The organism is Streptomyces sp. MspMP-M5 (assembly GCF_000373585.1).
Taxonomy (GTDB): domain Bacteria; phylum Actinomycetota; class Actinomycetes; order Streptomycetales; family Streptomycetaceae; genus Streptomyces.
Map to the genome: position 1 here is coordinate 1 of NZ_KB891922.1, position 42,206 is coordinate 42,206.

Sequence of the window (42,206 nt, forward strand, 5' to 3'; positions counted from 1 at the left end):
TGCCGTGCGCTCAGGAAGCTCCGCAAGGGGATGTTCGTCGTCGCCCGCATCGTGCCCGTCCATCCCGCCACCGACGACTGGCTGGTCAGCGGCAATCTCACCGTCTACCCGTCCGGTGCCGGCCCGGAGCTGGCTCAGGACGCCGTCCAAACGCTCTCCGCGCATCCGCAGTTGCTGCTCCGCAATCCCGAAATGCGGCGGAGGGCCTGGGAGTTGGAGGCCGAGGCCCGCGCCGACTTCGTCGAGTTGTTCGGCACCGACCTGCTCGTGCTGGAGCCGCCCCAGGCGCAGGAGCGGCTGCGGGAGTACCACCGTCACCGGCAGGACAAGGTCCGCACGGAACTCGACGGCGGGGCAGCCGAACGCGCCGAGGGAGACGGGCCCTCGCTCGACGAACTCAGCGGCCTGCCGCAAGAACTCCTCGATGCGGAAACCGTCGCCGTGATCTACGACGAGACCGAAGGTCTCTGCTACTACGCCGACTTCGGCCGCCTCGACGCGCTGTTCGCCGATCCGGCATTGGGCCGCGACCGTACGCATCTGACGCGCCTGCGGGAATACCTGAACGACGACTCGGTCTCCCCCATGGTCATCCGCCGCCTCGTCCAGCGGCACCCTGACGGAGCCGATGCCGTCTTCCGCATGCTCCTGCGCAAACCCGCCTTCACCTGGGAACGGGACGGCGAAGCACTGCTGCGTCGCCGCAAGAAGAGCCACTACGAGCGTGAGCCCCTGCCCGGCATGACCCCGGTCGGTACCCGTCTCGCCGAACTCCTCCACAGGGGAAAGGGGCTGAAGAGGTCATGAGGAAGCTCACCGCGGCCGAACTCGACGCCATGGTCGCTGAGGCGATCGTGGACGCCTACGACGCGTACGAACAGCTCGGCGCCTTCCACGCGGTCATCGACGACCGCCTTGCCCTGCCGTTCGACACCACCGTCCTGGGTGCCGCGGTCACCGTCACCGCCGTCCAACTGCGGCCCGGCAGCGGCGTCGTCGCGCTCTGCAAGCGTGGCAGGCACCGCCAGGCGATCGGCATCCTCGACCTGCCACCGCCCGAACCGACGCCGCAGGGGTGGGCGTGGGTGGAGGCATACCGGCACTGGGCCCCCTGAGCCCTGTGCGCGACCCGGTGTAGGTCGTGAAGCGGAGGGAGATGCCGGCCCGCCGGGGTGGGCGATGCCCGGCGGGTCCGGCGGGCGGTCGGGGTGGGATCTCGGGAGGGCGGGCGGATGGCTAGGGTGATCGGGAAGTGTGGTGGAGGTCGTCCGGGCAGCAGGAGGTGACAGGTGGGGCCGTCTGGTTCCCCCGTGATACGTGTGCCGGTCGGGGAGGGGGCCGATCGCTGGGTCAGTCGGGCGGTGCCGCGGCGGGTCCTGTTCGTGGTGCACAACGTGACCTCCGCGGGGCGCCTGCTGGATGTGCTGCCGCTGTTCCATGACGACTTCCGGGTGCAACTGCTGGTCACCGCCACGGAGTCGTCGGCGTTCCAGGGCGGGATACGGGAGCTGTTCGAGGAGTTGGGGCTGCCCGTGGTGCCGTGGGAGCAGGCGCTGCGGACGCCGGTGGACCTTGCGATATCTGCCAGTTTTGGTGGGGAACTGCACCTTATTGACGGCAAATTGACCGTCTTGTCGCATGGGGTTGGCTACACTAAGAGGCTGGCTACGCCGGGAGCCGGGAGCCGGGAGCCGGGAGCCGGGAGCCGGGAGCCGGGAGCCGGGAGCCGGGAGCCGGGAGCCGGGAGCCGGGAGCCGGGAGCCGNGCCGGGAGCCGGGAGCCGGGAGCCGGGAGCCGGGAGCCGGGAGCCGGGAGCCGGGAGCCGGGAGCCGGGAGCCGACGTTCGGGTTGTCGCGGGAGTGGCTGCTGGCCGACGGCAAGCCGTTTGTGGACGGGCTGGTGCTCTCCCACCCGGAGCAGTTGGCGCGGTTGCGCCGCGCGTGCCCGGAGGCCGAGAAGGCCGCGGTACTCGCCGGCGACCCGTGTTTCGACCGCATGGTGGCCGCCGGGCCGTATCGGGAGCGGTTCCGGCGTGCCCTGGGGGTGCGCCGGGGGCAGCGACTCGTTGTCCTGAACTCGACCTGGAATCCGGAAGGGCTGTTCGGCAACGGCGGTGACCAGGACCTGCTGCCGAGTCTGCTGCCCCGGCTCGCCGCCGAACTGCCGGCCGACGACTACCGGCTGGCGGCCGTTCTGCACCCGAACATCTGGTACGGGCACGGCCCGGGCCAGATCCGGGTGTGGCTGGATCGGGCCCGCCGCAACGGACTGACCCTCATCGACCCGGTGCACGCGTGGCGGCAGGCACTGCTGGCGGCGGATGCCGTGGTGGGGGACTTCGGGGCGGTCTCCTACTATGCCGCGGCGCTGGGCACACCCGTGCTGCTGGCGGCCGCCGGGGAGGAGAAGCTGGATCCGGAGGCGCCGCTCGCGGCGTTCGTCCGGCAGGCTCCGCGGCTCGATCCGTACGGATCGCTGCCCGGTCAGCTGGCGGAACTGCTGGCGCGGCACCGGCCGTTCGCCGGGCCCGCGGAGTTCACCAGCTCGGCGCCGGGCGCCTCGGCGGAACTGCTGCGGCGGCACTTCTACGCGCTGCTGGATCTCGCTGAACCCACCGCGCCCGCGCGGCTCGAGCCGTTGCCGCTGCCGCCGTACGAGCCTCCGCGGCGGACCAGCTCCCTGGATGTCCGTGCGTGTGTCCGCGGTGCGGAGATCGTGATCGAGCGCTCCGTCGGGCATCCGTACGGCGCTGACGGCGAGACGCATCGTGCGGTCCACGAGGACACCGTGCACCCCGCGGACCTGGAGACGGCCGATGTGATCCTGCGTGACGGGCCGCCGGACGACCCCCGGTTCGGCAGCCCGGAGGAGTGGGCCGCGGAGGTACTCGGCCGCTACCCGCACTGTTCGGTCGCTGCGTACGTAAGCGGCCCGGACCGCTGCGTGGTGCGCACCCGGGACCTCGGTGTGCTCCGGCTGTCGGCGGGGCCGGGGGCGGATGCCGACCCGGCGGTCTATGCGTCGGCGTTGCACGCGTGGCTGGTGCGGGGCACCGCCCGGTCCCGGGGCGGGAGGGTGGCCAGGGGTAAGGCGGTGCCTCGGGGCCGGGCGGTGGTGGCCCGGGACGGGGTGGTGCCCATGGTGCTTCGGGTGCGGGTGGCCGGTGGGGTACATCCGGTGGAGGTGACGCGCAGCCCCGGTCGCGGGGCTTCTCCCGTGCCCTAGGTGCCTTCTGGCCTGGCCCCGGCCGCGGCCTGGGCCAGGGCCACGGTCCGGTGTTGTTACTGGTTCTGGTGTGGGAGCTGCTCGTAGCGTTGGCGGAGGTGGGTGAGGTACTCCAGGTGGGGAGTGGCTTCCTCCGGGCGGAGGAGGCGTTCGGCCTCGGTGATCGCGGCCAGCGCCGCATCGGCTTCGCCCGCGTCGTGCAGCGTCTCGGCGAGGTCGGTGAGGACCCGGCCCTGGTTGTACGCCTCGCCCTGTGCCGCGAAGAAGTCCCGCGCGTGCTCCAGGTTGGCGCGGGATTCCGCCAGCCGGCCCATGCCGCGCAGGGCCCGGCCCTGGTGGCGCTCGGCCAGGGCGAGGGCGCGCGGGAGATCGTCCGCGCCGTCCTGTCCGGGTGAGATCCGCCGGTACAGCCGCTCGGCCTCGACGAACCGCTCGTACGCCTCGTCGTATCGCCACCGTTGAAGCTCCAGCAGGCCCAGGAGTTCCACGGATGACGCCTCGCCCAGGAGGTGGCCCGCCGCGCGCTCGGCGGTGACGGCGAGGCGGGCCTGGCGCCCGGCCTCTTCTTCCTGCCGCAGTTCGCCGAGACAGTGGGCGAGTTGGAAGTGGAGCGCGGCTGCCGTACGGGAGTCCGTGTGGTGCTCGGTGGCGCAACGGGCCGCGAGCCGGAGCGTGGGCAGTACCTCGTCCCAGTAGCCGGCCTTCAGCTGGAGCGGCCACAGTGCGCGGGCCAGGTGCAGCGCCCGGTCGATGTGCCCGTATGCCTGGGCCAGCGAGACCGCCCGGATGACGTTGGCGGCCTCGGCCCGCAGGGCCGCCATACCCGCGGCCTCGTCGCCGTACGGCGTCCCGTCGGCCGGGGCCGGCTCGACCCGCCAACTCCGCGGCAGTGCCGCATGGGCGGCGTGCCGCGCACGGTCAAGGACGCAGTCGAGCGCGCGGGACACCGCCGCGGCGGACTCCGCTATTCCGTGCTCCGACCCCGCGGCGTCGGCCAGGAAGCGTTGCACCTCGGGGCGGAAACGGAAGCGGTCGTCGTGCAGCGGCTCCAGCAGTCGTGCCTCCACCGCTTCGGCCAGCATCCGGGCGGCGTCCTCCCGCGTGACGTCCGCGGTGGCGCCGGCCAGGCCGGCGTCGAGTGCGGGCCAGCCGCCCACGGCGGCCAGTCGGCACAGCCGGGCCGTCGCCGGGTCCAGCCGGCGGCAGGCGGCCTGGGCCATGCCGTGCACCGGTGAGGGCACTATCGGCCCGTCCGCCGGCTCCAGTGCGGGCTGTTCCGTCGTCAGCAGCCGGTAGGCCGCCGCCTTCAGGGCGAAGGCGTTGCCCGCGCAGTGGCCCAGCAGCGTCGGCAGCTCCGCCTTGACCTGCGAGAGCTTCTCCGGGCCGGCGATCTTCCGCAGCATCTTGACCGCGTCCCGGTCCTTGAGCGGGGGCACGGCGATCCGCTCCGCCTCCAGGGCGAAGACCGGGCCGGGCGCGATCACCAGGAGGAAGACCTCCGGGGTGGCGGGAACGAGATTGCGGACCTGTGCGACGGACGTGGCGTGGTCGATCACGATCAGCGCCCGAAGGCCGGCCGTCAGGCGCCGGTAGAGGTCTTCACGCCCGGCCTCCGTGGGCGGGATCTTCTCCCGTGGGACTCCCATCGCGAGCAACAGTTGCAGCAGGACGGCCGACGGTCCCGGGGCGTTCTCCGCGGTGGCGTTGCGGAGGTCGACATAGAACTGTCCGTCGGGGTACCGGGCGAGCTGGTTGGCACCCCAGTGCAGGCCGACCGCGGTGGTGCCGATGCCGGGCGGGCCGTGGAGGAGAGCGACCCGCGGGCGCCCGGCCGCCGGTCGCGTCGCCTCCCGCGTGAGCTGCTTCAGCACCCGCTCGCGGTCGGTGAACTCCCTGGTGGCGGGCGGCAGTCCGGCTCCGGGGCGCAGGAACGCGTCCGGTTCCGGCATGCTGCGCAGGAGCTGGGCCCAGGCGCCGTTCCACTGCCGATCCCCGGCCATCCGCGCGGACAGCTCGTGTGCCAGCGCCTCCCGGCCCTCCGGAGTGGCCGGCAGCGGTGTCTCACGCCCCAGGGTCCGTCTCACGAGTGTGCCCGTCGACAGAAGCGCCTGCTTGCCGATCTCGCCGCCGGCGCCGTTCCCCACCGCGCTGAGGAACGCGGTGAGCATTCCCGCGGTCACGATCTCGAACACGCCAGCCCCTCCCCTGGTCCGTTGCTCCGTCCGCTCCCTGGCCGGACTGTATCCCTGCCCCGGCTGCCCGGGGAAACGATCTGGCCTCCTTCCTTGAAGCAGTGGCGTGGTTCGGCAGGCGCACAGATCCGCGCCATGAGCCCGGGAGCCGCCGCTTCCGTGCTCGCCACGACGCCGCGGAGAGCCGTCAGAAGCACCCTGGCCGAGTGAGTCCGAAGTCCCGTCGTCCGCCCGAAGAGCAGGCGGGACTTTGGACGCACTCGGCTAGACCACCGCGGTGCGCACCAGTGACGGGTAGTCGTCGAGGGCTATGTCGGCGGAGATGTCGTGGCCCTCCTGGAGCATGGCGGTGAGGACGGCCGGGTCGTTGAGGGCGGAGTTGCGGGCGGTGAGTGCCTCCTGGGTGGGCGGGGCCAGGAATTCACCGGTGCCCCGGCCGCCTTCCTGGCAGCGGGAGACATACGGGCGCAACTTCTTCTCGTAGCGGGCGAAGGCACGGCGGTGGTCGCCGGCCGCGAGGGCCAGTTCGCCGGCGAGGACATAGGCGCCGACGATCGCCGAGCCCGTGCCCATCCCGCCTACGGTGGCACCGTAGGCGGCGTCGCCGAGGAGTGCTGTCCGGCCCGTCGACCACGTCGGTACGTCGACGCGGCTGATGGCGTCGAAGTAGAGGTCGTCGGCGTCCCAGACGGTGTCGATGAGTTCCGCGGTGCGCCAGCCCGCGCCCTCGTAGGCCCTGGCGAGGGCCCTTCTTTGCGCGTGCGGGTCGCGGCGGTCGTGGTGCAGTGGCTCGGAGCCGAAGACGCAGAAGGTCTCACCGCCGTAGGCCGGGTCGTCGGCGCGGCGGGGGACGCGGCCGACCGTCACCAGCCGGCCTGGCTCGTTGTAGCCGACCGCGCGGGCCGCGAGGTCCGGGGGTGCGCTCTTCGGCAGGTCCCAGCCGGCCACGTAGTAGCCGAGGTGGCTGACGAAGTCCTCTTCGGGGCCGAAGGCGAGGCGGCGCACCGTGGAGTGCAGGCCGTCGGCACCGACGACGAGGTCGAAGCTACGGGGCGCGCCCCGTTCGAAGGTGACCTGGACGCCGTCGGCGGTTTCGGTGAGGGAGGTGAGGGAGTCGCCGAAGAGGTATTCGGTGGCGGGTGGGGTGGCGGTGGTGGCCGCGGCGTCGTGAGGTGTGGGCCCGGGGTGGCTGTGCTCGTGGGGGTGACTGTGCTCGTAGAGGATGCGGGAGAGTTCGGAGCGGAGGATCTCCACGTCGCCGCCGGCGAACTCGGGTGGCAGGGCGGCCACTTGCTTCCCCTGGGCGTCGATGAAGGTCATCGGGCTGCCGCCGGTGCGGCGCTGTCTGATCCTTTCCAGGAGACCCATCCGCCGGAGCACCGCCAGATGCGCGGCACCGCGGAAGTCGACCGCGAAGCCGCCGCCGCGGAGGGCCGGAGCCAGCTCGACCACGGTGGGGCGGAAGCCGTAGCGGGCGAGCCAGTAGGCGAGGGCGGGGCCGGCGATGCTGGCGCCGGAGATCAGCACCGTCCGCGCGGTCGATGCCGATGTCGATGCCGATGGGTGCGATAGGTGCGTTGCGTGAGATGCCTGCGTCATGGGACGCCCCCCTGGTGTCGATCCAATCAGTCCGGTCGATCCAGTCGATCCGGTAAGCGGGTCCGGTGATCTGGTGGTGGGTGTAGCGACAGAACAACTGTATCCGCCGGACACTGAAATGTATACACCCGGACACAGTTTTAGGATGCGGACGTGGCTGGAGACGAGAAGAGCGGTGTGTTCGGGGATCAGGCGGGCAGCGTCGAGCTGCTGTGGGGCGGGCGGGAGCGGCGGAGCCGCGGCCCCAAGCCGGCGTTGAGCCTGGAGCGGATCACACAGACGGCCATCGCCCTCGCCGACGCCGGCGGCCTCGGCGCGGTCTCCATGCAGCGGGTCGCGGCGGAGCTGGACTTCACCAAGATGGCCCTCTACCGCTATGTGCCCGGCAAGTCGGAGCTGGTCGCGCTGATGATCGACAGCGCGATGGGCGAACCGCCGGAGCCGGCGGACACCGCGGCCGGCGACTGGCGGGGCGCACTGCGGGAGTGGGCGGAGCGGCTCGCGGCGGTCTTCGAACGGCACCCGTGGCTGCTGAACGCCATCGTCGGGCCGCGGGTCATGGGGCCCAACGAACTCGGCTGGACGGAGCGGGCGCTGGCCGCGCTCGCGGGCACCGGGCTGACCGGGGGCGAGCGGCTGGACGCCGTCGTCGTGGTGAGCGGGCACATCCGGGCCATGGCGCAGGTGTCGGCGTCCATGGGGCTGGGCAGCGTCCGCGCGAAGAAGCCGGAGGCGGTGCTGAGTGCCGCGCTCAACGAACTGCTCGTCGGGCGGTCCGAGCGGTTCCCGGCGGTGGCGGCGGCGATGGCGGACGCCACCGAGGGCCAATCCCAGGACCAGGCTTGGGCGTTCGGGCTGGAGCGGATCCTGGACGGGCTGGAGGCGTACGTAGGACGGGCGTGAGCACGACGAGGGCGGCCGCGACGGACCGGTGTCGCGGCCGCCCTCCGGTTTGCTCACGCTCGCCCTACGTACCCCCGGGGCCGGAGCCCTCGTCGTAGCGCTACAGCCCCAGGCGCACCGTCTTGCGCGGCTGTTCCTTCGCGCCCGTCAGCAGGCCGTGCAGGGTGGCGAACTCGTCGACGCACTTGGCGGTGCCGTTGACCACGCAGTCCAGCGGGGCCTCGGCGACCACGACGGGCACGCCCATCTCCTGGCGGAGGCGGCGGTCCAGGCCGCGCAGCAGGGCGCCACCGCCGGTGAGGGCGATCCCGCGCTCGATGATGTCGCCGGAGAGCTCCGGCGGGCACTCGTCGAGGGTGCGGTGGACGGCGCGGACGATCGCCTCGACGGGTTCGGCGAGGGCGGAGCGGATCTCCTCGGCGGTGATCTCCTGGAGGCGGGGGAGGCCGCTGAGGTGGTCGCGGCCGCGGACGGTGTAGGAGTAGGGGGAGGTCCGGTCGGGGAGCCCGTCGGCGTCGGATGCGTCGGCGTCCGTGTCGTCCGAGGTGGTGCGGGCGCCCGGGGAGAGTGCGTCGAGGCCGTCCTCCTCCGGGGTCCAGACCGCCGAGCCGATGGCGATCTTGATGTCCTCGGCGGTGCGTTCGCCGATGGCCAGGCCGTGTTCCTTCTTGATGTACGTGGAGATGGCGACGTCCATGGCGTCGCCGGCGACCCGTACGGAGTGGGCGGTGACCAGGCCGCCCATGGAGACGACGGCGACCTCCGTGGTGCCGCCGCCGATGTCGACGACCATGCAGCCAACCGGTTCGGCCACGGGGAGACCGGCGCCGATCGCGGCGGCCATCGGTTCTTCGATGAGGTGGACCTCGCGGGCGCCGGCGCCGCGCGCGGAGTCGATGACGGCGCGGCGTTCGACGCCGGTGATGCCGGAGGGGACGCAGATGACGACCCGGGGGCGGGCGAAGCGGCGGCTGGGGAGGGCCTTCTTCATCAGGGCGCGGAGCATCTGCTCGGCGGCGTCGAAGTCGGCGATGACGCCCTCCCGGAGGGGGCGCATCGCGGTGATCCCGGAGGGCGTGCGGCCGATGGTGCGTTTGGCCTCCGAGCCGACGGCGACGACCTCGCCGGCGGCGTTGACGGCGACCACGGACGGCTCGTTCAGCACCACGCCTTTGCCGCGGGCGTAGACGAGGGTGTTGGCGGTGCCGAGGTCGATGCCTATGTCGTACGTTCCGGACGAAGTGCTGGACGCCATGGGGAGTTCGCTTGCTCTCTCTCGGGAGGACATTGCGCCGCAGAGAGCGTCATGGGCCGACCAATGACGGTAATTGCGGGCAATTATCTAGACTACTGGGGCTGCTGAATGGTTCCTGCGGGGCGGGGACGGTCACGATGACCGGGCGGGGACGGGCACCGTGACGGGCGGCGGAGGGCCGGTCGTCAGGGGTCGGGGGGCAGTGCCTCGGCGAGGTCGTCGAGAGCGTCCAGGAGGAGTTCGCCGGCGCGGACGGCGACGCCGGCGGGCTCGCCCGCGTCGTGCCAGCGCTCCCAGGCCGCGCGGGGTGCGCTCCAGTCCAGGCGGGTCCCGTCGCGGACGGCCCGGTCCGCGCGCTCCAGGGCTGGGCGCAGGGCGTCCGCGAACGCGGCGGCGCCGGGGGTGGGTTGGGCGTCCTTGCCGGGCAGATGGGCCTCCAGGATCATCGTGACCCGGCCCATGGTGGCGAGCACCGTGCCGGCGGAGCGGGCGGCGTGGAGCGAGAGGCCGCGGTGGCGGACCGGTTCCTTCTCGGCGCGGGCCTCGCTGACCTCCCAGGCGGCGCGGGCCGCGCGGGCGTCCAGCAGGGCTTCGCGGACCTGCCGGGGGCGGCGCTCGGCGGGCCGGGCGTAGCCGTCGAGGACGGCGAGGGCGTAGCGGCCGTTGGTGGTGAGCCAGTCGGCGAGGCGGTCGCGGAGCCGGGGCGTCTCCCAGGCGGGGAACAGCGCGTAGGACAGCATCGCCAGGACCCCGCCGACGAGGGTGAGGACGAGGCGTTCCTGGACGGTCTGCTCCCAGCCGGCGCCGGCGATGCCGAGCAGGAAGACGACATAGCCGGTGACGCAGGCCGAGGTGACGGAGAAGCCGGTGCGCATCAGCAGGTACATCAGGAAGACGCAGAAGAGCGCGAGGGCGGCGCTGATGTAGGCGCCGGGGTGGGCCAGGGCCATCAGGGCGCCGGCGAGGGTGACGCCGACGACGGTGCCGGCGAAGCGGGCGACGCCGCGGGAGTAGGTCTGGGCGAAGTCGGGGCGCATCACCATGACGGAGGCGAGCGGCGCCCAGTAGCCGTGGCCGAAGTGGAGCGCGTGGCCGAGCAGGTAGCCGGCGTCGGCGACCGCGGTGACGCGCAGCGCGTGCCGGAAGGTGTGGGAGGACCAGCGGGCCTCGCGGCGCAGCGCGCGCAGGGCGACCGGGACGAGTCTGGGGACGCTGGGGCGCAGCAGGTGGCCGCGTTCGGCGGCGGTGGTGGGGCAGGTGGCCTCGACGGGCTCGTCGGTGAGCTCGACGGCGTCGGCGAGGAGGGAGATCAGGCGGTAGGCGGCGCGGCGGCCGGGGCCGGTGAGCATGGGGCCGGTGGCCGGGACCTCCAGGGCGGCCATCGCCTCCGGGGGCAGCCGGACCGGCCGGTCGTGCCGTACGGCGTGGGCGACGGCGTCCAGGACGGTGGCGGCGGCGCCCAGGAGTTCACGGGCGCGGTCGCGTTCGGGTCCTTCCAGGGGGGCGCCGACGACCGGGTCGGCCAGGGAGGCGAGGACCGGGCGGACGCGCTCGGCGAGGCCGCGGGGGCCGTGCAGCTGTACGGGGCGGCGCCTGGCCTGGCGGGGTGTCACGGTGGAGGCGAGCCGGGCGTCCATCAGGGGCGCGGGGTCGAAGGGGGCCACCGGGTCGTGCCGCAGCCGGCGGGCGTAGTCGGCCTCGGCGGCCAGGGCGTCGGCGAGGGCGTCGCGCTGGACACCCCAGGGGCGCACCGGGAAGACGACGATGAGGACGGCTTGGACGAGGCCGCCGAAGGCGATCAGCGCGGCGTGCTCCAGGGCGCCCAGCACGGACGTCGGCAGGGTGACGGTGATCAGCATGATCGCCACGGTCTGGGTGCCGATGAGGCCGGAGACCGGGCCGATCGCCCAGGCCATGCCGGCGACGAAGGTCCAGCCGGTGAGCAGCAGCACGAACGCGAGGAGGTGGGCGGCGGCCAGATAGCCGAGGAAGGTGGAGACCGCCAGCGCGCCGGCGACGACCAGCGCGAGGACGGGGCGGGGCCGCATGCTGCGCTGGAAGGTGACGATGCCGGAGGAGAAGGCGCCGAAGGCGGAGGAGACCGCGAGGGCGGGGGTGCCGCGCCACAGGCACAGGCCGATGACGAGGGCCACGCCGGCGGTGCCGCGGATCGCGATCACCGGGGTGAGCTTGGTGCGTTCGATGGTCAGCCCGGAGCGGGCGGCCTCCTTCAGCGCACGCGACCAGGTCATAGCGAGAGGATACGGGCCGGATGCCGGGGTGCCCGGGTGGCGCGGTGTCACAGGGCGGTGCGGGAGGGCCGGCCCGGATGCCGTCGCGGCGGGTTCCGGAGGGGCTCGTTCCGGGGGCTCGTTCCGGCGGTGGGGCGCGCGGCGGAGGCGTCGGGTCCGCGGCCGGGCGCCGGGCGCGGGCCTGTACGGAAGGTGACGGGGCGGGGGCGTGCGGGGGGCCATCTGGCGCCGGAGTTGCGCCTCCACCGGGAAAATCACGGTAAACCAGTTCCCCGTTGACCGTAAACACCACAGGTCAGAGCAGGTCACGGGCTTTTCGGCGGGAGCGGTGCGAGAAAGCAGACACCGCGGGAGGGAAACCTGTCCCCGCCCCGTCCCCTCTTGCTGGCCGGCCGGGACAACTCCCGGCCGCTTCGCCAAGGAGAAGGTCCCGTGCGCAAATCCCTTTTCAAACCAGTGGTCGCGTTGATCGCCCTGACCGTCCTCGGTGCCACGGCAGGCTGCGGCACGAGCGACGACTCCCAGGGCGCCCCCGTACGGTTCAGCGGCCCCAAGTCGGGTGCCGCCATGCAGACCGCGCCGGCCGGCCGGAACTCGCTGGTGCAGATGCCCACGCACCCGATCAACTTCCAGGAGACCAGCAAGGTCGGCGGGGCCGGGGAGAACACTCCGATAGCCGTGACCACCTACCACGGGAAGAAGTCCGGCTTCACGGGGAAGGTATGGGTCTGGGCGCCGCCGGAGTACTACGAGAAAAAGAACGCGAACAAGGGCTTCCCGGTGATGGAGGCGCTGCCGGGCGCCTACGGCTATCCGGTGAACTACTGGATCGGCTCCGACCTCAAGCTGGAGGAGAGCCTCGCCTCCTGGTCGAAGGCCGGCAAGAGCCTGCCGTTCATCGTGGTGATGCCGGTGCTCAACCCCAACGACAAGCAGTACTACGACGGCAGTGACATCCCGGGCCAGCCGAAGATCGGCACCTGGCTGAGCAAGGACGTCCCCGAGCTGGTCCGGGAGAACTTCCGCACCCTGAAGACCCGTGACGCCTGGTGCATCATGGGCTCCTCGTCCGGCGGCTTCTCGGCGCTGAAGAACGTGCTGCAGAACCCGAACGACTTCAAGGTGGCGATCCCCAACGGGCCGGACATCGTGCCGGACTCGCCGCTGTGGCGGGGCCACCTCACGGCGATGCGGGAGAACAACCCCGAGGTGCTGGCGCACCGGCTGATCGCCCGCCGCGGACCGGAGGTCTATCTCGCCTTCCAGGACGGTTCCCGGGAGAACACCGTGCTGCCGAAGGTGCGGAAGTTCATCGCGCAGTACGGGCACGGGCCGGTGAAGACGCGGCTGCAGATCGTGCCGAACGGCACGCACAGCGGCGCCACCTACGTCACGGGCATGGGCATGGGCACGATGCAGTGGGTCAGCGCCCATATGCAGGGGCCGACCGGCTGAGGCCGGAGGGGGCCGTAGGGGCGGCCGCGGCGGACACCGGTCCGCTGCGGCCGCCCTCGTCGTGTACCGGGGCCCAGGGCGTGCGGTCGGCCGACGACGCCCTGCGTCGAGGACGTTGCCGACGATGGTCAGGCCGACGGCGCCGCCGACCGCCCCGAGCGGCGCGTCGGTCACCGTGGACGGCCAGAACGCCGGCGCCGCGGTGACCAGTTGGCCGACGAGGACACAGCCGGTCGCCACCGCCGGCCGCGCCACCGCGTCGCCCGGGCGAGCGCGCCCTCCCGGGGCAGTAGAGCGCCGCGGGCCCGTACCGCGTCCGTGGTACGGGCCCGAAGGCGCTTGCTGTGTGCCGCGATCAGTACTGCGGCGGGCCGAAGCCGCCCTGCGGGTACTGCGGGGGCCGCGGGGCCTGCGGCGGGCCGGGCGGCAGGGGCGGGCCGCCGGCCGGGGGCATGGGCGGTGGGCCGGGCTGCTGCCAGCCGGCCGGCGGCGGGACCGCGGGGCCCGGCACGAAACCGGGGCCGGCGAAGGAGACGGCCGGCGGCTGCGGCGGCTGCCAGACGGGCGCGACCGGCTCGCCGCGGACCATCAGCGCCGCCAGCGTCAGTGAACCGAACAGGTCGAGCGCCAGCTGCACATAGACGAGGACGCTCAGGCCCGGCATCTCCTTGCTCATCTCCAGGAACGAACCGGAGCCGAGGAACGAGACGACGGTCAGCACGGCGTTGGGCAGCAGGGCGACGGCCAGGCCCAGGGCGAGGCCGCGGGCCGCGCAGCCGCGTATCAGGGAGTTCAGGGCGGCGATCGCGGTCAGCGCGAGAAAGACCACCGCGTACCAGCCCGGGGCGAGCGCCAGCAGCGAGGTCAGCACGCCCTTGCCGAGGTAGAGCACGGTGAAGACGTCGGAACCGCCCTGCACCAGCATGTAGAGCTGGTAGGCGACGTAACACAGCGCCATCGCGCCGAGCACCAGTCCGCCGACGACACCGGCGGACTTGGCGGGACGGGCCGGCGGCCCGCTGGGCGCCGGGCGCGGCCAGGAGCGCATCCCGGCCAGCAGCACCACGCCGGCGACCAGGGTCAGCAGGAACAGCGGCAGCGCGCTGAGGAAGACCCCGTCGAAGGTGGCGGTGCCGGTCTCGGCGTGGTGGAACCAGCGCACGTCGCTGGTGTGGTTGCCGACGCTGATCAGGGCCTGGAGGGCGGTGGCGAAGGTGACGGTGGTGGCCACGGCCAGCAGCCCGCCGGCCGAGCGGCGGCCGGCGAACGCGGCGCCGGCGGCGGTGAGTTGGACGAGGGCGAAGCCCAGCTGGACGGGGTTGGTGACCTCGTTGAGACCCGGCGGACGGCGGCCGGTCCAGCTGTCCCAGACGCCGGCGATGCCGAACGCGCCGATGTCGACGGCCAGCCAGTACGCCGTCCACAAGAAGAACAGCAGACACAGGACGCCCCCGGTGATCCGGGCGCCCTTGGCCAGCGCCATGCCGTGTGCCATCTCATCCCCCGTGTGCTCGATGCCGCAACGCCCGCATCGTGCGGCGCGACCAGCACCGTAGCAACGCCCGCCCGCGGGGTCTCCCCCCGGGCCGCACCCCGTCGCCCTGCCCGCGGGCGGACGGGCTCCCTGCCGGCGGGGGCCCGGCAGGGAGCCCGGACGGAAGCGCCCGTGAGGGGGCATCCCGCCGGCCGGAGTCCCGGTCGTGGCTCAGTGGTTGCTCGGGAAGCCCAGATTGATGCCGCCGTCCGCCGGGTCGGGCCAGCGGGTGGTGACGACCTTGCCGCGAGTGTAGAAGTGCACACCGTCGTTGCCGTAGATGTGGTGGTCGCCGAAGAGCGAGTCCTTCCAGCCGCCGAAGGAGTGGTAGCCCACCGGGACCGGGATCGGGACGTTCACCCCGACCATGCCGGCCTCGACCTCCAGCTGGAAGCGGCGGGCCGCGCCGCCGTCCCGGGTGAAGATCGCGGTGCCGTTGCCCCACGGCGAGGAGTTCATCAGCTCGATGGCCTGCTCGTAGGTCTCGACGCGGACGACCGAGAGCACCGGGCCGAAGATCTCGTCGCGGTAGGCGTCCATCTCCGGCGTGACGTGGTCCAGCAGCGAAATGCCGATCCAGTGGCCGTCCTCGTAGCCCTCGACGGTGTAGCCGGTGCCGTCGATGACGACGTCGGCGCCCTGGGCGGCGGCGCCGGTGACGTAGGAGGCGACCTTGTCGCGGTGGGCCTTGGTGATCAGCGGGCCCATCTCGGAGGCCGGGTCCTCGCCGGGGCCGATGCGCAGCCGGTCGGCGCGCTCCTTGATCTTGCCGATCAGCGGGTCGGCGGTGTCGCCGACGGCGACGACCACGGAGATCGCCATGCAGCGCTCGCCGGCCGAGCCGTACGCGGCGTTGATCGCGGAGTCGGCGGCCAGGTCGAGGTCGGCGTCCGGGAGGACCAGCATGTGGTTCTTGGCGCCGCCCAGCGCCTGCACCCGCTTGCCGTTGGCGGTGCCGGTGGTGTGGATGTAGCGGGCGATGGGGGTGGAGCCGACGAAGGAGACGGCGGCGACGTCCGGGTGGGCGAGGAGGGCGTCGACGGCCACCTTGTCGCCGTTGACGACGTTCAGCACGCCGTCGGGCAGGCCCGCCTCGGCGGCCAGCTCGGCCAGCTTGAGCGCGGCGCTCGGCACCTTCTCGCTGGGCTTGAGGACGAAGGTGTTGCCGCAGGCGATGGCGAGCGGGAACATCCACATCGGCACCATCGCGGGGAAGTTGAACGGCGTGATGCCGGCGACCACGCCCAGCGACTGGCGGATCGCGGCCACGTCCACCCGCGTCGACACCTGGGTGGACAGCTCGCCCTTGAGCTTCTCCGGGATGCCGCAGGCCAGCTCGACGATCTCCAGGCCGCGGGCGACCTCGCCGAGCGCGTCGGAGTGCACCTTGCCGTGCTCGGCGGTGATCAGCCGGGCCAGCTCCTCACGGTGCGCGTCGACCAGCGCGCGGTACTTGAAGAGCACCGCGGTGCGCGTGGCCAGCGAGCTGGTGCCCCAGCTGCGGTACGCCTCCCGGGCCGTGCGGACCGCGGCGTCCACCTCCTCGACGGAGGCGAAGGCGACCTGCTTCTCCTGGGCGCCGGTGGCCGGGTTGTAGACCGGGCCGAAGTTGCCGGAGACGCCCTCGACGGGCTTCCCGCCGATCCAGTGGTTGATGGTCTTCATGCGAGGGGCCTTTCGTGTGGTGCGAGCGGAGGTCAGAGGTGGCGGCGGCGGGCGGCGGCGTGCTCGTCGTACGCCTTGCGGGCGGCGCGGGCCGCCGGACGCGTCGCGGTCTCGGCAACGGGTACATCCCACCAAGCCTGGGCGGGTGGCGCGCCCGGCACAGTGTCAGTCGTTTTGGTCTCCACGTAGACACATGTGGGCGTTTTTGCGCCGCGCGCCTCGGCGAGCGCGGAGCGCAGCCCGGCGACGGTCGTGGCGCGCAGCACCCGCATGCCCAGCGAGGCGGCGTTGGCGGCGAGGTCGACGGGCAGCGGAGCGCCGGTGTACGTGCCGTCGGCGGCGCGGAAGCGGTAGTCGGTGCCGAACCGCTCGCCGCCGGTCTCCTGGGAGAGGCCGCCGATGGAGGCGTAGCCGTGGTTCTGGACGAGGACGAGGGTGATGTTGATGCCCTCCTGGACCGCGGTGACGATTTCGGTGGGGTTCATCAGGTAGGTACCGTCGCCGACGAGCGCCCACACCGGCCGGTCCGGCGCGGCCATCTTGACCCCGATCGCCCCCGGGATCTCATAGCCCATGCAGGAGTAGCCGTATTCGAGGTGGTACTGCCTGCGGGACCGGGCGCGCCAGAGTTTGTGCAGGTCACCGGGGAGGGAACCGGCGGCGTTGAGGATGATGTCGGAGTCGTCGACGAGGGCGTCCAGCGCGCCGAGGACCTGGGTCTGGGTCGGCTGCGCGGCCAGGTCGTCGGCCGCATAGGCGGCGTCCACCCGCCGCTCCCACTCCTCCTTGGCGGCGGCGTACCCGGCCTCGTAGGCCGCGTCGACCCGGTGGCCGGCGAGCGCCTCGCGGAGTGCGTCGAGTCCGGTGCGGGCGTCCGCGACCAGGGCGAGCGCGCCGAGCTTGTGGGAGTCGAACGCGGCGATGTTGAGGTTGACGAAGCGGACGCCGGGCTCGGCGAACAGGGTGGCGGAGGCGGTGGTGAAGTCGGTGTAGCGGGTGCCGACGCCGAGCACCAGATCGGCCCGCCGGGCCAGCTCGTCGGCGGTGGCGGTGCCGGTGTGGCCGATGCCGCCGACGTCCGCCGGGTGGTCGTACGCCAGCGAGCCCTTGCCGGCCTGGGTGGACGCCACGGGAATGCCGGTGGCCTCGGCGAAGGCCCGCAGCGCGGCCTCCGCCTCGCTGTGGTGGACGCCGCCGCCCGCGACGATCAGCGGCCGGCGGGCCGCCCGGACGGCCCGGACGGCCTCGGCCAGCGCCTCGGCGTCGGGCGCGGGCCGGGGCACCCGCCACACCCGGTCGGCGAAGAACTCCGCCGGCCAGTCGTACGCCTCGGCCTGCACGTCCTGCGGCAGGGCGAGGGTGACCGCGCCGGTCTCGACCGGGTCGGCGAGCACCCGCATGGCCTGGAGGGCCGCCGGGATCAGCGCCTCGGGGCGGGTGATCCGGTCGAAGTAGCGGGAGACCGGGCGCAGCGCGTCGTTGACCGACACATCGCCCGCGGCGGGGACTTCGAGCTGCTGGAGCACCGGGTCGGCGGGGCGGGTGGCGAACACGTCGCCGGGCAGCAGCAGCACCGGGATGCGGTTGACGGTGGCCAGCGCGGCGCCGGTGACGAGGTTGGTGGCGCCCGGCCCGATGGAGGTCGTCACCGCCTGCGCGGAGAGCCGGTCGCACTGCCGGGCGTAGCCGACCGCGGCGTGCACCATGGCCTGCTCGTTGCGCCCCTGGAGGTAGGGGAGCCGGGGCGGCCCGTCGGCCGGGCCCAGGGGCGCCGCGCTGCCGGACTCCAGCAGCGCCTGCCCGATGCCGGCGACGTTGCCGTGCCCGAAGATGCCCCAGCAGGCGGTGATCAGGCGGTGCCGGCGGCCGTCCCGCTCGGTGTACTGGTGGGCGAGGAACTCCACCAGGGCCTGTGCCACGGTGAGCCGGCGGGTGCCGGGCGCCCCGCTCGTCACGTCGGTCGTCGGTGCGTGGGTGGGCGCGGTCATCGCGGATCTCCTGCCGGTGCTTGGTACAGAGGGAGTCGGGGGTCGACCGGCTGCTGCGGCCAGGTCGTGCGGATCCAGCCGTGGTCGGGGTGGTCGCAGATCAGCCACTCGCGCTTCTCGCCCGGCCCCGCCATGACGTTGAGGTAGTACATGTCGTGCCCGGGCGCGGCGATGGACGGGCCGTGCCATCCGTCGGGGATCAGCACCGCGTCGCCGGTGCGGACCTCGGCGAGGACGTCGGTGCCGCGCCCGTGCCCGGAGGGCGTAACCCGCTGGTAGCCCAGCCCGTCCGTGCCGTGGGCGGCGGCGATCTCGAAGTAGTAGATCTCCTCCAGCTCGGACTCCTCCCCGGGGCGGCACTCGTCGTGCTTGTGCGGCGGATACGACGACCAGTTGCCGCCGGGGGTGAGCACTTCCACGGCGATCAGCCGGTCGCAGGCGAACACGCCGGCCGCGCCGAAGTTGTTGACCTGCCGGGAGCAGGTGCCGGTGCCGCGCAGCTCCACGGGCACGTCGGACGCAGCGCCGTACCGGGCCGGCAGCCGGCGCTCGCAGCGCGCCCCGGTGAGCGCGAACCGCCCGCCGGCCCGGCTGTCGATCCGGACCCGCGCGTCCCGCGGCACATACGCGAAGTCCGTCACTCCGCTGAACACGCTCTCCCGTCCGGCCAGTTCGAACCTCCCGCCGCCGTCCGCGGCCCCTTCCGAGGCTCCTTCTCCGGCCTCGTCCGTCCGGACCGTGCAGCCGCCGGAGAGCGGCAGCACGATCCACTCGCTGTCGCCGGTGGCGAAGGAGTGGTGGCCGCCCGGCGGGAGTTCGAGGATCCGCAGCGAGGAGTGGCCCCAGCCGGCCTTCTCGGGCGAGACGTCGAGGGCGTACGGTCCGTCGGCGGCCCGGCCGGCCGGGAGGTGGAAGCCGCCGGCGGACACGGGACCGGCGGGCCGGCCGGCGCCCCCGCGGGCGGTGCGGGCGTCCGCGGCGACCGCGGTGTCTGCAAACTCAGCACTCATGACTGCAAGTCTCCTACTCACCACTGACAGTGAAGTTCCCTGCGGCGCGGCGCCCGGACCGGAGCGGCTGCGGGACGCGTCCGGCGGGCCCGGGGCGGGCCGCACCGCCGTCGCGGCGCGCCGGCGCTACAGCAGCCCCACGGCCGTGTCGACCGCGGCCGCCACATCGCCGTCCGCCGGGTAGAGCAGCGAGCGGCCGACGACCAGGCCGTGCACGGTCGGCAGCCGGAGCGCCTTGCGCCATTTCTCGTAGGCGGCCTCCTGCTCCTCCACCGTGCCACCGACCTCGCCGCCGAGGAGAACGGTGGGCAGCGTGGAGGTCTCGCAGACCCGGGCCATCGCGTCGGGGTCGTCGGTGACCGGGAGCTTCAGCCAGGTGTAGGCGGAGGTGCCGCCGAGGCCGGAGGCGATGGCGACGGAGCGGGTGACGGCCTCCGGACCGAGGTCGTTGCGGACCGCCCCGTCTATCCGCCGGGACAGGAACGGCTCCACGAACGTGGGCAGTTCGCGCTCCGCCATCGCGTCGATGACCCGGGCGGTCGACTCCAGGGTGGTCAGCGACCCGGGGTCGTCGTAGTCGATGCGCAGCAGGAGCTTGCCCGCGTCGAAGCGGAGCCGGGCGATGTCCTGGGGGCGGTGGCCGGTGAACCGGTCGTCCATCTCGAAGGCGGCGCCCGCGAGGCCGCCCCGGTTCATCGAGCCCATGACGACCTTGCCTTCGAGGGCGCCGAGCAGCAGCAGGTCCTCCAGGATGTCGGCGGTGGCCAGCGCCCCGTCGACGCCGGGCCGGGACAGCGCCAGGACCAGCCGTTCGAGCAGGTCGAGGCGGTTGGCCATGGCCATCCGGCGGTCGCCGACGGCGAGCGCGCCCCGTGCCGGGTGGTCGGCGGCGACGATCATCAGCCGCCCGCTCTCGCCGAGCAGCGGGCGCCGGGCGCGGCGGGCGGCGGCCTCCGCGACGGCTTCGGGATGCCGGGCCCGCAGCGCCGGGAGGTCACTGATCCGAGGAGTCAAGGCTCAACTCACCTTCTTGAGGACACGAGTGGGGGTGGTGGGACGGAACGGTCGGGCGGCGGGGTTGCGGGCGCTCTCCGTCCCACCCCCGCCACCGGCCGCTCAGCGCCCCGCGAGGAACGCCTCGACCTCGCCGGCCGTCGGCATCGCGGACGAACACGCCAGCCGGGAGGCGACGATCGCCCCGGCGGCGTTGGCGTACCGCATCATCGGCTCCAACTCCCAGCCGGCCAGCAGCCCGTGGCACAGCGCCCCGCCGAACGCATCGCCGGCCCCCAGCCCGTTGACGACCTCGACGGGGGTCGGCGGCACCTCGGCGGTGCGCCCGTCCCGGTGGACGGCTAGCACGCCCTTCGGCCCCTGTTTGACGACGGCCAGTTCGACGCCCATGTCGAGCAGCGCCTCGGCGCACGCCTTCGGGTCCCGCAGGCCGGTGGCGACCTCGGCCTCGTCGACGTTGCCGACCGCGACCGTCGCGTGCCGCAGCGCGGCCTCGTAGTACGGCCGGGCGGCGTCCCGTGCGGCGGCACCGGTCGCCCCGCCGTCCCCGGAGGCGCCGCCCTCCCCGCCCCAGAACATCGGCCGCCAGTCCAGGTCGAAGACGGTGATGCCCCGTCGGCCACGGGCCTCCAGCGCGGCCAGGGTGGCGCCGCGGCTCGGCTCCTCGCACAGTCCGGTGCCGGTGATCCAGAAGATCCGGGCCGCCGCGATCGCCTCCCGGTCCAGCTCCTCGGGGTGGATGACCAGGTCGGGGGCCTTGGGGCGGCGGTAGAAGTAGAGCGGGAAGTCGTCCGGCGGAAAGATCTCGCAGAAGGTCACGGGGGTGGGGAGGTCCGCCACCGGGGTCACCCAGCGGTCGTCGACACCGAAGTCGCGCAGCGCCTGGTGGAGGTAGTCCCCGAACGGGTCCCGCCCGGTACGGCTGACGACGGCGCTGCGGCGCCCCAACCGGGCGGCCGCCACCGCCACGTTGGTGGCGGACCCGCCGAGGAACTTCCCGAACGTCTCCACCTGGGCGAGCGGCACCCCGGTCTGCAACGGGTAGAGGTCCACCCCGATGCGCCCCATGGTGATCAGGTCGTACGGCTCGGTCATAACGCCCCTTCGGGTCGCCCGGCGCGGCAGTGGGGATCCCCCCTGCCCGGACGGAGCCGAGAACTGGGGAGAGGCCGGCGCGGCGGGTCGGTCGATCGGAACCGGCGGCTGAGCCCGCCGGTTCCCGCTCCGACCAAAGGTCTAACGGCCACCCGCAAAGCCTGTCAACACTTTGTCCTTACATTAAGACGTCAACCACCTCGCCTCGGCCACGAACCCGGCCATACTCGCCACAACCACCCGCCCACCACCACGCCTCCCGCCCCAAGTCCTTAAGTCCTTATGTCAGGACGAAGTCTTGACACTCCCCAGGGCGGCAGAGAGGCTGTGCCCCACAACCCACCCCAGCGCCTCCCGGTCACCGCCGACCGGCGAGAGGAGAGCCGCAGCATGTCCGCACCCCGTGCCGCCTCGCCCACCCTGGACCGCCTCCGCATCGGTTCCGCCCCCGACTCCTGGGGCGTCTGGTTCCCCGACGACGAGCAGCAGGTCCCCTGGCAGCGCTTCCTGGACGAGGTCGCCGAGGCCGGCTACGAGTGGATCGAACTCGGCCCGTACGGCTACCTGCCCACCGACCCCGCCACCCTGCGCGAGGAGACCACCCGCCGCGGCCTCAAGGTCTCGGCCGGCACCATCTTCACCTCGATGCACCACGGCCCGTCCGTCTGGGACAAGACCTGGGCCCATGTCACCGAGGTCGCCACCCTCGCCCGGGCGATGGGCGCCGAACACCTCGTCGTCATCCCGTCCTTCTGGCGGGACGACAAGACCGCCGAGATCATCGAGCCGCCCGAGCTGACCGTCGAGCAGTGGAAGCACCTGACCACCGGTATGGAGCGCCTGGGCAAGCGGGTCCGCGACGACTTCGGCCTGGACATCGTCGTCCACCCGCACGCCGACACCCACATCGACACCGAGGAGCACGTCGAGCGCTTCCTCGACGTCACCGACCCCGACCTGGTCAACCTCTGCCTGGACACCGGCCACTACGCCTACTGCGGCGGCGACAGCGTCAAGCTGATCCGCACCTACGGCGAACGGATCGGGTACCTCCACCTCAAGCAGGTCGACCCCGACATCCTCGGCGACGTCGTCGCCAAGGGCACCCCCTTCGGCCCCGCCGTCCAGCAGGGCGTGATGTGCGAGCCGCCACTGGGCGTCCCGGCGCTGCCGCCCGTACTGGAGGCCGCCCAGGAGCTGAACGTCGACCTCTTCGCCATCGTCGAGCAGGACATGTACCCGTGCCCGCCCGACCGGCCGTTCCCGATCGCCCAGCGGACCCGCCGCTTCCTGCGGTCCTGCGGCGCGTGAGCCGGCCGGCGGAACGCGTGACGCACGAGACGGAGACGGGCGAGGCGTCAGAGATGGTCGAGACGCGCGAGCCGGGAGAGGCGGACGAGATGGGCAACATGAACGAGATGGACGGGATGGACGAGATGGATGCGAAGGGTCCACGCGGGACGCTGGGCGTGGCGGTCATCGGCACCGGCCGCATGGGAGCCGACCACGTACGGCGCATCAACGACGTGATCAGCGGGGCCAGGGTGGCGGCCGTGGCCGACCTCGACGCCGCACGGGCGGGGCGGCTCGCCGACGGCATCGACGGCGCCACCGCGTACACCGACCCGGCCGCCGCCATGGACGACCCCGGCGTGGACGCCGTACTGATCGCCTCGCCCGGCCCGGCCCACGAGGCGGCGCTGCTCGACGCGTTCGCACGCGACCTGCCGGTGCTCTGCGAGAAGCCGCTGACCCCCGACGCCGCCTCCGCGCTGCGCGTCCTGGAGGCCGAGCAGAAGCTGGGCCGCCGCCGCGTCCAGGTCGGCTTCATGCGCCGCTACGACGCCGGCTACCGCACCCTGAAGTCCCGGCTGGACGCCGGCACTTACGGCCGCCCGCTGATGCTGCACAACAAGCACCGCAACGCCGACACCCCGCCCGGCTTCACCGACGCCATGATGATCAACGACTCGGTGGTGCACGAGATCGATGTGACGCGCTGGCTGCTGGACGAGGAGATCACCGCCGTACGCGTACTGCGGCCGGCACCGACCGGCAACGCGCCGGACGGGCTGAGCGACCCGCAGCTGATCCTCTTCGAGACCGCGGGCGGCCAGGTCGTGGACACCGAGCTGTTCGTCAACTGCGGCTTCGGCTACCAGGTCGGCTGCGAGGCGGTCTGCGAGAACGGAACCGCCCGGATCGGCGACGACCACGGGGTGTTCGTCAACACCGCCGGCCACTGGGGCGGCACCATCACCCCCGGTTTCGTGGAGCGCTTCGAGGACGCCTACGACCGGCAGGTGCAGCACTGGGTGGACGCCACCCGGCGCGGCGAGGTCGAGGGCCCCAGCTGCTGGGACGGCTATGCGGCCGCCGCGGTGTGCGAGGCGGGGGTGCTGGCCCAGGCCACCGGGGAACGCGTCGCCGTCGAACTGATCGAGCGACCGGACCTCTACCGATGAACACGACGAACCGTCGACCGGACGCAACGAGCCCCCGACCCACTCCCCTCGGCTGACCAGCCGCCGACCCGTTGCCGACCAGCCACCGAAAGGCCGCACCATGTCCGCTGCGCACGGCCCGATATCCGCCCCACCACCCAACCTGCCGTCCGTCCCGCCCTGTACCGAGTCTGGCGTCCCGTCATCGCTCCCGGCCTCCGCCCCGGCGAACGGGAGCTGAACGATGGCAGCTCCGACCAGCCGGTCCCGGACCACCGGTGCCCAGGGGGCCCGCAGCGCCAAACGCTTCATCGTCGCCATCGCCGCCATCGCGGCGCTCGGCGGAGCCCTGTTCGGGTACGACACCGGGGTGGTGTCCGGCGCGCTGCCCTTCATGGAGCAGCACTTCGGCCTCACCTCCCTCAGTGAGGGCGTCATCACCAGCGCGCTCCTGATAGGCGCGGCGTTCGGCTCACTGGCCGGCGGCCGGATGTCCGACGCGCTGGGGCGGCGCAACTCGCTGCTGTGGTCGGGCGTGGTCTTCATCGGCGGGGCGCTGGCGGTCGCGCTGGCCCCGACCGTGCCGTTCATGACCGTCGCACGCTTCGTACTGGGCCTCGCGGTGGGCAGCGCGTCCGTCGTCACCCCCCTCTACCTGTCCGAGATCGCGCCGTCGCACATCCGCGGCCGGCTGGTGTCGTTCAACTCCCTGATGATCGTCAGCGGTCAGCTGCTGGCCTATCTCGTCAACGCCGTGCTGGCCCACTGGGAGGCGTGGCGCTGGATGCTGGGACTGGCCGCGCTGCCCGCGGTGGCACTGTTCCTCGGCGTCCTCTTCCTGCCCGACACACCGCGCTGGTACATCAGCCGCGGCCGGCAGGACGAGGCCGCCGCGGTGCTGCGCCGTACGCTGGCCGCCGACGAGGTCCCGGACGAACTGGCCCGTATCGACCAGGCCCGCCACCTGGAGGCCGACGCACAGCGCGGCGCCTGGCGGGAACTCCAACTCCCCTGGGTGCGACGGCTGCTGCTGGTCGGCATCGGGCTGGCGATCGTCCAGCAGATCACCGGGGTCAACGCGGTCATCTACTTCGCCCCCAAGATCCTGGCGACGACCGGTCTGGGCACCGGCGCCGCGATCACCGCCACCATCGCGGTGGGCGCCGTCTCCGTCATCGCCACCGCGATCGGCATGTCCCTGATCGACCGGGTGGGCCGCCGCCCGATGCTCCTGCGGGGACTCTCCGGCATGGCGGTGTCGCTGATCCTGCTGGGGGCGGCGTTCCATCTGCCGCACTCCACCGCCGTCAGCTACCTGGTCCTCGGCCTGATGGTCGTGTACATGGGCTACATGCAGGCCACCCTCAACACCGGCGTCTGGCTGCTGCTGGCCGAGATGTTCCCGTTGAAGGTGCGCGGACTGGCCATGGGCGCCGCGGTGTTCGTGATGTGGCTGGTCAACTTCGGGGTCGCGCTGTGCTTCCCGGTACTGCTCGACGCGGTCGGCGCCGGCGTCACGTTCTGGCTCTTCAGCGCGATGTGCCTGCTCTCGCTGCTCTTCTGCCGGCGGTACGCACCGGAGACGAAGGGGCTGGCCCTGGAGGACCTGGAACAGGAACTGCGACGGAGCGCGACGGGCGCCGGTGAGCAGCCGGCCGCGGACGAAGCCGCCCCGGAGCCCGACAGCGCCGTGCCGTCCGCACGCGGCTGACGAGCCAGAGGGGCCCGACGAGCCTGACGGGCCGGCCGGACCTGACGGACCTGACGGCCGCGGCCGGGTGGAACCGACGGCTCCGCGACCACTTCCGGCCAACCCTGCGTCCCGGCACCCGCCCTCGCCCTCCCCTCGTGCAAACAGGTGCGCTCACATCCAACGCCCCCAACGGGGGGAAGCAATGGAATCCGTGAACACCAACACAACGAGCTTCGAACAAGCCACGGACACGGGGACCGGTATGGGCATGGGCATGGGCAAGGGCGCAGGACCGGGAGTGAGGGCGGGAACGGGAGTCGCGCGGGGCACCGGTCGGACGGTTCGGCGTGCGGGTGCTCTCGCGGCGGCCGCGGGACTGCTCACCGCCGGGCTCCTCACCGGCCCGGCGTCGGCCGCCGCACCGGCCCGGCCGGTCACCGCACCGCCCACCACACTGACCGCCTGCGCCTTCTACAGGGGGACCGCGCTCACGGTCCCCGGCCAGCACGGCAACCGCGTCAAGCAGGTGCAGTGCCTCCTGGCGAACCGTCACTACCTCACCTGGAACGACCTCGCCGGCTACTTCGGAGCGAAGACCCGCACCGCGGTGACGAAGTTCCAGTCCGGGCACCACCTGCCCGCCAACGGCAAGGTCGACACGAAGACCTGGCACGCCCTGTACTCCTGATCCGCGGCCCAGTACGTCCGAGCCGAACACGGCGTGGCGGGGCGCCCCAGCCGGGAACGCCCCGCCACACCCTCACGTGAACGTGGAATTCCGCCCCCTCGGACCGGACAGGGAATTCCGGACTCCTCCGCGTTCGTCCGGCTCGTCTCGCACGCCCGTCCGTCCCTCCCCCGTCACGGCTGTCACTATTGCGCGCGCCTTCCGTCACAGCCCTTCAACAGCCCCTCGCGGGTGGCCGGAGAGTGTCGTTGCCCAGGCCCAGGGTGAGTGACGCCCCCGTACGCAGCCCCGCGCCGGCTCGCCGGGCCGACCCTGTGTGCGGTGCCAAGGAGGTGCGCAAGATGACCGACCGAAGGCTCTGGTCGTACAAGGAGATCGCTGCCCATATCCGGGTGCAGCCGGACACCGTGCGTTCCTACCGCAAGCACGGTCTGCTGCCGGATCCCGATCTGGTGGAGGGCGGCAGACCGTACTGGTTCGCCGACACCGTAAGAGCCTGGGTGGCGCAGCGCCCCCGCCAACGCGGCCGGTAGCGGACGGCTGAGCCGGGCCCGCCGCGCCGCTACGGCAGCGCCGCCTCCCCCTCCCGAGGCGGTGCCGCGGAGCCTCTGATCTCCAGCTCAGGAGTGACGAGTTGACGGTCGGCGGGCGCGTCGGGGTGTGCCATCCGGTCCAGCAGGCAACGGGCGGCGCGGCGGCCGACCTCGTGACTGGCGTTGTTGACCGAGTTCAGCCAGAGGTGGCGGATGCGGGAGAGGTAGGTGTTGTCGTAGCCGACGAGGGAGAGGTCGGCAGGCACGTCGAGCCCCAGTTCCCCGGCGGCGGACAACGCGCCGATCCCGGAGAGGTCGTTGAACGCGAAGACGGCGGTGGGCCGACGGCCGCCCGCGGCCGGGCTGAGCATCCGTACGGCGGCGCGGTAGCCGCCCTCCTCCGTCCCGTCGCCGCCCGCCACCCGGGCGTCGGCGGCCAGCCCGTGGTCGCGCATCGCCGCCTCGAAGCCGCGCCGACGCAGCTCGCCGACCAGGCCCTGCCCGGCGATATGGGCGATCCGGCGGTGCCCGAGGCCGATGAGGTGCCCGGTGGCGAGGCGGGCGCCGCGCTCGTCGTCGTTGGCGACGATGTCGGCCCGCGGCAGCTTGGGTCCGTGGTTGCCGGCGATGACGGTCGGCAGCCGCTCGGCGACCTCGGCGAGACCGGTGGTGTCCGGGAGGGTGCCGACGACGACCAGGCCGTCGACCCGCAGCTCCTGGAAGGTGCGGGCGAACTCCTGGCCGGTGCGCCGGTCCAGGCGGCCGTCGGCCATCAGCATGCGCAGACCATGGGCGTGCAGGAGGGAGTTGAGGCCGTCGAGGACGTCCACGAACCAGGGGTTGCGCATGTCGTTCAGCAGGACACCGACGGTGTGGGTACGGCGGGCCACCAGGCTGCGGGCGGCGGCATTGGGCCGGTAGCCCAGTTCGTCGATGGCGGCCAGGACGGCCTGCCGCTTGGCGTCGCTGACCCGCGGCGACCCCTGGAGCACGAGTGAGACCAGCGATTTGGAGACACCGGCGCGCTCGGCGACACCGCGAATCGTCGGAGGCCGGTCTGCACCGGACCGCTCCGCGAGGGGTTCACCCGGTGACCTGTTGGACCGTTCCATGTGCGGGATCCTTCCATCGGCGCAGGTCGGGGTCAACGTGCGTACGAACGCACCGCCACGTTCGCGCAGTTGCCCCCACTCGAGGGTTGACATGCGGACATACGGACATGCAGGGTTCCGAAGGGATAGTCGTTGGACCGTTCCAACTATCTACGCCCCCACTCACATCGCGGCGCCTCCCCTCCCTCCCCCCGCACAACAGCGGCTCCCGGCCTCCCCTCCCCCTCCCTCTCCCCCGACTCACCCACCACCTCCGCCACTCCTCCGCCACTCCCCACGCGCCCTCCCGTCTCCCCTCTCGCTCCCCTCCCTCCCCCGTCTCCCGTCTCCCGTCTCCCGTCTCCCGAAGGGAACCCCATGAAGATCGGTCTCATCGGCACCGGGCGTATCGGTGCGTTCCATGCCGCGACCCTGCAGAACGTGCCCGGCGTCACCGGCCTCGTCGTCGCCGACGCGGATCCGGCGCGGGCCGTCGCACTCGCCGACACCCTGGGCGTACGGGCCGCCGACGGCATCGAGGCGATGTACGCGGAGGGCGTGGACGGCGTGGTGATCACCGCCGCGACCAGTGCGCACGCCGCGCTGATCCATCAGGCCCTGGACGCCGGTGTGCCGGTGTTCTGCGAGAAGCCGGTGGCACTGGACGTGCCGGGCACCCGCGCCGTCGTCGAACGCACCCAAGCCGGCACCGTCCCCGTGCAGATCGGTTTCCAGCGACGGTTCGACGCCGGGTACCGCGCGGCCCGTGCGGCGTTCCGCTCCGGCGAGCTGGGCTGGCTGCACACCCTGCGCGCCTGCACCAGCGACCAGTCTCCGCCGCCGGCGGCCTTCATCCCCACCTCCGGCGGACTGTTCCGGGACTGCAGCATCCACGACTTCGACATCATGCGCTGGCTGACCGGCCGCGAGGTGGTCTCGGTCTACGCCCAGGGCGCCAACCGCGGCGCGGACTTCTTCGCCGACGGCGACGACGTGGACACCTGCGCCGCGCTGCTGCGCTTCGACGACGACACCCTGGCCACGGTCACCGCGACCCGCTACAACGGCGCGGGCCACGACGTCCGGCTGGAGGTCTGCGGTTCCCAGGGCGCCCGGTTCGTCGGCCTGGACGACCGGGCACCGATGCCGTCCGCCGAGGCGAAGCTGTCCTGGCCGCGGGCCGATGCCCCGTACGCCACGTTCATGGAGCGCTTCCACGACGCGTACGTGACCGAGCTGGGGGTCTTCGTCGAGGTGGCCGCGGGCCGTACGCCCAGCCCGTGCACCCCCGCCGAGGCACTGGAGGCGCTGTATGTCGCGGAGGCGTGCGACCGCTCGCGGCGGACCGGTCAGCCGGTGGCCGTCGCGGACGTCCGGGCCGCCGCGGTCGGCGGGGCGGCGCCCGACGCGTGACCGGCACAGGGGCCGGTGCAGGGACCGGTGCAGGGACCGGGGCTCTCGGCATGGTGGAACATCTCGCGGCCGTCCCCGGAACGGAGTCGGGCATGCTGCCGTTGGGTGTCCTGCCGTTGGCCATGCTGATGCTCGCCGCGCTGCTGGTGGGGGTCTCCAAGACCGCCGTCAGCGGCGTGGGGGCGCTGAGCGTGGCGCTCTTCGCAGCCGTGCTCCCGGCCAGGGAATCCACCGGTGTCCTCCTTCCGCTGCTGCTCGTAGGTGATGTGCTGGCCGTCCGTGCCTATCGGGGGCACGCCGACCGGGCCGTGCTGCTCCGGCTGCTGCCGTCGGTGGCGGCCGGGGTGCTGCTCGGAGTGGTGTTCGTCGCGCGGACCGATGACGTCGTCATGCGGCGCACCATCGGCGTGCTCCTGCTGGCGGTGGCGGTGCACCACGGTTGGCAACGGGCCCGCGCCAACTCCCGGTCCCGGGTCCGGTGTCCCACCCAGGCGCAGGCCCTGAGGCGAGCCCAAGCGGGTCAAGAGAGCCCCGACGTCACCGGGACCACCCCAACGCCCCGTCAACAGCGCCTGCGCACAGTGCTCTTCGGGCTGATCGCCGGCTTCGCCACCATGGTTGCCAACGCCGGCGGTCCGGCGATGTCGCTGTACCTCCTCTCGTCCGGTTTCGGGATGCTCGGGTTTCTGGGGACGGGGGCGTGGTTCTTCCTGATCGTCAATCTCGTCAAGGTGCCGTTCAGCGTGGGGCTGGGGCTGGTCACGGCGGACGGGCTCGCGCTGGACGCGTTGCTGGTGCTCGCCGTGGTCGTGGGTGCGCGTGCCGGGCGGGCGCTGGTGCACCGCATCGACCAGAGCGCCTTCGAGCGGCTGGTGCTCGTCTTCACGGCCCTCGCCGGCGTCGGTCTGCTGCGCTGAGGCCGGGCGGGCGCGGACGGGCGTGCCTGGGGTGCTGGCCCAGGCGCCTCGGCTGTGCGCCCGGCAGCCCGGGACAAGGCCCCGCCCACCAGGCGGCGGCCGGCCGCATCACCCCACCACGTCACCCGGCGCGCCTCCGCCCGCGCGCTCCGGCAGCGCCACCCACCAGTCGTTGACCCGTATGAGACGGCCCTTGGGGTATTCGAGTGCGCACTCTCCCCCGAGGGCAAAGCCAGCCTTGCGGCACAGTGCGTTCGACGCGGCGTTGGCCACCGAGGGGAAGGCGTGGACGGTGCGGTGCCGTCCTTCGGCGGCGGCCGCGGCGAGGACCTGCCGTACCGCGGTCGTCGCGATGCCGCGGCCCTGGAATCCGGGGAGCACGCCCCAGCCCGTCTCGTAGACCGTCGCCCCTTGCCACTCCCGCTGCCAGAAGCCGACCGTCCCCACGGCTTCGCCGTCCGGCAGGAGCAGGATGCGGTACATCCGGCCCGGCCCCTCGTCGTCGAGATATCTATGGTGGCGCCGGACGAGCTGCTCCTCGGTCTCCGGCCCGCCCAAGTGCCGGGTCATCTCGGGGGCGTTGGCCTTACGGAGCAGGTCGAGACCGGCTTCCGTCCACCGCTCGATCCGCACCCACGCTTCGGCCCTACCCGCTCCCTTGCCCGCTTCCGCTCCCTTGCCTGCTTCCTTGCCTGCTTCGATTTCTCGTTCCGTGATTTCTCGTTGCGTCGCCATGACCCCAACGTTACGGACGACCACTGACAGTCACGCCGTGACGTTGGAGGACGCCTGGTCGCCACCCTCGTCGCGGTCGGCTTCGCGACCGATCCCGCACCCCGGCCCGCGGGTCATCTCGCGGTCGGCGAGCGGGGGTTCACCGGCCGCCCTGCGGCCGCCCCGGGCACGCCGGGCACGACGACGGACGGTCCACTGGACGACGGTGCCGACCGTGGCGACGACGACGGAGACGCCGAGGCCGATGCCCGCGGCGTAGAGGCGGTTTCCGGCAGCGGCGCTGCCGAGGTAGCCGAGGCCGACGGAGTAGGCCGCCCACAGGGATTCGGCGAGGCCGGCGCCGATCAGGTACTTGCGCAGGGGGTAGCGCAGCACCCCGGAGGCCAGGGGGCCGACGATCCGCCCACTGGGCAGGAACCGCACGGCGATCACGAAGGGCACGCCGTAGCGCCGGATCCGCCGGCTGGTCCATTCGAGTGCTGTGCGGCGGCGCGGGCGGCGGAGCATCCAGGCACGGACCGGACCGCCGAACCGCCGGGCGGCGAGGTACATCAGCACGTCGCCGAGCAGGGCACTGCCCGCGACGACGGCCAGGACGAGAGGAAGCGCGAGGTGCCCTTCGGAGGCGAGGACGCCGGCCGAGACGAGCAGCGCGGAGTTGGGGACCAGTGGCGGCAGGGTGGTGAGCGCCAGCAGGCCGTAGAGGGCGAGTGTGCCGTCCATCCGGCCGCCTCCTCGGATCCGCGCCCCGAGTTCGTATCCCCAGGCTGACGCGTGGCGGGGTGGGCGGCAACGCGTGCGACCCGGGGGCCCCGGACTGGATTCATACCCCTAGGGGGTATAGAGTTGCGAAAGTCGGGCGGACGACACCGGCCGCCACCGCGCTCTCTCACGCCACTCGGGCACCACACTGAGCGCAACGGCCACATCGCCCGCACCGGCGCATGTCGGCACACACGGCACCACGAGGAGAATCCCATGGCTGAGAACAGCTCCTGCTGCACCCCTGACAACTCCTGCCACACCGGCGGCGGCACCGCCGTCCAGGCCGACGCGGTGACCACCACCTACAAGGTCACGGGCATGACCTGCGGACACTGTGAGGGCGCGGTGTCGTCCGAGATCGGCGAGATCGCCGGGGTGAGCGCGGTGCAGGCGGTCGCGTCGACCGGCCTGGTGACCATCACCTCGGAGGCGCCGCTGGACGAGGCCGAGGTGCGCGCGGCGGTGGACGAGGCGGGCTACGATCTCGTGGGCCAGGTCTGATCCGAGCCGACACCGTCGCGCTCGTCCACGAGGCGCAGGACGCACCCGCTCCGGCGGGGCGGTCTGCGCCTCGCGCGTATCGGGGAACACTCCCACAACCGGGCACCCACGGTAATCGCCGCAGACCGGGACGATCAGCGGCGAATGGTCACAACGTCAGGACGCGGCCACGAAAATTCACACGGCCCTTACAACTGGCACAACACCCATACCTCGGGGCGTCGATCTCCAAATGGAAGTCCTTGACCACATTCGACCCCATATGGCATGAGACCCAGATCACACTCTTCGGAACGTAACCATCGAGGGGGGTCGCGAGTCTAACCGGGCAGTGCAGGCACCCCGGCGGGGCTTGCACTGCGACAGCCGTGCAAGGTCTTGGGGGACCGCGCCCGGCTCCGCGTTGGCCGGGGCGACGCGCCCGGGGAGCTTTGAGCGGCCCTCCCGAATGTGCGCGTCCCGGCAGAGCGCGGTGCAACCCGGAACGCCCGGCCGGATCCCGTGGGGGGAATCCGCACCGGGACATGGGAAGCGCCCCGCACTCTGGACCCGTGGGGGGATCCGGAGGCGGGGCGCTTTTCGTTTGCGCGTACGCGCTCCCGCACCGGCCGGACCGGGGCAGGGCGTTTCGCGTTTACGCGATTATCGATCACCAGTGCGTAACGGCCGGCGCCGGTCCGGCCGCTGCGCGGGACCGGACTCAGCGCTCCTGGACGGGCACGAAGTCGCGCTCGACCACACCGGTGTAGACCTGGCGCGGACGGCCGATCCGGGAACCGGGCTCGGTGATCATCTCGTGCCACTGGGCGATCCAGCCGGGCAGCCGGCCGAGCGCGAAGAGCACGGTGAACATCTCGGTCGGGAAGCCCATGGCCCGGTAGATCAGGCCGGTGTAGAAGTCGACGTTCGGGTAGAGCTTGCGCTCGACGAAGTAGTCGTCGGCCAACGCGTGCTCCTCCAGCTTCAGGGCGATGTCGAGGAGCTCGTCCTCCTTGCCCAGAGCCGAGAGGACATCGTGCGCCGCGGCCTTGATGATCTTCGCCCGGGGGTCGAAGTTCTTGTAGACGCGGTGCCCGAAGCCCATGAGCTTCACGCCGTCTTCCTTGTTCTTCACCTTGCGGATGAAGGTGTCGACGTCGCCGCCGGCGTCCCGGATGCCCTCCAGCATCTCCAGCACCGACTGGTTGGCACCACCGTGCAGGGGGCCCCAGAGGGCGTTGATGCCCGCCGAGATCGAGGCGAAGAGGTTCGCCTGCGAGGAGCCGACCAGGCGCACGGTGGAGGTCGAGCAGTTCTGCTCGTGGTCCGCGTGCAGAATCAGCAGCTTGTCGAGCGCGTTGACCACGACCGGGTCCAGCTCGTACTCGGCGGCGGGGACCGAGAAGGTCATCCGCAGGAAGTTCTCCACGTAACCGAGGTCGTTGCTCGGGTAGACGACCGGGTGGCCGACCATTTTCTTGTAGGCGTAGGCCGCGATCGTCGGGAGCTTGGCCAGCAGGCGGATCGTGGAGATGTGCCGCTGCCGCTCGTCGAACGGGTTGTGGCTGTCCTGGTAGAACGTCGACAGCGCGCTGACCACGGAGGACAGCATGGCCATCGGGTGGGCGTCCCGGGGGAAGCCGTCGTAGAAGCGCTTGACGTCCTCGTGGAGCAGGGTGTGGTAGGTGATGTCCTGCTTGAAATTCGCCAGCTCGTCGACGGTGGGCAGCTCACCGTTGATGAGGAGGTACGCGGTCTCCACGAACGTGCTGCGCTCGGCGAGCTGCTCGATCGGGTAACCGCGGTAACGCAGGATGCCCTTTTCACCGTCGAGGTAGGTGATCGCGGATTTATACGCCGCGGTGTTGCCGTAACCGGAATCCAGGGTCACCAGACCGGTCTGGGCGCGCAGCTTCGAGATGTCGAAGCCCTTGTCGCCGACCGTGCTGTCGACGACCGGGTAGCTGTATTCGCCGTCCCCGTAACGCAGTACTACAGAGTTGTCGCTCACGTCATCCCTCACCGACGTTGTGCCTCTTCTTCGAGGTGCCCTGACTGCCTATACCTTCCCCCATTTGGACCTTGGATGTGCACTCGGGGTCGGCCATAGGGCCCCATCGCGGCACTCAGTGCCGCATTGGAGTCCATCCTGCTCCCGTTCGCCCCGATTGGGAAAGAGGGGAGACCTCACATCGCTCCGGCGAGCCGGTGATCCAGCGCGGTATGCCTCCGACCGGCGGATACCGTGCGTACGGCCTGACCGAGGGCCCTACGGGAGCCGACCAGCACCACCAGGCGCTTCGCCCGGGTGACAGCGGTATAGAGCAGATTGCGCTGGAGCATCATCCAGGCGCTGGTGGTGACCGGAATCACCACGGCCGGATACTCGCTCCCCTGGGAGCGATGGATCGTCACCGCGTAGGCATGGGCGAGTTCGTCCAGTTCGTCGAAGTCGTACGGCACCTCCTCGTCCTCGTCCGTGCGGACCGTCAGCTGCTGCTCGACGGCGTCCAGGGCCGTGACCACCCCCACCGTGCCGTTGAAGACGCCGTTGCGGCCCTTCTCGTAGTTGTTCCGGATCTGGGTGACCTTGTCGCCGACGCGGAAGACCCGGCCGCCGAAGCGGCGCTCGGGCAGATCCGGGCGCGCCGGGGTCACCGCCTGCTGGAGCAGGCCGTTGAGCGCCCCCGCACCCGCCGGGCCGCGGTGCATCGGGGCCAGCACCTGGACGTCCCGGCGCGGATCGAGGCCGAACTTCGCCGGGATACGGCGCGCCACCACGTCCACCGTCAACCGGGCGGCCTCCTCCGCGTCCTCCTCCGGGAACAGGAAGAAGTCCTTCAAGCCGCTGGTCAGCGGGGGGACGCCGGAATTGATGCGGTGCGCGTTGGTGACCACACCGGACTCCTGGGCCTGGCGGAAGATCTTCGTCAACCGGACCGCGGGCACCGTGCCCGGTGCGGCCAGGAGATCGCGCAGGACCTCGCCGGCGCCCACCGACGGCAGCTGGTCCACGTCGCCCACCAGGAGCAGATGGGCGCCCGGCGGGACCGCCTTGACGAGCTTGTTCGCCAACAGCAGATCCAGCATCGACGCCTCGTCGACCACCACCAGGTCGGCGTCCAGCGGACGGTCCGCGTCGTAGGCGGCGTCCCCGCCCGGCTTGAGCTCCAGCAGGCGGTGAACGGTGGAGGCGTCCGCACCCGTCAGCTCCGCCAGCCGCTTGGCCGCCCGGCCCGTGGGCGCCGCCAGCACCACCCTGGCCTGCTTGGCGCGGGCCAGCTCGACCACCGAGCGGACCGTGAAGGACTTGCCGCAGCCCGGACCGCCCGTGAGCACCGCCACCTTGCTCGTCAGCGCCAGGCGGACCGCCGCCTGCTGCTCGGGGGCCAGCTGCGCCCCGGTGCGCCGCGCCAGCCAGGCCAGCGCCCGCTCCCAGTCGACGCCGTGGAAGGCCGGCATCCGGTCGTCGTCGGTGCGCAGCAGACGGGACAGCCGCCCGGCCAGGGAGATCTCCGCGCGGTGGAACGGCACCAGATACACGCCGCTGACCGGATCGCCGTCCTCCGCACCGGGGACCTTCTCGCGGACCACGCCCTCCGGGTCCTCGGCCAGCTCGGCCAGGCAGTCGATGACCAGGCCGGTGTCCACCTGGAGCAACTTCACCGCGTCCGCGATCAGTTGCTCCTCGGGCAGGAAGCAGTGGCCCTGGTCCGTGGACTGCGACAGGGCGTACTGGAGGCCGGACTTGACCCGCTCCGGGCTGTCGTGCGGAATGCCCACCGACTGGGCGATCCGGTCGGCGGTCAGGAAACCGATGCCCCAGACGTCGGCGGCGAGACGGTAGGGCTGGTTCTTCACCACGGAGATCGACGCGTCGCCGTACTTCTTGTAGATCCGCACCGCGATGGAGGTGGACACACCGACGCCCTGGAGGAAGACCATGACCTCCTTGATGGCCTTCTGCTCCTCCCAGGCGGCGCCGATCAGCTTGGTGCGCTTGGGCCCCAGGCCGGGCACCTCGATCAAGCGCTCGGGGTCCTTCTCGATGACGTCGAGGGTCTCGATGCCGAAGTGCTCGGTGATGCGGTCGGCGATCCGGGGGCCGATGCCCTTGATGAGGCCCGAGCCCAGATAGCGGCGGATGCCCTGGACGGTCGCGGGCAGGACGGTGGTGTAGTTCTCCACCGTGAACTGCTTGCCGAACTGGGGGTGGGAGCCCCAGCGGCCCTCCATCCGCAGCGACTCCCCCGGCTGCGCGCCCAGCAGCGCACCGACGACGGTCAGCAGCTCACCGGAGCCACGGCCGGTGTCGACCCTGGCGACGGTGTAACCGTTCTCCTCGTTGGCATAGGTGATCCGCTCCAGGACCCCTTCCACCACGGCTGCGTTGACCATGCCTCGACGGTACCGCCGGGCGCTGACAGCGCGGCGGCGACGGTGCGGAATCCGGGCGGCCGACGGCGGCGGACGAGGCGCTGCCGGCCCCGGTCGGCGAGCGCTCCGCAGGCGCCGACCGGGTCGCCTGCTGCGCTGCGTCAGGCGACGTGGGCGGTGAAGCGGGTGACGATCTCCGTGAGGACCTCGGTGCCGTCGCGGGACCACAGCGCGGGGTTGAAGATCTCCACCTCGATGAAGCCCCGGTAGCCGGCCGCGTCGACCCGTTCGCGGAACCAGCGCAGATCCACCGCGCCGTCGCCCAACTGCCCGCGGCCCAGCAGGACGCCCTCCGGGAGCGGGGTGATCCAGTCGGCGAGCTGGAAGGCGGCGATACGGCAGGGGCGGGCGGCGCGGTCGAGCTGGGCGGCGAGCGTGTCGTCCCACCACAGGTGGTAGGTGTCCACCACCACGCCCACCTGGTCGGCCGGGAACCGCTCCGCCAGATCCAGGGCCTGGGCGAGCGTGGAGACCACGCACCGGTCCGCCGCGTACATCGGGTGGAGGGGTTCCAGCGCCAGCCGGACGCCCCGCTCGGCGGCGTACGGGGCCAGTTCGGCGAGCGCGTCGGCGACCCGCTCACGGGCGCCGGGCAGGTCCCGGCTGCCCGGCGGCAGCCCGCCGGAGACCAGGACCAGGGTGCCGGTCCCCAGGGCCGCGGCCTCCTCGACGGCGGCCCGGTTGTCCGCCAGGGCCGCCTGGCGGACAGCCGGATCCTCGGCGGTGAAGAAGCCGCCCCGGCAGAGACTGCTGACGGCCAGCCCGGCGTCCCGTACGAGACGGGCGGCGGCCCGCACCCCGTAGGCGCGCACCGGAGCCCGCCACAGGCCGACGCCCCGCAGGCCCGCCCGGGCGCAGCCGTCGGCGAGTTCGGGCAGCGACCACTGCCGGACGGTCTCCTGGTTGAGACTCAGACGGGACAGCAGGGGCAGCGGCTCGGCATGCGTCACGGGGTGCTCGCCTCCTCGGCACCATGGACGGCCAGGAGGGCGCGCATCCTCGCGGCGGCCAGGTCCGGGTCGGGGAACAGGCCCAGCGCGGCGGCGAGTTCATGGGCGCGGCGCAGATGCGGGAGGGAGCGGGCGGACTGCAGGCCGCCGACCATGGTGAAGTGCGACTGGTGCCCGGCCAACCAGGCGAGCAGGACCACACCGGTCTTGTAGTAGCGGGTGGGCGGCGCGAAGAGATGCCGGGCCAGGGGCAGCGTCGGGTCCAGGACCGCGCGGAAACCGGCCGGGTCGCCGGCGTCGAGGCGACGGAGTGCCTCGGCGGCCAGTGGGGCGAGCGGGTCGAAGACACCCAGCAGTGCGTCGCTGAAGCCGTGCGCGTCACCGGCGATCAGCTCCGGATAGTGGAGGTCGTCGCCCGTGTAGCAGCGCACGCCCGCACCCTTCTTCTTGCCCGAGGTCCCCGCGGCCGCCCCCACTGCCTTGAGCCGGCGGCGCAGCCGTACCTCCCGGGAGGCGTCCAGGAGGGAGACCTTGACGCCGTCCACCGCGCCGGGACGGTCGGCGATGATGCCGAGGAGGGTCTCCGTGGCGGCGTCGAGGTCCGGGCTGCCCCAGTAGCCGGCCAGCGCCGGGTCGAACATCGGGCCGAGCCAGTGCAGGATCACCGGACGGGTGGTCTGGCGCAGCAGGTGGCCGTAGAGGTCGCGGTAGGCGTCCGGGCCGGCACCGAGCGCGGCGAGTTGGCGGGACGCCATCAGGACAGGCCGCGCGCCGGCGTCCTCGGCTACCGCGAGCTGCTCCTCGTAGGCGGCCCGGACGCCGGCCAACGTGGCGCCGCGCGGCGGAAGTTGGTCGGTGCCGACGCCGCAGGCGAGACGGCCGCCGACGGCGCGGGCCTCGGCGGCCGTACGGCGGATCAGTTCGGCGGCGCGCGGCCAGTCCAGGCCCGCACCACGCTGGGCGGTGTCCATCGCCTCGGCCACGCCCAGCCCGTGTGCCCACAGGTGGTGGCGGAAGGCGAGGGTGGCATCCCAGTCGAGGGCGGCCGGACCCTCCGGTGTGGTGTCGGCGCGCGGGTCGGCGACCACATGGGCGGCGGCGAAGACCGTACGGGAGCGCGGCCGCGGCGGCGTCCCGGAGGGGGCCGCGGGTCCGGGCGCGGTCACCGGGACAGCTCCGGGACGGGCAGCCGGCGCCCCTCGGCGGAGGAGCGCAGGCCCAGTTCGGCGAGCTGGACGCCGCGGGCGCCCGCCCAGAGGTCCCAGTGCCAGGGCCCGTCGGCCACCACGTGCCGCAGGAAGCGCTCCCACTGGACCTTGAAGGCGTTGTCGAACTCCCCGTTGTCGGGGACCTCCTGCCACTGGTCGCGGAACGGCTCGGTGGACGGGAGGTCGGGGTTCCAGACGGGTTTGGGGGTGGTGGCGCGGTGCTGGACGCGGCAGCGGCGCAGTCCGGCGACGGCGGAGCCCTCGGTTCCGTCGACCTGGAACTCCAGCAGTTCGTCGCGGTGCACCCGGACCGTCCAGGAGGAGTTGATCTGGGCGAGGACGCCGCCGTCCAGTTCGAAGAGGGCGTACGCCGCGTCGTCGGCGGTGGCCTCGTAGGGGGCGCCGGACTCGTCCCAGCGGCGCGGGAGGTGGGTGGCGACCCGGGCCTGGACGGCGCGGACCGGCCCGAACAGCTCGTGCAGCACGTACTCCCAGTGCGGGAACATGTCGGACGCGATGCCGCCGCCGTCCTCGGCACGGTAGTTCCAGGAGGGGCGCTGGGCCGGCTGCCGGTCGCCCTCGAAGACCCAGTAGCCGAACTCGCCCCGCACGGACAGGACGCGGCCGAAGAAGCCGGCCTCCAGGAGGCGCCGCAGTTTGCGCAGCCCCGGGAGGAAGAGCTTGTCCTGGACGACGCCGTGTCTGACGCCGGCCTCCTGGGCAAGCCGGGCGAGCTGCAGGGCCTCGGTCGTGCCAGTGGCGGTGGGCTTTTCCACGTAGAGGTGCTTACCGGCGGCAATCGCTTTCTTCACGGCCGGTGCGCGGGCGGCGGTTGCCTGGGCGTCGAAGTAGATCTCGACGGTGTCGTCGGCAAGGACGGTGTCGAGATCGGTGCTCCAGGCGAGGCCGTACCGGTCGGCCAACGCCCGGACCCGCTGCCCGGAGCGGCCGACCAGCACCGGTTCCGGCCAGATCACCGTGGCGTCGTCGAGCGGGAGTCCGCCCTGGTCGCGCAGGGCGAGGAGGGAGCGGACCAGGTGCTGGTAGTGGCCCATGCGCCCGGTCACGCCGTTCATGGCGATGCGTACGGTCCTGCGTGTCACGGCCCGGCCTCTCTCGCGCTCGGTGGGTGAAGTGGGTGCGGAGTGGGGGTGTGCGGAGGGGTGCCTGTGGACAGTAAGCGCTTTCTTCGAGGAGGGACGCTAGCCTGCCTGGCAGGTCGCCAACAAGACGGTGTTCGGCGGATGTTGAGACGCACGGGAGGGTGTGATGGCGGTGACGCTGGCGGATGTGGCGGCGCGCGCGGGGGTGTCGCCGGCGACCGTCTCGCGGGTGCTCAGCGGGCGCTATCGGGTGACGGAGGGCACCCGCGGCCGGGTGCTGCGGGCGGTGGCGGAGCTGGAGTATGTCGTCGACGGCCCGGCGAGCGCGCTGGCCGGCGCCGGTTCGGACCTGGTGGGCATCCTGGTCAACGACATCGCCGACCCGTTCTTCGGGGTGCTGGCGGGCGCCGTCCAGGGGGAGCTGGGCGGAGCCGCCGGTCCCGGTGGCGAGAAGCTGGCCGTGGTGTGCAGTACGGGCGGCTCCCCTGAGCGCGAGCTGGACCATCTCACTCACCTCCAGCGGCAGCGGGCGGCCGCGGTGGTGCTGACCGGCGGTGCCCCGGAGGATCCGGAGCACGCGCGGGCGCTCTCCGCCCGGTTGGCGCGGCTGACGGAGGCGGGCACCAGGGTGGTGCTGTGCGGGCGGCCCCGGCCGGAGCCGCCCGGGGCGCAGGCAGGGGAAGAGGCGGAGGAGACGCCTCCACGGTTCGCCGGACGCCCCCCGGCCGCCGTGCAGCCCGTCACCCTGGCGTTCGACAACCGTGGCGGCGCCCGGCGGCTGACGGGGCATCTGCTGGCGCTGGGGCACCGCCGGATCGGCTGCGTCGCGGGCCCGGCCGGCCGCACCACCACCGCCGAGCGCCTGGCCGGCCACCGCGACGCACTCGCCGCGCACGGCGTCGCGGACGTGCCGGAGCGTACGGTCCCCGGGGCCTACGACCGCGCCTCGGGCTATGACGCGGCCCTGGAGCTGCTCCGCCGGGAGCCGGCACTGACGGCCGTCGTGGCGGCCAACGACACCGCCGCGCTGGGAGTGTGCGCGGCGCTGCGCGACCGGGGGCTGCGCATACCGGAGGACGTCTCGGTCACCGGCTTCGACGATCTGCCGTTCAGCGCCGACGCCACGCCCGCGCTCACCACGGCACGACTGCCGCTGCGGGAGGCTGGGGCCCGGGCCGGGCGGCTGGCGGTAGGGAGGGCGGCGGCGCCGCCGGGCGGGGTGGCGACGCTGCCCGCGGAGCTGCTGGTACGGGAGTCGACGGGGCCGGTGCGGTCCGGCGGCCCCGTCGACGGCGACCGTCGGGGGCGGCCCGGCGCGGTTTCGGGCGGGACCGGGCCGGGCAGATCTGGCGGCTGACGCGGGATGAGCCGACGCGGGCTGAAGGACAAAAACGAGGGAGGGAGGCAGAACCCGGACAAGCACACCGGCAGACGGGCCGGCCGGACGGAGACGACGGGAGTCAGGATGGACGAGGACGGCGCACCGGTCGGTATGCGGCCGGCGTTCTCGACACTCGGGGTGCCGGGAATGCCGGTCGACGAGGTGGTGCGGCTGGCCGCGCAGTGCGGCTATCAGGGGGTGGAGTTGCGGGCGCACCCCGAGGAGCCGGTCCATCCGCTGCTGGGCATACGGGAACGGGCGGCGGTGCGCGGACGGTTCGCGGACGCGGGCGTGGAGATCCTGGCCGTCGCCGGGTACGCCAGGGTCGCTGCGGAGTGTCCCGGGGCGGCGGCCGAGGCGGCGCTGGCACACGAACTGACCGAACTGGTGCTGCTGGCAGCCGACTTGGGCGCCCGGTACGTCCGGGTCTTCCCCGGCGGCGGCGACCGTCCGGCGGAGCGCGCGGCCGCGGACGCGGTCCGGCGGCTGGCCGCGGTGGCACCCCTGGCCGCGGAACGCGAGGTGCGGGTACTGCTGGAGACCCATGACTCACACCGCACCGGAGCGGCGGCGGCCCGGATCCTGGAGGCGGTGGACGATCCGCATGTGGGCGCGCTGTGGGATGTGCTGCACAGCTGGTTCGGCGGGGAGACGCCCACCGCGACCCGCGCCGCTCTGGGCCGACACCTTGGATACGTACAGGTCAAAGACGTGGCATCGGCCCATGACCTGACGCCGCTTCAGCTGGGGGCGGGCGTGCTACCGCTACCGGAGGTGACGGCCGCACTCGCCCCGGGGCCCGTCGACTGGTGGTGCTGGGAATACGAGAAGCGGTGGTACCCGAACGCGGCGGACCTGCCCGGCCTACTGAGGCAGGGCCGGACACACCTGCAACGGCTGATCGAGGAGGCGGGCAACATCGAGGAAGCGAACACCCCGGGCTGAATCGAGGGCGCGGGCCTGTGCCGGGGCAGGGCCGGCGGCGCGGGCCCGCGGCAGGACAGGGGCGCGGCCCCCACGGACACGAGCCTCGAACGGCGGGCGGCAGCCTACCCAGGGGCGCCCCAGGAGCCGCCGGCACACGCAACAACAACGCCCCGGAAAGCCCCACCGTAAGGAACAAATTACTCTCCGTAATCGTTGCGAGTATAAGGAAGCACGCGCGAGCCCAACCCCGCCCC

At 72.6% G+C, this 42,206-nt stretch carries 33 protein-coding genes; 15 read left to right on the forward strand and 18 right to left on the reverse strand.

The window, feature by feature from the left end; translation table 11 throughout:
* The 3 genes from B073_RS43030 to B073_RS41690 all read left to right on the forward strand — a co-directional run.
* On the forward strand, positions 1-807 hold an 807-nt coding region (locus tag B073_RS43030), incomplete at its 5' end, for a hypothetical protein (RefSeq protein WP_051094275.1).
* Positions 804-1,115, forward strand: a complete 312-nt coding sequence (locus tag B073_RS0130910) for a hypothetical protein (protein WP_018541955.1) — start codon at positions 804-806, stop codon at positions 1,113-1,115. The genes B073_RS43030 and B073_RS0130910, both read left to right, overlap by 4 nt.
* 733 nt (positions 1,116-1,848) lie before the next feature.
* Positions 1,849-3,225: a hypothetical protein gene (locus tag B073_RS41690; protein ID WP_018541956.1), complete on the forward strand. Its 1,377-nt coding sequence runs from the start codon at positions 1,849-1,851 to the stop codon at positions 3,223-3,225.
* 56 nt (positions 3,226-3,281) lie between these two features.
* On the opposite strand, the gene B073_RS0130920 is transcribed toward B073_RS41690, so the two are convergent.
* Complete coding sequence (locus B073_RS0130920) at positions 3,282-5,417, reverse strand: ATP-binding protein (RefSeq protein WP_018541957.1); 2,136 nt, start codon at positions 5,415-5,417, stop codon at positions 3,282-3,284.
* Between the two features lie 264 nt (positions 5,418-5,681).
* On the reverse strand, positions 5,682-6,944 hold the full coding sequence (locus tag B073_RS0130925; RefSeq protein WP_018541958.1) for an FAD-dependent monooxygenase: 1,263 nt from the start codon (positions 6,942-6,944) through the stop codon (positions 5,682-5,684).
* A gap of 225 nt (positions 6,945-7,169) precedes the next feature.
* Between B073_RS0130925 and B073_RS0130930 the strand changes: the two genes are divergently transcribed.
* Positions 7,170-7,919, forward strand: coding sequence for a TetR/AcrR family transcriptional regulator (locus tag B073_RS0130930; RefSeq protein ID WP_106732010.1), 750 nt, complete (start codon positions 7,170-7,172; stop codon positions 7,917-7,919).
* A 100-nt stretch (positions 7,920-8,019) separates the two neighbouring features.
* On the opposite strand, the gene B073_RS0130935 is transcribed toward B073_RS0130930, so the two are convergent.
* The gene (locus tag B073_RS0130935; protein WP_018541960.1) at positions 8,020-9,174 is read right to left on the reverse strand and encodes a rod shape-determining protein; all 1,155 of its coding nucleotides are present in this window, start codon (positions 9,172-9,174) and stop codon (positions 8,020-8,022) included.
* Between the two features lie 185 nt (positions 9,175-9,359).
* On the reverse strand, positions 9,360-11,426 hold the full coding sequence (locus B073_RS0130940) for an FUSC family protein (protein ID WP_018541961.1): 2,067 nt from the start codon (positions 11,424-11,426) through the stop codon (positions 9,360-9,362).
* A 432-nt stretch (positions 11,427-11,858) separates the two neighbouring features.
* On the opposite strand from B073_RS0130940, the gene B073_RS0130945 reads away from it, so the two are divergent.
* Positions 11,859-12,881 (forward strand): alpha/beta hydrolase, encoded by a 1,023-nt coding sequence (locus B073_RS0130945; RefSeq protein ID WP_026247886.1) that lies wholly within the window; start codon positions 11,859-11,861, stop codon positions 12,879-12,881.
* 355 nt (positions 12,882-13,236) lie between these two features.
* Here the strand turns inward: B073_RS0130945 and B073_RS46815 are convergent, their stop codons facing one another.
* From B073_RS46815 to iolC, 6 genes are all read right to left on the reverse strand, one after another.
* Entirely contained in the window at positions 13,237-14,376 is a 1,140-nt protein-coding gene (locus tag B073_RS46815) for a hypothetical protein (protein ID WP_158690267.1), read from the reverse strand.
* A 210-nt stretch (positions 14,377-14,586) separates the two neighbouring features.
* Positions 14,587-16,080, reverse strand: coding sequence for a CoA-acylating methylmalonate-semialdehyde dehydrogenase (locus B073_RS0130955; protein ID WP_018541964.1), 1,494 nt, complete (start codon positions 16,078-16,080; stop codon positions 14,587-14,589).
* Between the two features lie 32 nt (positions 16,081-16,112).
* Entirely contained in the window at positions 16,113-18,068 is a 1,956-nt protein-coding gene (iolD, locus tag B073_RS0130960) for a 3D-(3,5/4)-trihydroxycyclohexane-1,2-dione acylhydrolase (decyclizing) (protein WP_018541965.1), read from the reverse strand.
* Positions 18,065-19,078, reverse strand: a complete 1,014-nt coding sequence (gene iolB / locus B073_RS0130965) for a 5-deoxy-glucuronate isomerase (RefSeq protein ID WP_018541966.1) — start codon at positions 19,076-19,078, stop codon at positions 18,065-18,067. The genes iolD and iolB overlap by 4 nt, the downstream gene beginning before the upstream one ends.
* A gap of 126 nt (positions 19,079-19,204) precedes the next feature.
* The gene (locus B073_RS0130970; RefSeq protein WP_018541967.1) at positions 19,205-20,092 is read right to left on the reverse strand and encodes a Cgl0159 family (beta/alpha)8-fold protein; all 888 of its coding nucleotides are present in this window, start codon (positions 20,090-20,092) and stop codon (positions 19,205-19,207) included.
* Between the two features lie 102 nt (positions 20,093-20,194).
* The gene (iolC, locus tag B073_RS0130975) at positions 20,195-21,187 is read right to left on the reverse strand and encodes a 5-dehydro-2-deoxygluconokinase (protein WP_018541968.1); all 993 of its coding nucleotides are present in this window, start codon (positions 21,185-21,187) and stop codon (positions 20,195-20,197) included.
* Between the two features lie 390 nt (positions 21,188-21,577).
* On the opposite strand from iolC, the gene B073_RS0130980 reads away from it, so the two are divergent.
* The 5 genes from B073_RS0130980 to B073_RS0131000 all read left to right on the forward strand — a co-directional run bounded on the left by B073_RS0130980 (position 21,578) and on the right by B073_RS0131000 (position 26,545).
* Positions 21,578-22,498: a sugar phosphate isomerase/epimerase family protein gene (locus B073_RS0130980; protein ID WP_018541969.1), complete on the forward strand. Its 921-nt coding sequence runs from the start codon at positions 21,578-21,580 to the stop codon at positions 22,496-22,498.
* A 125-nt stretch (positions 22,499-22,623) separates the two neighbouring features.
* Positions 22,624-23,652 carry a Gfo/Idh/MocA family protein gene (locus tag B073_RS0130985; protein WP_026247888.1) on the forward strand — a complete coding sequence of 343 codons (1,029 nt, stop codon included), beginning with the start codon at positions 22,624-22,626 and terminating at the stop codon, positions 23,650-23,652.
* A 223-nt stretch (positions 23,653-23,875) separates the two neighbouring features.
* Positions 23,876-25,342, forward strand: coding sequence for a sugar porter family MFS transporter (locus B073_RS0130990; protein ID WP_018541971.1), 1,467 nt, complete (start codon positions 23,876-23,878; stop codon positions 25,340-25,342).
* Between the two features lie 193 nt (positions 25,343-25,535).
* On the forward strand, positions 25,536-26,012 hold the full coding sequence (locus B073_RS0130995) for a peptidoglycan-binding domain-containing protein (protein ID WP_234025212.1): 477 nt from the start codon (positions 25,536-25,538) through the stop codon (positions 26,010-26,012).
* Positions 26,013-26,353: 341 nt separating this feature from the next.
* Positions 26,354-26,545, forward strand: coding sequence for a MerR family transcriptional regulator (locus B073_RS0131000; RefSeq protein WP_026247889.1), 192 nt, complete (start codon positions 26,354-26,356; stop codon positions 26,543-26,545).
* A gap of 29 nt (positions 26,546-26,574) precedes the next feature.
* Here the strand turns inward: B073_RS0131000 and B073_RS0131005 are convergent, their stop codons facing one another.
* Positions 26,575-27,657 carry a LacI family DNA-binding transcriptional regulator gene (locus B073_RS0131005; RefSeq protein ID WP_018541974.1) on the reverse strand — a complete coding sequence of 361 codons (1,083 nt, stop codon included), beginning with the start codon at positions 27,655-27,657 and terminating at the stop codon, positions 26,575-26,577.
* Positions 27,658-28,014: 357 nt separating this feature from the next.
* Here B073_RS0131005 and B073_RS0131010 point away from each other — a divergent pair, with 357 nt between their 5' ends.
* Complete coding sequence (locus tag B073_RS0131010; RefSeq protein WP_018541975.1) at positions 28,015-29,049, forward strand: Gfo/Idh/MocA family oxidoreductase; 1,035 nt, start codon at positions 28,015-28,017, stop codon at positions 29,047-29,049.
* Positions 29,050-29,141: 92 nt separating this feature from the next.
* Positions 29,142-29,966, forward strand: coding sequence for a sulfite exporter TauE/SafE family protein (locus B073_RS0131015; protein WP_026247890.1), 825 nt, complete (start codon positions 29,142-29,144; stop codon positions 29,964-29,966).
* A gap of 108 nt (positions 29,967-30,074) precedes the next feature.
* On the opposite strand, the gene B073_RS0131020 is transcribed toward B073_RS0131015, so the two are convergent.
* Together B073_RS0131020 and B073_RS41695 are read right to left on the reverse strand one after the other, a co-directional pair.
* Positions 30,075-30,599, reverse strand: a complete 525-nt coding sequence (locus B073_RS0131020; RefSeq protein WP_018541977.1) for a GNAT family N-acetyltransferase — start codon at positions 30,597-30,599, stop codon at positions 30,075-30,077.
* Between the two features lie 132 nt (positions 30,600-30,731).
* Complete coding sequence (locus B073_RS41695) at positions 30,732-31,424, reverse strand: DedA family protein (protein ID WP_018541978.1); 693 nt, start codon at positions 31,422-31,424, stop codon at positions 30,732-30,734.
* A gap of 255 nt (positions 31,425-31,679) precedes the next feature.
* Between B073_RS41695 and B073_RS0131030 the strand changes: the two genes are divergently transcribed.
* A complete protein-coding gene (locus B073_RS0131030; RefSeq protein ID WP_018541979.1) occupies positions 31,680-31,967 on the forward strand; it encodes a heavy-metal-associated domain-containing protein in 288 nt (95 codons plus the stop codon).
* Between the two features lie 700 nt (positions 31,968-32,667).
* On the opposite strand, the gene B073_RS0131035 is transcribed toward B073_RS0131030, so the two are convergent.
* From B073_RS0131035 to B073_RS0131055, 5 genes are all read right to left on the reverse strand, one after another.
* The gene (locus B073_RS0131035) at positions 32,668-33,957 is read right to left on the reverse strand and encodes a citrate synthase (RefSeq protein ID WP_018541980.1); all 1,290 of its coding nucleotides are present in this window, start codon (positions 33,955-33,957) and stop codon (positions 32,668-32,670) included.
* Positions 33,958-34,133: 176 nt separating this feature from the next.
* Positions 34,134-36,344: an ATP-dependent RecD-like DNA helicase gene (locus tag B073_RS0131040; protein ID WP_018541981.1), complete on the reverse strand. Its 2,211-nt coding sequence runs from the start codon at positions 36,342-36,344 to the stop codon at positions 34,134-34,136.
* 140 nt (positions 36,345-36,484) lie between these two features.
* On the reverse strand, positions 36,485-37,333 hold the full coding sequence (locus tag B073_RS0131045; protein WP_018541982.1) for a sugar phosphate isomerase/epimerase family protein: 849 nt from the start codon (positions 37,331-37,333) through the stop codon (positions 36,485-36,487).
* Complete coding sequence (locus B073_RS0131050) at positions 37,330-38,499, reverse strand: dihydrodipicolinate synthase family protein (protein WP_018541983.1); 1,170 nt, start codon at positions 38,497-38,499, stop codon at positions 37,330-37,332. The genes B073_RS0131045 and B073_RS0131050 overlap by 4 nt, the downstream gene beginning before the upstream one ends.
* The gene (locus B073_RS0131055) at positions 38,496-39,644 is read right to left on the reverse strand and encodes a Gfo/Idh/MocA family protein (protein WP_026247891.1); all 1,149 of its coding nucleotides are present in this window, start codon (positions 39,642-39,644) and stop codon (positions 38,496-38,498) included. Before B073_RS0131055 ends, B073_RS0131050 begins: the two co-directional genes overlap by 4 nt.
* Before the next feature lie 166 nt (positions 39,645-39,810).
* Here B073_RS0131055 and B073_RS0131060 point away from each other — a divergent pair, with 166 nt between their 5' ends.
* Positions 39,811-41,001 (forward strand): LacI family DNA-binding transcriptional regulator, encoded by a 1,191-nt coding sequence (locus tag B073_RS0131060; RefSeq protein WP_018541985.1) that lies wholly within the window; start codon positions 39,811-39,813, stop codon positions 40,999-41,001.
* A 135-nt stretch (positions 41,002-41,136) separates the two neighbouring features.
* Positions 41,137-41,970, forward strand: a complete 834-nt coding sequence (locus tag B073_RS0131065; RefSeq protein WP_026247892.1) for a sugar phosphate isomerase/epimerase family protein — start codon at positions 41,137-41,139, stop codon at positions 41,968-41,970.
* Positions 41,971-42,206: the final 236 nt, after the last annotated feature.

Coding starts and splice junctions, on each gene's coding strand:
- B073_RS0131005 (WP_018541974.1), bottom strand. CDS start 27,657: ATGGAACGGTCCAACAGGTCACCGGGTGAACCCCTCGCGGAGCGGTCC.
- B073_RS0130910 (WP_018541955.1), top strand. CDS start 804: ATGAGGAAGCTCACCGCGGCCGAACTCGACGCCATGGTCGCTGAGGCG.
- B073_RS0130935 (WP_018541960.1), bottom strand. CDS start 9,174: ATGGCGTCCAGCACTTCGTCCGGAACGTACGACATAGGCATCGACCTC.
- iolC (WP_018541968.1), bottom strand. CDS start 21,187: ATGACCGAGCCGTACGACCTGATCACCATGGGGCGCATCGGGGTGGAC.
- iolB (WP_018541966.1), bottom strand. CDS start 19,078: ATGAGTGCTGAGTTTGCAGACACCGCGGTCGCCGCGGACGCCCGCACC.
- B073_RS0130990 (WP_018541971.1), top strand. CDS start 23,876: ATGGCAGCTCCGACCAGCCGGTCCCGGACCACCGGTGCCCAGGGGGCC.
- B073_RS0131010 (WP_018541975.1), top strand. CDS start 28,015: ATGAAGATCGGTCTCATCGGCACCGGGCGTATCGGTGCGTTCCATGCC.
- B073_RS0131060 (WP_018541985.1), top strand. CDS start 39,811: ATGGCGGTGACGCTGGCGGATGTGGCGGCGCGCGCGGGGGTGTCGCCG.
- B073_RS0130940 (WP_018541961.1), bottom strand. CDS start 11,426: ATGACCTGGTCGCGTGCGCTGAAGGAGGCCGCCCGCTCCGGGCTGACC.
- B073_RS0130955 (WP_018541964.1), bottom strand. CDS start 16,080: ATGAAGACCATCAACCACTGGATCGGCGGGAAGCCCGTCGAGGGCGTC.
- B073_RS0131030 (WP_018541979.1), top strand. CDS start 31,680: ATGGCTGAGAACAGCTCCTGCTGCACCCCTGACAACTCCTGCCACACC.
- B073_RS0130980 (WP_018541969.1), top strand. CDS start 21,578: ATGTCCGCACCCCGTGCCGCCTCGCCCACCCTGGACCGCCTCCGCATC.
- B073_RS0131040 (WP_018541981.1), bottom strand. CDS start 36,344: ATGGTCAACGCAGCCGTGGTGGAAGGGGTCCTGGAGCGGATCACCTAT.
- B073_RS0131015 (WP_026247890.1), top strand. CDS start 29,142: ATGCTGCCGTTGGGTGTCCTGCCGTTGGCCATGCTGATGCTCGCCGCG.
- iolD (WP_018541965.1), bottom strand. CDS start 18,068: ATGACCGCGCCCACCCACGCACCGACGACCGACGTGACGAGCGGGGCG.
- B073_RS0131065 (WP_026247892.1), top strand. CDS start 41,137: ATGCGGCCGGCGTTCTCGACACTCGGGGTGCCGGGAATGCCGGTCGAC.
- B073_RS46815 (WP_158690267.1), bottom strand. CDS start 14,376: ATGGCACACGGCATGGCGCTGGCCAAGGGCGCCCGGATCACCGGGGGC.
- B073_RS41695 (WP_018541978.1), bottom strand. CDS start 31,424: ATGGACGGCACACTCGCCCTCTACGGCCTGCTGGCGCTCACCACCCTG.
- B073_RS0130985 (WP_026247888.1), top strand. CDS start 22,624: ATGGATGCGAAGGGTCCACGCGGGACGCTGGGCGTGGCGGTCATCGGC.
- B073_RS0131000 (WP_026247889.1), top strand. CDS start 26,354: ATGACCGACCGAAGGCTCTGGTCGTACAAGGAGATCGCTGCCCATATC.